This is a genomic window from Streptomyces sp. NPDC058685, from assembly GCF_042714725.1.
Lineage (GTDB): Bacteria > Actinomycetota > Actinomycetes > Streptomycetales > Streptomycetaceae > Streptomyces.
In genome coordinates, this window is the sequence record NZ_JBHXSL010000026.1 from 55820 (window position 1) to 100281 (window position 44462).

General features: G+C 72.0%; 41 protein-coding genes (1 of these 41 cut by a window edge). 19 read left to right on the forward strand and 22 right to left on the reverse strand.

All coding sequences use genetic code 11. From position 1 onward, the window contains the following. A protein-coding gene (locus ACFWU3_RS21350) for an alkaline phosphatase D family protein (RefSeq protein ID WP_384439705.1) crosses the window boundary here: on the forward strand, positions 1–562 show its 3' end. The gene continues 1061 nt to the left of window position 1, outside the view; the window shows 562 of its 1623 coding nt (coding positions 1062–1623); its start codon lies beyond the left edge, outside the window; its stop codon occupies positions 560–562. Here the strand turns inward: ACFWU3_RS21350 and ACFWU3_RS21355 are convergent. Then, positions 549–1559 (reverse strand): Gfo/Idh/MocA family protein, encoded by a 1011-nt coding sequence (locus ACFWU3_RS21355; protein WP_384439708.1) that lies wholly within the window; start codon positions 1557–1559, stop codon positions 549–551. The genes ACFWU3_RS21350 and ACFWU3_RS21355 overlap by 14 nt on opposite strands. A gap of 80 nt (positions 1560–1639) precedes the next feature. On the opposite strand from ACFWU3_RS21355, the gene ACFWU3_RS21360 reads away from it, so the two are divergent. Continuing rightward, positions 1640–2971, forward strand: a complete 1332-nt coding sequence (locus tag ACFWU3_RS21360) for a multidrug effflux MFS transporter (RefSeq protein ID WP_384439712.1) — start codon at positions 1640–1642, stop codon at positions 2969–2971. Positions 2972–3020: 49 nt separating this feature from the next. Here the strand turns inward: ACFWU3_RS21360 and ACFWU3_RS21365 are convergent, their stop codons facing one another. Then, on the reverse strand, positions 3021–4334 hold the full coding sequence (locus ACFWU3_RS21365) for a hypothetical protein (protein WP_384439715.1): 1314 nt from the start codon (positions 4332–4334) through the stop codon (positions 3021–3023). A 204-nt stretch (positions 4335–4538) separates the two neighbouring features. On the opposite strand from ACFWU3_RS21365, the gene ACFWU3_RS21370 reads away from it, so the two are divergent. After that, positions 4539–5537: a small ribosomal subunit Rsm22 family protein gene (locus ACFWU3_RS21370; RefSeq protein ID WP_384439718.1), complete on the forward strand. Its 999-nt coding sequence runs from the start codon at positions 4539–4541 to the stop codon at positions 5535–5537. Positions 5538–5539: 2 nt separating this feature from the next. Here the strand turns inward: ACFWU3_RS21370 and ddaH are convergent, their stop codons facing one another. Next, positions 5540–6364, reverse strand: coding sequence for a dimethylargininase (ddaH, locus tag ACFWU3_RS21375; protein ID WP_384439720.1), 825 nt, complete (start codon positions 6362–6364; stop codon positions 5540–5542). A 209-nt stretch (positions 6365–6573) separates the two neighbouring features. Between ddaH and ACFWU3_RS21380 the strand changes: the two genes are divergently transcribed. Both ACFWU3_RS21380 and ACFWU3_RS21385 read left to right on the forward strand, forming a co-directional pair. Next, complete coding sequence (locus ACFWU3_RS21380) at positions 6574–7179, forward strand: TetR/AcrR family transcriptional regulator (RefSeq protein ID WP_384439723.1); 606 nt, start codon at positions 6574–6576, stop codon at positions 7177–7179. Between the two features lie 116 nt (positions 7180–7295). Further along, the gene (locus ACFWU3_RS21385; protein ID WP_384439726.1) at positions 7296–8060 is read left to right on the forward strand and encodes a bifunctional DNA primase/polymerase; all 765 of its coding nucleotides are present in this window, start codon (positions 7296–7298) and stop codon (positions 8058–8060) included. Between the two features lie 248 nt (positions 8061–8308). Here the strand turns inward: ACFWU3_RS21385 and ACFWU3_RS21390 are convergent, their stop codons facing one another. From ACFWU3_RS21390 to ACFWU3_RS21420, 7 genes are all read right to left on the reverse strand, one after another. Continuing rightward, positions 8309–9253: a hypothetical protein gene (locus ACFWU3_RS21390; protein ID WP_384439814.1), complete on the reverse strand. Its 945-nt coding sequence runs from the start codon at positions 9251–9253 to the stop codon at positions 8309–8311. Beyond that, complete coding sequence (efeU, locus tag ACFWU3_RS21395) at positions 9171–10154, reverse strand: iron uptake transporter permease EfeU (RefSeq protein WP_384439729.1); 984 nt, start codon at positions 10152–10154, stop codon at positions 9171–9173. The genes ACFWU3_RS21390 and efeU overlap by 83 nt, the downstream gene beginning before the upstream one ends. 16 nt (positions 10155–10170) lie before the next feature. Continuing rightward, on the reverse strand, positions 10171–11469 hold the full coding sequence (gene efeB, locus ACFWU3_RS21400; RefSeq protein WP_384439732.1) for an iron uptake transporter deferrochelatase/peroxidase subunit: 1299 nt from the start codon (positions 11467–11469) through the stop codon (positions 10171–10173). An 11-nt stretch (positions 11470–11480) separates the two neighbouring features. Then, entirely contained in the window at positions 11481–12620 is a 1140-nt protein-coding gene (gene efeO, locus ACFWU3_RS21405; protein ID WP_384439735.1) for an iron uptake system protein EfeO, read from the reverse strand. Positions 12621–12804: 184 nt separating this feature from the next. Further along, positions 12805–13644, reverse strand: coding sequence for a heme ABC transporter ATP-binding protein (locus ACFWU3_RS21410; protein ID WP_384439738.1), 840 nt, complete (start codon positions 13642–13644; stop codon positions 12805–12807). Continuing rightward, the gene (locus ACFWU3_RS21415; protein WP_384439741.1) at positions 13641–14942 is read right to left on the reverse strand and encodes an iron chelate uptake ABC transporter family permease subunit; all 1302 of its coding nucleotides are present in this window, start codon (positions 14940–14942) and stop codon (positions 13641–13643) included. The genes ACFWU3_RS21410 and ACFWU3_RS21415 overlap by 4 nt, the downstream gene beginning before the upstream one ends. Positions 14943–14944: 2 nt before the next feature. Next, positions 14945–15952, reverse strand: a complete 1008-nt coding sequence (locus ACFWU3_RS21420; protein WP_384439744.1) for a hemin ABC transporter substrate-binding protein — start codon at positions 15950–15952, stop codon at positions 14945–14947. A gap of 172 nt (positions 15953–16124) precedes the next feature. Between ACFWU3_RS21420 and ACFWU3_RS21425 the strand changes: the two genes are divergently transcribed. From ACFWU3_RS21425 to ACFWU3_RS21435, 3 genes are all read left to right on the forward strand, one after another. Further along, positions 16125–17504 (forward strand): HtaA domain-containing protein, encoded by a 1380-nt coding sequence (locus ACFWU3_RS21425; protein ID WP_384439747.1) that lies wholly within the window; start codon positions 16125–16127, stop codon positions 17502–17504. Between the two features lie 14 nt (positions 17505–17518). Further along, positions 17519–19048, forward strand: a complete 1530-nt coding sequence (locus ACFWU3_RS21430; RefSeq protein WP_384439750.1) for an HtaA domain-containing protein — start codon at positions 17519–17521, stop codon at positions 19046–19048. 83 nt (positions 19049–19131) lie between these two features. After that, complete coding sequence (locus ACFWU3_RS21435) at positions 19132–19842, forward strand: PhzF family phenazine biosynthesis protein (RefSeq protein ID WP_384439753.1); 711 nt, start codon at positions 19132–19134, stop codon at positions 19840–19842. Here ACFWU3_RS21435 and ACFWU3_RS21440 read toward each other — a convergent pair. Both ACFWU3_RS21440 and map read right to left on the reverse strand, forming a co-directional pair. Then, positions 19832–20482, reverse strand: a complete 651-nt coding sequence (locus tag ACFWU3_RS21440; RefSeq protein ID WP_313946677.1) for a biliverdin-producing heme oxygenase — start codon at positions 20480–20482, stop codon at positions 19832–19834. The two genes, ACFWU3_RS21435 and ACFWU3_RS21440, sit on opposite strands and share 11 nt — an antisense overlap. A gap of 116 nt (positions 20483–20598) precedes the next feature. After that, entirely contained in the window at positions 20599–21456 is an 858-nt protein-coding gene (map, locus tag ACFWU3_RS21445; RefSeq protein ID WP_384439756.1) for a type I methionyl aminopeptidase, read from the reverse strand. A gap of 88 nt (positions 21457–21544) precedes the next feature. Here map and ACFWU3_RS21450 point away from each other — a divergent pair, with 88 nt between their 5' ends. Further along, the gene (locus ACFWU3_RS21450; protein ID WP_327684573.1) at positions 21545–21763 is read left to right on the forward strand and encodes a hypothetical protein; all 219 of its coding nucleotides are present in this window, start codon (positions 21545–21547) and stop codon (positions 21761–21763) included. Between the two features lie 370 nt (positions 21764–22133). On the opposite strand, the gene ACFWU3_RS21455 is transcribed toward ACFWU3_RS21450, so the two are convergent. Continuing rightward, the gene (locus ACFWU3_RS21455) at positions 22134–23414 is read right to left on the reverse strand and encodes an MFS transporter (protein ID WP_384439759.1); all 1281 of its coding nucleotides are present in this window, start codon (positions 23412–23414) and stop codon (positions 22134–22136) included. A gap of 62 nt (positions 23415–23476) precedes the next feature. Next, positions 23477–24082, reverse strand: a complete 606-nt coding sequence (locus ACFWU3_RS21460; RefSeq protein WP_384439762.1) for a hypothetical protein — start codon at positions 24080–24082, stop codon at positions 23477–23479. A 95-nt stretch (positions 24083–24177) separates the two neighbouring features. On the opposite strand from ACFWU3_RS21460, the gene npdG reads away from it, so the two are divergent. Beyond that, positions 24178–24891 carry an NADPH-dependent F420 reductase gene (gene npdG, locus ACFWU3_RS21465; RefSeq protein ID WP_313946682.1) on the forward strand — a complete coding sequence of 238 codons (714 nt, stop codon included), beginning with the start codon at positions 24178–24180 and terminating at the stop codon, positions 24889–24891. Between the two features lie 63 nt (positions 24892–24954). Beyond that, positions 24955–25131, forward strand: a complete 177-nt coding sequence (locus tag ACFWU3_RS21470) for a hypothetical protein (RefSeq protein WP_327684576.1) — start codon at positions 24955–24957, stop codon at positions 25129–25131. Positions 25132–25231: 100 nt separating this feature from the next. Here ACFWU3_RS21470 and ACFWU3_RS21475 read toward each other — a convergent pair whose 3' ends face one another. Next, positions 25232–26026: a site-2 protease family protein gene (locus ACFWU3_RS21475; protein ID WP_384439765.1), complete on the reverse strand. Its 795-nt coding sequence runs from the start codon at positions 26024–26026 to the stop codon at positions 25232–25234. A 125-nt stretch (positions 26027–26151) separates the two neighbouring features. Here ACFWU3_RS21475 and ACFWU3_RS21480 point away from each other — a divergent pair, with 125 nt between their 5' ends. Further along, a complete protein-coding gene (locus ACFWU3_RS21480) occupies positions 26152–29514 on the forward strand; it encodes a BTAD domain-containing putative transcriptional regulator (RefSeq protein ID WP_384439768.1) in 3363 nt (1120 codons plus the stop codon). 26 nt (positions 29515–29540) lie between these two features. Here the strand turns inward: ACFWU3_RS21480 and ACFWU3_RS21485 are convergent, their stop codons facing one another. The 3 genes from ACFWU3_RS21485 to panB form a co-directional block, all read right to left on the reverse strand. Beyond that, complete coding sequence (locus tag ACFWU3_RS21485; protein WP_384439771.1) at positions 29541–30389, reverse strand: ABC transporter permease; 849 nt, start codon at positions 30387–30389, stop codon at positions 29541–29543. Next, positions 30386–31399, reverse strand: a complete 1014-nt coding sequence (locus ACFWU3_RS21490) for an ATP-binding cassette domain-containing protein (protein ID WP_384439774.1) — start codon at positions 31397–31399, stop codon at positions 30386–30388. The genes ACFWU3_RS21485 and ACFWU3_RS21490 overlap by 4 nt, the downstream gene beginning before the upstream one ends. 190 nt (positions 31400–31589) lie before the next feature. After that, entirely contained in the window at positions 31590–32450 is an 861-nt protein-coding gene (gene panB / locus ACFWU3_RS21495; RefSeq protein ID WP_384439777.1) for a 3-methyl-2-oxobutanoate hydroxymethyltransferase, read from the reverse strand. A 159-nt stretch (positions 32451–32609) separates the two neighbouring features. On the opposite strand from panB, the gene ACFWU3_RS21500 reads away from it, so the two are divergent. The 4 genes from ACFWU3_RS21500 (at position 32610) to ACFWU3_RS21515 (ending at position 37562) form a co-directional block, all read left to right on the forward strand. Continuing rightward, positions 32610–34208 carry an MFS transporter gene (locus ACFWU3_RS21500; protein WP_384439781.1) on the forward strand — a complete coding sequence of 533 codons (1599 nt, stop codon included), beginning with the start codon at positions 32610–32612 and terminating at the stop codon, positions 34206–34208. Positions 34209–34275: 67 nt separating this feature from the next. Next, complete coding sequence (locus ACFWU3_RS21505; protein WP_384439784.1) at positions 34276–34989, forward strand: TetR/AcrR family transcriptional regulator; 714 nt, start codon at positions 34276–34278, stop codon at positions 34987–34989. A 196-nt stretch (positions 34990–35185) separates the two neighbouring features. Further along, positions 35186–36208 carry an endonuclease/exonuclease/phosphatase family protein gene (locus tag ACFWU3_RS21510; protein ID WP_384439787.1) on the forward strand — a complete coding sequence of 341 codons (1023 nt, stop codon included), beginning with the start codon at positions 35186–35188 and terminating at the stop codon, positions 36206–36208. Between the two features lie 121 nt (positions 36209–36329). Beyond that, positions 36330–37562, forward strand: a complete 1233-nt coding sequence (locus ACFWU3_RS21515) for an MFS transporter (protein ID WP_384439790.1) — start codon at positions 36330–36332, stop codon at positions 37560–37562. On the opposite strand, the gene ACFWU3_RS21520 is transcribed toward ACFWU3_RS21515, so the two are convergent. Beyond that, a complete protein-coding gene (locus ACFWU3_RS21520; protein WP_384439793.1) occupies positions 37531–39285 on the reverse strand; it encodes an NAD+ synthase in 1755 nt (584 codons plus the stop codon). The genes ACFWU3_RS21515 and ACFWU3_RS21520 overlap by 32 nt on opposite strands. Before the next feature lie 216 nt (positions 39286–39501). Between ACFWU3_RS21520 and ACFWU3_RS21525 the strand changes: the two genes are divergently transcribed. Next, on the forward strand, positions 39502–40344 hold the full coding sequence (locus ACFWU3_RS21525; protein ID WP_384439796.1) for an alpha/beta fold hydrolase: 843 nt from the start codon (positions 39502–39504) through the stop codon (positions 40342–40344). Continuing rightward, the gene (locus ACFWU3_RS21530) at positions 40332–40772 is read left to right on the forward strand and encodes a DUF5990 family protein (RefSeq protein ID WP_384439799.1); all 441 of its coding nucleotides are present in this window, start codon (positions 40332–40334) and stop codon (positions 40770–40772) included. Before ACFWU3_RS21525 ends, ACFWU3_RS21530 begins: the two co-directional genes overlap by 13 nt. A 276-nt stretch (positions 40773–41048) precedes the next feature. Here ACFWU3_RS21530 and ACFWU3_RS21535 read toward each other — a convergent pair whose 3' ends face one another. The 3 genes from ACFWU3_RS21535 to ACFWU3_RS21545 are packed head-to-tail and all read right to left on the reverse strand — an operon-like array spanning position 41049 to position 42736. Next, positions 41049–41711 (reverse strand): DUF305 domain-containing protein, encoded by a 663-nt coding sequence (locus ACFWU3_RS21535; protein ID WP_384439802.1) that lies wholly within the window; start codon positions 41709–41711, stop codon positions 41049–41051. A gap of 5 nt (positions 41712–41716) precedes the next feature. Continuing rightward, entirely contained in the window at positions 41717–42358 is a 642-nt protein-coding gene (locus tag ACFWU3_RS21540; RefSeq protein ID WP_384439805.1) for a DUF3105 domain-containing protein, read from the reverse strand. Between the two features lie 57 nt (positions 42359–42415). Then, positions 42416–42736, reverse strand: coding sequence for a hypothetical protein (locus ACFWU3_RS21545; RefSeq protein ID WP_384439817.1), 321 nt, complete (start codon positions 42734–42736; stop codon positions 42416–42418). Positions 42737–43054: 318 nt separating this feature from the next. Here ACFWU3_RS21545 and glnA point away from each other — a divergent pair, with 318 nt between their 5' ends. Further along, the gene (gene glnA / locus ACFWU3_RS21550) at positions 43055–44416 is read left to right on the forward strand and encodes a type I glutamate--ammonia ligase (RefSeq protein WP_340472770.1); all 1362 of its coding nucleotides are present in this window, start codon (positions 43055–43057) and stop codon (positions 44414–44416) included. The last annotated feature ends 46 nt before the right edge of the window (positions 44417–44462 follow it).

Sequence of the window (44462 nt, forward strand, 5' to 3'; positions counted from 1 at the left end):
GTCGCGCACCCTCACCGGTGCGACGCAGGAGCGGTGGCTCATCGACGGCTGGAAGCGGTCCGGCTCCCGCTGGAACGTCGTGCCCCAGCAGGTCACGTTCGCCCAGCGCCGGGACGTCCCCACCGCCGCCTACAAGCTCAGCATGGACGCCTGGGACGGCTACCCGGCGTCCCGGCAGCGGGTTCTCGCCGGCGCGCAGACCGCCGGCATCGAGAACCTGATGGTCCTCACCGGTGACGTGCACGTCGGCTACGGCTTCGACCTCAAGAAGGACTGGGCCGACCCCGCGTCCCGCACGCTCGGCACCGAGATCGTCGCCACGTCCGTCAGCAGCGGCAAGGACGGCGCCGACAAGCCCGCCAACTGGGACAGCTTCACCCAGGCCAACCCGCACATGAAGTTCTACAACGGCCGGCGCGGCTATGTGACGGTCACCTACGGCGAGCGGCAGGCACGGGCGGACTTCAAGACCGTCAGCGCCGTCACCACCCCCGGCGCGCCGCTCACCACGGCGGCGTCCTTCGTCACCGAGTCCGGCAACCCGGGTCTCACCCCGGTGTGACGCTCCCTCGCCCCGCCTCGCCGGGATAGCGGACGCCGACGCGGTCCCGTACCGCGTCGAGCGTCCGCATCACGGCGAGCGTCCCCTCCAACGGCACCAGCGGCGACTGCTTCTCGCCGGCCCGCAGACACCGCATCACCTCGGCCGCCTCGTGCCGGAACGGATGCGGGTCGGCCGGAACCGCGAACTCCCGCGGCTGTTCGCCCTCCCGGTGCAGGACGAACCGCTCGGGGTGGAAGAAGCCGCGCGGAAACTCGACGCGGCCCTTCGTGCCGGTCACCGACGCCGTCATCGGGGTGTCCGCCACGATCGAGCACGACAGCAGCGCGGACGCGCCCGACTCCCAGCCCAGCAGCATGCCCGTGTGCAGGTCCACGCCCTCGGGCGCGAGCAGCGCGTGCGCCTCGATCCGGTCCGGCTCGCCGAGCAGCAGCTGCGCGAACGACACCGGGTAGACGCCGAGATCGAGCAGCGCGCCGCCGCCGAGCGCCGGATCGCGCAGCCGGTGGCCGGCGTCGAACGGGCCCGCGAGCCCGAAGTCGGCGGACACCGAGCGGATGTCGCCGATCGTGCCGTCGGCGACGAGCTCGACGAGTTGGCGCATCAGGGGATGGCAGTACATCCACATCCCCTCCATCAGGAACAGCCCGCGCTCGGTGGCGAGGTCGACGAGCTCCCCGGCCTCGGCGGCGTCGAGCGTGAACGCCTTCTCGCACAACACCGCCTTTCCGGCCGCCAGACAGAGCCCCGCGGCCGCCCGGTGCGCGGAGTGCGGTGTGGCGACGTACACCACATCGACGTCCTCGTCGGCGGCCAGGGAGGCCCAGTCGCCGTACGCCCGGGGGATCCCGAACCGGTCGGCGAAGGCCCGCGCCGACGCATCGCTGCGGGACGCCACCGCCACCACCTCGGCGTCGGGCATCTGTTGCAGATCAGCGGTGAACGCTGCGGCCATGCCGCCCGTCGCCAGTACGCCCCATCGCATGATGTCGCTCATTCCATCCCCGCCTGAAAAGGGACTCGACCACTCCGGACGAGCTGAGAGCATAGGGAGGGATTCAACAACATGGAGAGCGAATGCCGAAGCCGGAGACCGGCCAGGACCGTACAGAAGGACACATACCGTCCGCCGACCCGGTGTCGGCGCCTGCTCCCACGGGACCCGTCGCTCCCGTGGCCCGCGAGGCGGTCGCCGCCGCGCGCCGCGTCGGCCTCCTCGTCACCCTCGTCCTCGGCGGACTCACCGCACTGCCGCCGCTCTCCATGGACATGTACCTCCCGGCGCTGCCCGCGGTCACCGACTCCCTGAGCGCGCCCGCCGCCACGGTCCAGCTGACCCTGACCGCGTGCATCGCCGGTATGGCGTTCGGCCAGCTCGTCGTCGGCCCGATGAGCGACCGGTGGGGACGCCGCAGACCGCTGCTGATCGGCATGGTCGTGTACGTCGTGGCCACCGCGATCTGCGCGGTGGCCCCCTCCGTCCAGCTGCTCATCGGCTTCCGGCTGCTCCAGGGCCTCGCGGGCGCCGCCGGCATCGTCATCGCCCGCGCCGTGGTCCGCGATCTGTACGACGGCGTCGAGATGGCCCGGTTCTTCTCCACCCTGATGCTGATATCCGGCGTCGCCCCGATCATCGCCCCGCTCATCGGCGGCCAGGTGCTCCGGGTCACCGACTGGCGCGGCATCTTCGTCGTGCTCACCGGAGTCGGCATCCTGCTCACCCTCGTGGTGGTGAGGTGGCTGCCCGAGACGCTGGCCCCGGAGCGGCGGCACAGCGGTGGCGTGGGGGAGACCCTGCGTACCGTTCGGTCGCTGCTCGGCGACCGGGTCTTCAGCGGCTACATGCTCACCGGCGGGCTCGCCTTCGCGGCGCTGTTCTCCTATGTCGCGGCCTCGCCGTTCGTCGTGCAGGAGATCTACGGCGCGTCCCCGCAGACCTTCAGCCTGCTCTTCGGCCTCAACTCCGTCGGCCTCATCGCGGTCGGCCAGATCAACGGCAGGGTCCTGGTGGGCCGGGTCAGTCTGGACAAGGCGCTCGGCTTCGGTCTGGGCATGATCACCCTGGCCGCGACCGGGCTGCTGCTGATGACCTCGGGCGTCTTCGGCAGGGCCGGCCTGTTCGCCGTGGCCGCCGGACTCTTCGTGCTGATGTCCTCGATGGGCCTCGCGATGCCGAACACCAACGCCCTGGCCCTGATGCGCACTCCGCACGCCGCCGGCTCCGCGTCCGCGCTGCTCGGCACCTCCGCCTTCCTGCTCGGCGCGGTCGCCTCACCTCTCGTCGGGATCGCCGGCGAGGCGACGGCCGTCCCGATGGCCGCGGTCCAACTGACCTGCGCGATCGGCGCGGTGGGCTGCTTCCTCGGGCTGTGCAGGCCGTGGCAGCGGCGCGCCGAAGCGATCGCCTGAGCCGCGGGCGCCCCACCGCCCACCGCGATTCAGGGCGTATGGGCGCGCTTCAGGGCGTACGGGCCGGATGCCCGCTCAGCCGGGGCCGGTCCTGGGCGTCCGTCCAGCCGAAGAGGCCCACGCCCGCGGCCTCCGCGCCCGGCAGCCGTACCCCGGAGGCCAGCGGCTGCGGCACCCCCGACGCCGGCTCCAGGGCGATGGGCGTGCCGCCGCCCGCCAGCGCGTCCGCCGGGCCGCGGGCGCTCGTCGCGCCGTACGCGAGACCGGCATCCGTCACGGTCGTCAGCGTCAGCGGCTTGGAGCCGTCCGACTCCTCGAAGCAGTAGCCCCTGCGCCGTTCCAGGTCGAAGGCGAGGTTCCCGGCGACCAGGAAACCGCCGCCGGGCGCGAGCACCGCCTGCGGGTACTCGCCCGGCTCGATGGCCGGCCGCCGGCACCGCACCTGGACCAGCGGACGGCCGGACGCCGAGTCGTGCACCGCCCAGATGTCGTGCGTGGCCGCGTCCTTGGCGCCCTTGGCGGGCCGCCACACGGCGAGCAGCCGGCCGGCCGCCACCGACGTCGGCACCCCCGAGGCGCGGTCGCTGCCCGCCGGGGCGACATCGCGGCTGTACCAGCCCCCGCGGACCCAGAAGCCCGACTCGCCGCTCAGCAGCAGCCCTTTGGCGGTCAGGGCGCGCACCTCGGTCAGCCGGCGGCACCCCGCGCAGCCCTTCGGGTGGCCGAGCGACGTCTCGGGCACCTGTGTCACCGTGCCGGACGCGGGGTCGACCACGGCGCTGCGGGTGCGCCCGTCGCCGACGAGGATGCCGGGACCGGTGCCGGACACGGTCGGTGGGGTCGCCCACGGGATCTCCACCCGCCGCCGGGACCCGTCGTCGGCGCCGTACACATCGAGTACGACGAAGGTGCCGGCCGTGGTCAGCGTGTCCTCGCCCGCCCGTCCGAACGTCCAGGTCACGAAGTACTCGCGGCCGTCCCTGGCGACGGACAGCAGCCGGGGGAGAGGACCGTCGGAGGCGGGCGGACGCCACGGGCGGCCGGTCCAGCCGGCCCTGCCGGTGGCCGCGTCCAGGGTCCGCAGCCGGAAGCGGTCGCCGCCCGTGCGCTCCAGATAGCCGATCCGGCCGGCCTTCCGCGCGACCGCGTACTCGTCCGACGCCATCGCGATCTCCCAGCCGGGCTTCGGGTCGTACCCGGCGGGCACGGTGAGGCGGGGCCGGGGGGCCGCGGAGTGCCGGGCGGTACTGCGCGGCTTGTCCTCCGAGGTCCCGCCCTCGCCGCCGTGCAGGCTCAGTGCGAGGAGGAGCGCCACCGCGACCACCCCGGCCACCAGAGCCAACCGCACGACCCGCTGTCTCATGGTCCCCCCGGAAGCGACGCCTCACGTTCCGTGTGCGGCGAGGGCCACAGCGTAGCAACCGCCCCTGAGGCCACAGCAGTTCGATCCCGTACCCGAAGCGGTGGCCCCCGCCGTGCCCCGGGGTGGCCGCGTCGATCGCCGCGGTCCTGTCCGGCTGATCTTCGCGGGCCGCGGAGACCACCGGACAGGACCTAGAATCACTCGGTGAACGCCACCCTTCCCACCGCGGACGCCCTGCGCAGCGCACTCGCCGGCCTGCTGGACGGGCTGCCGCCCTCGCAGGCCGCTCAGGCCGTCGACCGGCTGATCGCCAACTACCGCGGGACGACGCCGACCGACGCCCCCGTGCTGCGCGACCGTTCCGACGTCGCCGCCTACGCCGCGTACCGGATGCCCGCGACCTTCGAGGCCGTACGGTCCGCGCTCGGCGCCCTGCGCGACGCCGCGCCCGGGTGGACCCCGGCCACCCACACCGACATCGGCGGTGGCACGGGTGCGGCGACCTGGGCCGTGGCCGAGGCCTGGGCGGACGAGTCCCCGCGCACCACGGTGCTCGACTGGGCGGAGCCGGCGCTGGCGCTGGGCCGGGAGCTGGCCGCGGCGTCGGGTGTGCCCGCCTTGCGCGCCGCCCGCTGGGAGCGCTCACGGATCAGTGCGTCGCTCCGGCTGGAGAGCAGCGATCTCGTCACGGTGTCCTACGTCCTCAAGGAACTCACCGAGGCGGACCGGGCCGCCGTGGTCGCCGAGGCGGCGCGCACCGCGCAGACCGTGGTGATCGTCGAGCCGGGGACCCCGGACGGCTACGCCCGGATCATCGAGGCCCGCGACCGGCTCATCGGGGCGGGACTGACCGTGGCGGCGCCCTGCCCGCACAGCGGTGACTGCCCGATCGTCCCGGGCACGGACTGGTGCCACTTCGCGGCCCGCGTCAGCCGCTCCTCGCTGCACCGGCAGGTGAAGGGCGGCTCCCTGCCGTACGAGGACGAGAAGTTCAGCTATGTCGCGGCCACCCGCTTCCCGCCGGAGCCGGCGTCCTCGCGGATCGTGCGCAAGCCGCAGATCCGCAAGGGTCTGGTGCTGCTCGACCTCTGCGAGCCGGAGGGTGCCCTGACCCGTACGACGACGACCAAGCGCCACGGCGAGCTCTACAGGGCCGCGCGCGATGCGGCGTGGGGCGACGCCTGGCCGCCCCACACCGGCTGATCTCAGGGGCGCAGCTCCTGTGTGCAGCACTTCACGCTGCCACCGCCCTTGAGGAGTTCACCCAGGTCCATGCCCAGGGGTTCGAAGCCGCGGTCCCGCAGCGGCTCGTAGAGGCCGACCGCCGCCTGCGGCAGCAGCACATGGCGCCCGTCGCTCACCGCGTTCAGGCCGAGCGCGGCGGCGTCCCGTTCCTCGGCGATGAGCGCGTCGGGGAACAGCCGTTCAAGCACCTTGCGGCTGCCGGGCGAGAACGCGCCCGGGTAGTACATGATCTCGTCGGCCGCGTCGTCCAGCACGCTCAGCGCGGTGTCCAGGTGGTAGTAGCGCGGATCGACCAGTTCCAGCCCGATCACGGGCCGGCCGAAGAACTCCTGCGCCTCGTCGTGCGAGAGCGGACTGGAGCGGAACCCGCGGCCCGCCAGCACATAGGACGAGGTGACCGCGAAGTCCCCCTCGCCCTCGTTGATGTGCAGCGGTTCGTGGATCTCGGTGTAGCCGGCCGCGCGGAACCACGCGAGGTGCGCGGCCGCCTCGGCCTCGCGTTCCCGGTGGGCGAACCGGGCGCCCAGCACCCGGTCGTCGATGACGGTCGCGCCGTTCGCGGCGTAGACCATGTCGGGCAGGTCGGGCTGCGGTTCCAGCAGCTCGACGGTGTGGCCGAGTGCGCGGTAGCGGTCGCGCAGGTCCTCCCACTGGGTCAGGGCCAGCGGCAGGTCGACCGGTTTCGCCGGATCCATCCATGGGTTGATGGAATACGTCACCTTGAAGTGCACGGGTGGGCACATGAGATAGCGACGCGGCGATGCGTCACGAAGCGATGAGCGCAATGAGGGCTCCTCACGAACGAACAGGGGCACGCGGTCTGCGTGCAGCCATGGTGCGGCCTAACCGGCCGCTTCGCAGGAGATCGACCACGTGGTTCACCGATTTGTGAGGTAAGCGCAGGCCGGCGTACTCCGCCGTGTCACGCGAACCGACGAATCGAGACGATACGTATCGGTTTGTTGTTGCCGGGAGCGGCACCTAGATTGACGGGATGACCGACACCAAGGCACCCGACGCCGGCCGCCGCAGCGAACGCTCCCGCCGCGCGATCTACGAGGCCGCCCTCGCCCTCGTCACCGAGGAGGGCTACACCCGCACCACCATCGAGGGCATCGCTGCCCGGGCCGGTGTCGGCAAGCAGACGATCTACCGCTGGTGGCCCTCCAAGTCGGCCGTGCTCCTCGAAGCCTTTCTCGACCTGGCCGAGCAGGCGGCCGCAGGGGAGGCCGAGATCCCCGACACGGGCGACCTCGCGTCCGACCTCAAACTCGTGCTGCGGGCCACCGTGGACGAGATGAACAGCCCCGCCTACGACGGACCCGCACGCGCGCTCGCCGCCGAGGGTGTGATCGACCCGGTGCTCGGGGCCCGGTTCGTCGAGAAGCTCCTCGACCCTCAGCTGGAGCTCTACGCGACCCGCCTGCGCTCCGCCGAGGACGCGGGCCAGGTACGGGCCGGGACCGATCTGCGGATCGCGCTGGAACTCCTGGTCGGGCCGCTCACCCACCGCTGGCTGCTGCGCACGCTGCCCCTCACCCACGCGTACGCGGACACCGTCGTCGACTACGCGCTGAACGGTCTCGCGCCCCGCGGCTGACCCCCTGCGGAATGCCGGGGTCCACCCCCCGGTTGGGGACAGTGGCCACCCGGGGAGCAGGATGGTGGGACCATGGCAGAGTCCGCCGGTGCCGAGTGTGAGGTGTGAGGGGATAGATGGGCGACGGTAAAGGCCGCTACCGCGGCACGGAGAACAGGCTCCCCCGCGAGAGCCGGCTGCCCCAGTGGCTGCGCCGGCGCCCCCGCGACACCGAGCCGGAGGACTCACGCCGCGAGTCGCTTCTCCTGGCCGCCGCCGGAGCCGGACTGCCTCTCGCGCCCGCCGCGTATCCCGTCGCCTACCGCTGTTCCTGCGACCGCATCGGCTGTCCGACGCCCGCCATGCACCCCGTCTCCTTCGCCTGGCAGACCCAGTCCACGACCGACCGCGCCCAGATCGAGCGGTGGGCCCAGGGCCAGCCCGAGGCGAACTTCATCACCGCGACCGGCATGGTCCACGACGTCCTCGACGTCCCGCTGGAAGCCGGGCTCAGCGCGCTGGAACGCCTCTTGGAGCAGGGCATCGACGTCGGTCCGGTCGCCGAGTCCGGCGGCACGGGCGGCGACGGACGACTGCTGTTCTTCACCGCCACCCGCGGCACGCCCGAGGACGAGGACGAGTGGTGGCCGTGCGAGCTGGACTGCCACCCCGAGACGATGGACGAGCACCCGGGGCTGCGCTGGCACTGCCGGGGCAGCTATGTGCTCGTACCGCCCGCCCGGCTCCCCGGTGATCTGGCAGTGGAGTGGGTGCGGGGCCCGGAGCATCCGCTGCCGGACCCGCTGACCCTGCTGGAGACGCTCACCGACGCGTGCGCGCGGTACGCGGGCGACGACGAGGAACTGAACCGGCACGCGCCGGCCTGGCCGCTGGGCCGCTGAGCCACGGCGGCTGCCGGCTGCTACCGGGCCCGCCGTTCGGTGCGGGCCGGACCGTGCCGGGCCCGCCGTTCGGTGCGGGCCGGACCGTGCCGAGCCTGTCGTTCGGTGCGGGCCGGACCGTGCCGGGCCTGTCGTTCGGTGCGGGCCGGACGGTGCCGAGCCCGCCGTTCGGTGCGGACCGGACCGTGCCTGTCGTACGGTTCGGGCCCGACCTTGCCGGGCCCGGTTCCGGGCCCGGAACCGTCTGCCTAGGACCCCTTCGCCGAGGTCAGACCCGTCAGCCGGCCGAGGACGTCGACCTTGCCGACGCCGGAGGCCGGGACCGCCACCGCCTGGCTCGACACCCGCTCCTTGGTGATCGTCTGCTTCACCTCGCCGGTGAGCAGCGCCTTCACGTCCGGGTGCACCTTCAGGCGCACACCCTTCGCCGCGGTCTGCCGCTCGTAGTTGCGCACGGTGAAGAAGACCAGCGCCCCGCCGTCCCGCGTCGCGAGCCCCAGCGGCGCGAAGTCACCGCTGTCCAGCGGCTGGTCGATGTACTGCGTGGACATGCCCGGGAGGTTCTCCTCCTTCTGCCGCGAGGCGCGCCAGTCGGAGGTGTGCGGTCCGTCCTTGAAGTTGTCCGGCTGCCCGCTCTGCATGTACGAGGAGTAGTCCCCGCTCAGATCGCGCGGGGCGACCGCCAGCTCACCGCTGTCGACGGCGACCGGCTCGGCGTAGCCGTCCTGGTCCGTCTTCAGTTCCGGTATGCGGCCGGGGGTGAGGATGGTCAGATACGTCGCCTTCCACACCTCCGCCGGACCGTTGCGCACGAAGATCAGCACCCAGCGGTTGTCCTCGCTGCCCCGGTCCCGGTCGCGGTTGGAGTCGACGTCGGCCAGGAAGAAGCGCGGCCAGCCGGCCTTCTTGGGAATCGTGATCTTCGGATCGCCGAGTTCCAGCGGCACGTGCTGGGGATTGCCGTCCGGGTAGTTGACGCTGCGCGCCTTCAACCCGGCCTGGTTGATGGCTCCGAGCGCACCGGTGACCCGGCCCGCGTCCAGAGCCGGGTCGTACGCCTTGTCGGCGGCGTTGTAGGCGGCGGTGAACTGCTTGACGGCCTCGACGGCCTCAGCCTTCGTCACCGACGGAACGATCTCCCGTTCCCCGTGCACCGTCACGCACCCGCTCGCCGTCAGGGCCAGCGTCGTCATCGCCACGAGGCCCGTCGCCGCCCGGCGCGGTCCTGTCACCCGAATCGGACTTCTCATCGGCTGCCTTCTGCTCCTCGACCCCCACTGACCGTCCGAACCCTACCGGGGCGAGGAAGAACCCGAGTGCCGGGATCAGATACAGGGCCCACACCACGGTCTGGAGAACGGTCGGATCCGGCTGGAAGTTGAAGACGCCCTTCAGCAGCGTCCCGTACCAGCTGTCGGGCGGAATCGTCGTGCTGATGTCGAAGGCCTTGTTCGCCAGACCGCCGAGGAATCGGGCTTCTTGCAGGTCATGGACGCCGTACGCGAGGACACCAGCGGCCACGACCACCAGCATGCCGCCGGTCCAGGTGAAGAACTTGGCGAGATTGATCTTCAGGGCGCCGCGGTAGAAGAGCCAGCCGAGCAGGATCGCGGTCGCGATACCGAGGAGGACCCCCGTCAACGGGCCCTGCGAGCCCGCCTCGTCGGTGGCGGCCCGTACGGAGGCCCAGACGAACAGCGCCGTCTCCAGGCCCTCGCGGCCCACCGCCAGGAACGCGGTGGCGACCAGCGCGCCCGTGCCCATCTGCAGGGCGGCGTCCAGCCTGCCGTGCAGTTCGGACTTCAGGTGCCGTGCGGTGCGCTTCATCCAGAAGACCATCCAGGTCACCAGGCACACCGCGACGATCGACAGCGAACCGCCGAGCAGCTCCTGTGCCTCGAACGTCAGCTCCTGCGAGCCGTATTCGAGAGCGAAGCCGAAACCGAGCGACAGGGCGACCGCGACGCCGATGCCCGTCCAGATCGGCCGCAGCGCGTCCCGTCTGCCGGTCTTGACGACATACGCGACGAGGATGCAGACGACGAGGCTTGCCTCCAAGCCCTCGCGCAGGCCGATCAGATAGTTGCCGAACACGGCCGGTCCCTTCTGGTCATGAGAACAGCGCCCGTCCCCACCAGTCGTCCGTGTCCCGGACGCCCGGCGGGACCGCGAACAGCGCCGAACCCACGTGCTGGATGTACTCGTTGAGGTCGTCGCGCGCGAGCGAGCGCTGCACCGGGACGAACCCCTTGTCGATGTCGCGCTGGTAGGCGAGGAAGAACAGCCCCGCGTCCAGGCGGCCGAGACCGTCCGTGCCGTCCGTGAAGGAGTAGCCGCGGCGCAGCATCCTCGCTCCGCCGTTGGAGGTGGGGTGGGCGAGCCGGACGTGCGAGGTGGGCAGCATCGCGGGCAGGAACGGCTCGTCGCGCTCGTTCGCCTTGCCGACGGGGGCGCCTTTGCCCTTGTCGCGGCCGAAGATGTCCTCCTGTTCCTGGAGGGAGGTGCGGTCCCAGGTCTCGACGTTCATCCGGATCCGGCGGGCGACGAGGTAGGAGCCGCCGGCCAGCCACGCCGGACCGTCGTTCTCCGACACCCACACATGCTTCGTCAGCGCCGCGCCGTCCGTGCCGGCGATGTTGCGGGTGCCGTCCTTGAAGCCGAAGAGGTTGCGGGGTGTCTGCGCGTCGGGGGTCGTCGACGACGTCTTGCCGAAGCCCAGTTGCGACCAGCGCACCGCGACTGTGCCGAAGCCGATCCGGGCGAGGTTGCGGATGGCGTGCACCGCGACCTGGGGGTCGTCGGCGCAGGCCTGGACGCACAGATCGCCGCCGCTGCGTGCCGGGTCGAGGTTGTCGCCGGAGAACTTCGGCAGCTCCGCCAGGCCCTTCGGCCGGCGGCCCTCGAGCCCGAAGCGGTCCTTGGCGAACAGGGAGGGGCCGAAGCCGATGGTCAGCGTCAGCCGGGACGGCTTGAGGCCCAGTGCCTCGCCGGTGTCGTCCGGCGGTGCCTCGGCGAGACCGCCGAACGCGCCCTCGCCGACGGGCAGTCCGGCGGTCATGCGCTCAGCGGCCCGCGTCCAGTCCTTCAGCAACTGGACCAGCTCGGCACGGTCCTTCGTCTTCACGTCGAAGGCCGCGAAGTGCAGCCGGTCCTGCACGGCGGTGGCGACACCGGCCTGGTGCGCCCCGTGGAAGGGCACGGCGGATCCGGTCGCCGCCGCGGTGGCGGTCTCGTCCCCGCCGCCGAGCGCGGCCACCGTGCCGCCGGCCGCGGCGGCACCGAGCGCGAGACCCGCACCACCCCAGCCGAGCAGCGCACGGCGGGACGGCGTACCGGTGCCCGTGCCGGACTCCCGGGGGCCCGCGGCCTCGGGCGTCGCGTCGGTCTGCTTGTCGTCAGACGCCGACATCTCGGTTCCCCCTACTTGACGACCGCGGCGGCGAGCTTCGACAGCGGCTCGGCGAGGGCGTTGACGCCGTCGCTGAGCTCCTTGCGCTGGTCCTTGCCGACGGTGTCGTACGAGGCGAACACGTAGGTGGTCTTGTCCTTGCGGTACTTGTCGAGCAGCGTGTTCAGCGCGGCGAACTGCTTGTCGAGGTCGGCCACCAGCTTCGGGTCGTTCTTCGACGCGACCGGCTTGAGCAGCTCGAAGGACGTCTGCGCACCTTCGACGTTGGCCTTGAAGTCCACCAGGTCGGTGTGGCTGTAACGCTCCTCCTCACCGGTGACCTTGCCGGTGGCGACCTCGTCGAGGAGTTCCTTGGCGCCGTTGGCCATGGAGGTCGGCGTGATCTCGGCGGTGCCGACCTTCTTCTGCCAGACCGTGAGGTCCTTGATCAGAGTGTCGGCGAGCGCGGTGTCGGCGGGGCCGAGCTTCTTGTCCTGCCACAGGGACTTCTCCAGCCGGTGCCAGCCGGTCCACTTCTGGCCCTTCTCCACACCGTCCTCGCGCAGGTCGACCTTGGGGTCGATGTCACCGAAGGACTCCGCGACCGGCTCGGTGCGCTCCCAGCCGATACGGGAGTCGGCGTACGCCTTCTTCGCCGCCTCGATGTCACCGGCCTTGACGGCGTCGGCGAAGACCTTCGCCTTGGGCAGCGTCTCGTCGGCCTGCGCCTGGACGTACTGGCGGTAGCCGGCGACCGCGGCGTCCATCTCCGGGCTGCGCTTGACGGCCTTGCCGCCCGTCGCGGTGACCTTCTGGCGGATTCCGTCGCCCTTCATACCGGGCTTGCAGGCGATCTCGTACGAACCGGACTTCACCTCGGCGGTGAGCCGGGCCTTGGTGCCGGGGCCTATGTTCTCCCGCTCGGTGACGATCCGGTCGTCGGGGAAGAGGATGTAGACCTCGGTGACCTTGCCGCCCTTGTTCTCGATGTCGAGCTGGACGTGCCCGGCGGGGAACTCCTTCTTCGACACCTCGCAGGAGTCGTCCTTCGCGGTGACCTTGATGGCGCCGCCGTCAGCGGCCTTGTCGTCGGCCTTCTCGGCGCAGCCCGTGACGGCGGCCAGAGCGGCCGCGGCCGCGGTGGCAGTGGCGACGGAAAGACGGACTCGCATACGGACTCCATGCGGCAAGAGGCCCGGCGGAGACGGGCTGAGGGTGGGTGAGGCTGACCTAACTTAACCGAGCCTTACCTCGTCGGTACCCACCCGTGCAGTGATCTGGGACTCATGACGTACGTCCGGAAACGGACAGGTCACAAGCTGTCCATCGGGACCCCAGGACTCGGTCAAGCAGAGGTCAACCGGCTCGTTGCGGAAGCACCACGGGGACGCCGGAGCGAGGATGCGGGAACACTTCGACGGGCTGCCGGTAGACCCGGCTCAGCAGCACGTCGTCGAAGACCTCGGCCGGCGGGCCCTCGGCCGCGAGCCGGCCCTCGTGCAGCACGGCGACCCGGTCCGCGTACGCCGCGGCGAGACCGAGATCGTGCAGCACGACAACCACGGCGTCACCGGCGGTGGCACGCTCCCGGCAGATGCGCAGCACCAGTTCCTGGTGGCGCAGATCGAGGGCCGCCGTCGGCTCGTCGAGCAGCAGCAGCGGGGCGCGCTGGGCCAGGACGCGGGCCAGGGCGACCCGGGCGCGTTCACCGCCGGAGAGCGCGGAGAAGGGGCGGGCCGCGAAGCCGCCGACCTCCGTGACGGCCATCGCCTCGGCGACGGCCGCGTCGTCCTGCTCCTGGAGCGCGGTCCCGGCCCAGGGTGCGCGCCCCATCCGTACGACGTCCTCCACCAGGAAGGGGAAGGAGAGCGCGGCGGCCTGGGGCAGCACGGCGCGGCGCAGGGCGAGTTCGGGAGCGGTCCAGCCGTCGGCCGGCCGGCCCGCGATGTTCACCGAGCCGCCGTCGGCGGGCAGATCGGCGGCGAGAGCGCCGAACAGGGTCGACTTCCCGGCGCCGTTCGGACCGACCAGCGCCAGTACCTCGCCGGCGTGTGCGGCGAGCTCCACCCCCGTGAGCACCTCACGGCCGCCGAGGCGGACATGGAGGCCGCGGGCCTCGGCGACGACGGAACCGGGTTCGGGTCGCGCGGGCAGCTCCCGCCGCCGCATGCCGAACAGACGGGTCACGGACCTCATGCCCAACCACCTTGCCTGCGACGGGTCCTGAGCAGCAGCCAGAAGAAGAACGGGCTGCCGAACAGCGCGGTGAGCACGCCGAGGGGGAGTTCGGCGGGCTCGGCGACGGTGCGTGCCGCGAGGTCTCCCGCGACCAGCATCAGCGCGCCGCCGAGTGCGCTGCCGGGCACCAGGAAGCGATGGCCGGGCCCGTGCGCCATCCGCAGCAGATGCGGGACGAGCAGTCCGACGAAGGTGATGATCCCGGCGACGGCGACCGCTGCCGCGGTGAAGAGGGCGACGACGAGGACGAGGATGATCCGCAGCCGCTCGACGTCGATGCCGAGGTGGCGCGCCGGCCGCTCGCCGAGGGCGAGCAGGTCCAGTTTCCGTGCGTACAGGGGCGCGATGGCGAGACCGAGGAGCGCGCACGGCAGCACGGCGAGCACCTTGGGCCACGTCGCCTGGGAGAGCGAACCCAGCTGCCAGAAGGTGATCTGGGTGATCTGGGCGTTGTCCGCGAAGAAGATGAACAGGCCGATGAGAGCGCCGGCGAAGGCGTTGACGGCGATGCCGGTCAGGATGAGGGTGACGACCTCGGTCCGCCCTCCCGAGCGGGACATCGCGTAGACGAGGAGCACCGTCACCAGCCCGGCGACGAACGCGCAGGCGGTGATGGTCCAGTTGCCGAGGAAGCTCAGCCCGAGCGCGATGGACGCGACGGCGCCGACGGCCGCGCCGGAGGAGATGCCGATGATGCCGGGCTCGGCGAGGGGGTTGCCGAAGACGCCCTGCATCAGGGCTCCCGCGCAGCCGAGGGACGCGCCGACGAGGAGCGCGAGGACGACACGGGGCAGGCGGACGTTCCACAACACGCTCTCGCCGACCCGGTCGAGCGCGTGCCCGCCGAGCCCGGCCCGGTGCCGCACCGAGGCGATGACATCGGTGACGGGAATGTCGTACGCGCCGTGGGCGGCGGACACCAGCGCCAGAACGAGGACGCTCGCCAGGAGTCCGCCCGTGAGCAGTCCGGCCCCGGTACGGGTGCGGGCCAGGGGGACGGCGTCGTTCGTGTCCTTCGGGGCGCCTGGGCCGGAAACGTTCCGGGAGCCCTCCGGGGTCTCCTGGCTCCTGGAGGACTCGGGGCTTTCCGGGGTCTCATGATGCTCGTGGGCCTCGGGGCTCTCCGGGACCTCACGGCTCTCATGGGCCTCGGGGATCTCATGGCTTTCGGGGCTCTCGGCGCCCTGAGGGCCGCTCCGTTGCTCCCGGTCCGGGTCCCGCTCGCGGGCGGGGGAGTGGTGTGCGTGCGTGGCCATCGTCAGCGGCCGTCCGGGTGGAGCTGGTCCACCAGCGACCGGAGCACCCGGTCGGTGCGCGGCCCGTAGTTCAGCAGGACGCCGTCGTCGATGCTCACCACCCGGCGGTCCATCCCGGCCGGGGTCTGGGCCACACCGGGGATCTTGACCAGACCGTCGATGCCGCCGACCGACTTCAGACCGTCCGTCATCACCATCAGGGCGTCCGGCGCGGCCTTCGCGAGGGCCTCGGCGGTGATCGGGGTGAAGTCCTTCGCCAGACCCGACTCCTTGCCGGCGTCCACGGCGCCCGCCGCCTCCAGCAGCGAGGAGGCCCCGGACTCGGCGCCGCCGATGAGGTAGACCGACGCCGAGCCCCGCAGATAGAGGAAGGCGACGCGGGGCTGCTTGCCCTCGGCGGGCTTCGGGATGTCCTTCTGCACCGCCGCGATCCGCTGTGCGGTACGGGTGTTGAGCCGGTCCCCGGCCGCCTTGACCCCCAGTGCGCCGGCCACCGCGTCGATCCGCGTCCGGACGTCGGCGAGGCTCTTGGGCGCCTTGACGACGACGAGCGGGATGCCCGCGGCGCGTATCTGGGCGATGGCCTCGGCCGGGCCGGTCGTCGAGTCGGCGAGGACGAGCGTCGGCTTCAGCGACAGCACGCTCTCGGCGGAGACGTCGTGTCCCCGGGTCACCACCGGCAGTGCGCGGGCCTGTTCGAAGGTCGCGGTGATGTCGCGCGCCACCACCTGCTTGCCCAGGCCGAGCGTGAAGACGATCTCGCTGAGCCCACCGGACAGCGGCACGATCCGGTCCGCGGCGGAGACGGTGACGCTCTTGCCGTCTGCCGAGCGCACGGTGGCCGGGAGTTCGGGCTTCGGCGTCGCGGCGAGCGGCTCGATCCGGTCGGCGGCCACGGCCGCTTTCGGCTTTCCCGTGGCGGCGGGGGACTCGTCACCGCCGCATCCGGTCGCCGTCAGGGCGAGGGCGAGGACCGAGAGGAGAGCACCTGCCAGGCGAGGTGTGCGCACCGGGACACCTTTCTCTTGTTCACTGTCTAAGACGGTTACCGCGGCAGTCTGCCATGGGCGGGCGGGGAGTTGGCCGATGTTTCGGGTGGGCGGGGTCTTCCGAACCACACGAATCAGAGCTTAGGTTAGGCTCACCTTACTTGCCAGTGCCTCGTGCCCCGGAGGATTCGTCATGCTGCCCTTCAGACCGGCCCGCGCGTCCGCCGTGGCGCTTCTCGCGGTCCTGCTCGGAGCCCTGCTCCCGGCCGGCACCGCACACGCGGCGGACCGCACGGTGCAGGGCGGCAGGCTGGACTGGGGCATCAAGTCCTCGTTCCAGCGCTATGTCACCGGTCCCATCGCGCACGGCAGTTGGCGGCTCACCGGCGGCGCGGCCACCGTCGGCGGCAGCCAGTTCCGCTTCCACTCGGCCTCCGGCCACTACGACCCGGCCACCGGCTCCTTCACCTCCCGCTTCTCGGGCGGCGTGCACTTCCTGGGCCACCGCAAGGCCGACGGCAGCCATGAGCTCGACCTCGCGCTCAGCCGCCCCACGGTGAGAATCTCCGGCGGACAGGGCACGCTCTTCGCGGACATGGCCAGCAGGGCCCGGTCGACGGGCAGGGTCACCACGTCGAGCCAGGTCCCCTTCGCCTCGCTCAACCTCTCCGGCATCTCGATGAAGGGCGGCGCGGGGCCCATCGAACTGCGCACCGTCCCCGCCACACTGACCTCGCAGGGCGCCGCGGCCTTCGCCGGCTACTACACCGCCGGCACCCCGCTCGACCCGATCAGCCTCCGCGTCGACCTCGCGCCCGCCCGCACGAAGCCCTCCGCGCGACCGCCCGCGACCGCCATCCCGCCCGCCAAGGCCGGTTCGCTCCAGGAAGCCGCCGTCGACTGGGGTGTACGCCGCACCTTCCGCGAATACGTCACCGGCCCGGTCGCGCAGGGCCGTTGGGCCCTGGCGGACGGCGCGCAGGACGGCGGCGCGCTCTTCCGCTTCCCGCGCGGCAAGGGCAGCTACGACGCCGGACGCGGAACGCTCTCGGCGTCGTTCGCCGGTTCCGTCCGGTTCACCGGCGACGGACTGGACCTCCGGCTGAGCAAGGTCAGGGCCACGGTGTCGGCCGGCCGCGGCACGCTGACCGCCGATGTGGCGCGCGGCGGCAAGACGCTCGGAGCCGTACCCCTGGTGACCTTCGCCGCCCCGCGTCTCGTACCGAAGAAGGGACTCGCCGCCGTCACGGAGGCACCGGCGACCCTCACCGCGCAAGGTGCCGCGGCCTTCGGCGGGATGTACGCCGCGGGCACGGTCATGGACCCGGTCTCGCTCGCCGTGACCGTGGACCGGGCCGCCCGCCTGCCCGCCCTGCCCGACCTGGGCAGCGAGGCCGCACCGTCACCGCGACGGACCACGACCGCGCCCGCCACCGCCTCCCGGCCGGCGGCGGCCGCTTCGTCCGACACCTCGTCCCCCACCGGGACCTACCTCGCCGTGGGCGCCGGAGCCCTCGCCGCCGCGGCCATCGCCCTGTACGTCGTCCGGCGCCGCCGGACGGCCCAGCACTGAGGAGACCAACGACCATGGCAGCCACTCGCCGCCCCATCACCCTCGCCGCCGCGACAGCCGTCGTGGCCGCGCTCGGCGCCACCGCCTTCGCCCTTCCGGCGCTCGCGGCCGGCAGCGGTTCCGCCGCTCCCGGCGCCCCGAAACTGGAACTGAAGGACGGCACCCTGGACTGGGGCTTCAAGCAGTCCTTCCGCTCGTACGTCACGGGCATGGCCAAGGGCACGATCGTGGCGGCGGACGGCGCCACCCAGGCGCCGGACAACGGCCCCTTCACCTTCACCGGCGGTACGGGCACCTACGACACCGGCACCCACGCCACCGACACCGCCTTCAAGGGCAATGTCCTTTTCTCCTCCATCGCCCACGGGTTCGCCATCAAGCTCGCCGATGTGAAGGTGCTGACCGCGGGCACCACGGGCAGCATCCAGGCCGACGTCACCCTCAACGGCACGACGCAGGACGACATCGCGGTGGCGAAGCTCGATCTGTCGAAGGTCGCCCCGGGGCAGGGCGAAGGCGGTGCGATGGTCTTCAAGGACATCCCGGCCGCGCTCACCGCCGAGGGCGCGAAAGCCTTCAACGGCATGTACAAGGAGGGCGACGCGCTCGACCCGGCGACCCTCTCGGTCAAGGCGGTGAAGCCGGCCCCGTCGGCCACGCCGAGCGTGACCCCGCCGGTGACGCCGACCCCGACGGTCACCGCGACCGCGACGACCGACCCCACCGCGATGCCGTCCCCCACCGACTCCGCGACCCGTGACCCGGGGGGCAGCGACGGCTCGGTCGTGGACGGCAATCTCGACTGGGGTGTCAAGAAGCGGTTCCGGGACTACGTCACGGGCCCGATAGCCCACGGCAAGGTCGAACTGTCCGGCGGCGCGGCGAAGTCGGGCGAGGGCTACCGCTTCCCCGAGGGCCGCGGCTCCTACGACGCCGGCACGAAGACCCTGGCGGCCTCCTTCGACGGCGGCGTCCGCTTCCTCGGCCACCTCACCGGCGGCCAGTACGTCCTCGATCTGAAGCTGAGCGGCGTCGAGGTCGAGGTGAACGGCACCCGGGGCACCCTGGTGGCCGACGTCAGCACCAAGGACCGGGAGACCGGCAAGGTCGCGACCTACCAGAACCTCGGCATCGCCTCGCTGACCGTTCCGGCCGGCGCGCTCACGGCGCAGGCGGACGTGGTCAAGCTGACCGGCGTACCCGCGAAGCTCACGGCGGAGGGCACCAAGGCGTTCGGCGGCATGTACCCGGCCGGTGAGGAGCTGGACCCGGTCACGGTCGCGGTCTCCCTCGACGAGGACGCCGAACTGCCCGAGGGCTCCGGCGGCACGAGCGGCTCCGGCGGGTCCGCGGGCGGTTCGACGGAGGGCGGCTCGGCCGGTACGACCACCGGGGGCGGCACCGTCGGCGGCACGGGCGGCGCCCTGGCCTCCACGGGCTCCGAGGTCCCGACGACCGCGCTGGCGGCCGCCTCGGCGGGCATCGCGGTGGCGGGCGCGGCCGTGGTCTTCGCGATCCGGCGCCGGGAGGCGACCCGCTCCTGACCCACGGGTCCCGCGTCACGGGCCGCACCGGCAGCAGTCGCCGCCGGTGCGGCCCTGTCGTACCGGGATGCTTGAATGCCGGGGTGAACGAACTCGACGTACTGGACGTGCTCCACGTCTTCTGCGGGGCCGACGGGGGCCATGGCAACGCCCTGGGAGTCGTACGCGACGCCCGGGCCTTCCCCGACCCGGCGTCCCGGCAGGCGCTCGCGGCCGAACTGGGCTTCAGCGAGACCGTGTTCGTCGACGACCCCGAGCGTGGGGTCGTGGACATCTACACCCCCGGCCTGAGGCTCCCGTTCGCCGGGCATCCGCTCGTCGGAGTGGCCTGGCTGCTCGACCTGGAGGCGGTGACCCCTTCCGGCGGGGAGACCCCTGTGGTGGGCGAGGTGTGGGCGCGCAGCGACGGCGAGTTCACCTGGATCACCGCCCGTGCCGAATGGGCCCCGCCGCGCATGCTGCGGCAGTACGCCTCACCGGCCGAGGTGGACGCGCTGCCCGCGCCGCCGCCCGGTGAGGGCTGGCTCTACGCCTGGGCCTGGGAGGACGAGGCCGCGGGGCGGGTCCGGGCCCGCGGCTTCCCCCGGCGGGACGACGGCATCGTGGAGGACGAGGCGACCGGCGCGGCTGCCCTGCTGCTCACCGACAGCCTCGGCCGCGCGCTGAACATCACGCAGGGTCGCGGGTCGCAGATTCTGACGGCCCCCGGCCCCGACGGGACGATCGAGATCGGCGGGCGGGTGCGCCTCGCGACGCCCGTGCCGGCCGCCCGCCGGATCTCGCTCATGCGCTGAGCGGGAACTCCTCGCCCAGTTCGCGGAAGACGGCGCCGTTGAAGTCGAAGGCCCGCTTGCACTCCTCGACGATCCGCTTCTTCTCCAGTTCGTCGGCGTTCACCGCGTCCAGCAGTTCGCGGTAGCCGCGCTTGAAGGCGGCAGGGTTGTCGATCTGCTCGAAGACGTAGAACCGGACCCCGTCGCCCTTGCGGGCGAAGCCCCAGGTCTTCTCGGCCCGGTCGCGGATGATCTGGCCGCCGGAGAGATCCCCGAGGTAACGGGTGTAGTGGTGCGCGATGTACCCGGCGGGCCAGGTGCGGGCGCACTCCTCGACCCGGGCGGCGTACGCCTCGGTCGCGGGCAGCGGAGCGGCGCCCGCGCGCCAGTCGGCGCCGCGCAGATGCGCGAGGTCGCGCTCCAGCGCGGCGGTGCGCATCAGCTCCGGGCGGATGAAGGGTCCTGCCACCGGGTCGTCCTCCAGCGCGCCCGCGGCACCTTCCAGTGCCCGGTACACGAACCAGAGCTGCTCGGTGTAGCGCGCGTAGGCCTCGACGCCCAGCCGGCCGCCGAGCAGATCGCTCATGAAGGGCGAGGTCTCGGCCTCGGTGTGCTGCTCGTGCGAGGCAACACGGATGAGTGTCGAGAATGGCGTGTCCAAGGCGGACCTCCGGGGGACCGATGGGGACGGGAACCGGTTATGATCCTGCTACTTAGGCTTACCTAAGTCAACCAGTTCCCGACGACCTGTCGGTAAAACGCTACCCCCGAACGGCGTCAGGGCAACGTGAGGATTTCGGCGCCGCTCTCCGTGACCACCAGTGTGTGCTCGAACTGCGCGGTCCGCTTGCGGTCCTTGGTCACCACGGTCCAGCCGTCGTCCCACATGTCGTACTCGTGGGTCCCCAGCGTGAGCATCGGCTCGATGGTGAACGTCATGCCCGGCTGCATCACGGTCGTCGCGTGCTGGGCGTCGTAGTGCGGAATGATCAGGCCGGAGTGGAACGAGGAATTGATCCCGTGGCCGGTGAAGTCACGGACCACTCCGTAGCCGAAGCGCTTGGCGTACGACTCGATGACCCGCCCGATGACATTGACCTGGCGGCCCGGCTTCACGGCCTTGATGGCCCGGTTGAGGGACTCCCGGGTCCGCTCCACGAGCAGCCGCGACTCCTCGTCGACGTCGCCGCAGAGATAGGTGGCGTTGTTGTCGCCGTGCACACCGTCGATGTACGCCGTGACGTCGAGGTTCACGATGTCGCCGTCGCGCAGGACGGTGGAGTCGGGGATCCCGTGGCAGATCACCTCGTTGACCGAGGAGCACAGCGACTTGGGGAAGCCGCGGTAGCCGAGCGTGGACGGATAGGCGCCGTGGTCGCACATGAACTCGTGCGCGACGCGGTCCAGTTCGTCGGTGGTCACACCGGGGGAGATGTGCTTGGCGGCCTCCTCCATCGCCTGTGCGGCGATACGGCCCGCGACGCGCATCCGCTCGACGGTGTCGGCGTCCTGCACCTCCGGCCCGGTGTACGGGGTCGGCGCGGGCTTTCCGACGTACTCGGGGCGCCGGATGGCGCCGGGGACGGAGCGGGTGGGGGAGAGCTCGCCTGGTACGAGCAGCGACTGGCCAGACATGCCGCGAGTCTAACCGGGGCCCGGAACACCTCCCCGGGCGTAGGGGGACGTCCTTGGGGCAGCATGGCGTCAGAGGAAGGAGCCGACGATGGCCCTGTTCAAGAAGCGTACGGCCGGCAAACCGGGCGAGTGGTTCTACTGCCTGGAGCACAAGAAGGTCGAGGAGGGCCCGGAGTGCCCCGCGAAGGACCGCTTCGGCCCGTACGCGAGCCGTGAGGAGGCGACTCACGCGATGGAGACGGCGCGCGAGAAGAACCTCGAATGGGAGAACGATCCGCGCTGGCACGACGCGCCGCGGGGGGAGTAGCGGCCCCGTGGCCGCACCTGTGGTGCCGGGCAGGTTGCGCCCGTCCGGCGAGGGAGGACACGGCCGGGCGGGGCGTGCGGGCACTCGTAGGTGCGGGTTGTTCGCGGGGCTCTGCCCCGGGCCCCGCGCCTCAATCGCCGGCGGGGCTGGGTTTGCGTGGGCGGTGAGCGCAGGGCCCCGCGGGGTGGGCGCGTACCCGTGGGTGCGGGTTGTTCGCGGGGCTCTGCCCCGGGCCCCGCGCCTCAATCGCCGGCGGGGCTGAATATGGCCGCATGTGCGACCCGTCCGGCGGGGATGGATGTGCCCGGTGCTCGATGAGGCGGCCCGGGTGGTGGGCGCGTACCCCCGGGCGCGCGCCCGTGCGTGAAGGTCACGCCTTCGTCAGCGCCTCCTGCTGCGCGCGGCGGCGCAGCGCGTCCTCGTCCGTCGAGGCGTCGTACGTGATCAGCTTCGGGAGTACCGCGGCCAGCAGGCCGACCGAGGCCACGCAGGCCACGCCGCCTGACCAGATCGCCGCTCGTGTGCCCGTCCAGCCCGCCATCGCGCCCGCGCGGACCTGGCCCAGCTGCGGGCCGACGCTGTACGACAGCACCTCTATCCCCGCGAGCCGTCCCCGCAGCTCCTCCGGGATCGTCTGGTTCCAGATCGTCGAGCGGCCGAGGCCGCTGAGCATGTCGCCCGCACCCGCGAACGCCAGGCACAGCAGGACCAGCCACACGTTCGAGAACCATCCCGCGGCCGCGATCGCCAGGCCCCAGGCCGCCGCGCCGAACACCACGAACAGGCCGTGCCGCCGCACACGTGAGGTCCAGCCGCTCGTCATGCTCAGGGCCAGTGAGCCGACCGAACCCGCCGCGTACATCAGGCCGAGCGACCACTCCGCGTCCAGGTCGTCCGCCAGGAACGGGAAGATCGTGTTCGGGAAGGCGAAGAACATCGCGGCCAGGTCGATCGCGTACGTCCCCAGCAGCACCGGGCGGGACCACGCATAGCGCGCGCCCTCCGCGATGCCCCGCAGCGACGGCTTCTGGGCGTCGTGTGCGGCCGGGGCCGGTGCCAGACGCAGGCAGAGCACCACGGACACCGCGAACCCGGCGACCGTGACGCCGTACGCGGTGGCGTGGCCCGCGTAGGCCACCACCAGACCCGCCAGCGCGGGACCCGCGATCGCGCCCAGCTGGTAGCGCAGGGCGTTCAGCGCGGCCGCCGCAGTCAGCTGGTCGTGCGGGACGATGCGGGCCATCAGCGAGTCGAGCGCCGGTCGTTGCAGACCCGCCAGCGCCGAGACACCCGCCGCGACCAGGTACAGCGGCCACAGCATCGGGTCCGGAAGCATCGCGTTCACCAGCAGGACGACCGCCAGCACTCCGAGCCCGGCCTCCGTGCCGAGGATCAGCTTCCGGCGGTCGGCCGAGTCCGCGAGCGCCCCGCCGTAGAGGCCGAACACCACGAGCGGCACCAGTTCCACCGCGCCCATCACGCCCACCGCGAGCGGTGATCCGGTCAGGTCCTTGATCTGGAGCGGCAGGGCGATCATCGCCATGAAACTGCCGAAGTACGTGACCACGCCCTGCACCCACAGGAGGCGGAAGTCGCGGGACGAGCGCCACGGCGAGAGGTCGGGCAGCAGCGCGGAGAGCTTGGAGGTCACAGGAGGCCATGTTCCGGGCGGCCGGTAGCCTGCGGCAACCGGATTTCCTGTGAGGCGGCGGACTACCAGCGAGGCGGCGGTGGCGAGGTCAGCTGGTCAGCGAGCCGCGAGAGCCGGTCCCGCAGGCTCCGCCGGCCACGCGCCACCGGCAGGCTGTTCTCTCCGGCCGCCGCGCTCACCAGATGCTGCACGGTGTCCAGATCGACCTCGTCCGCGGCCGCCGCGACCGTCAGCGCCTCGTGCGCGAGACCGTGCACCTCCGGATCCCCGCCGTCCAGGGCCAGCACCGTCGCACCCGCCCGCCGCGCGTCGTGCACCCGTTCCAGCAGCTCCGCCTCCGGCTGCCCCGGCGCGACCACCAGCAGCGTCTCGCCGCGCCGCGCCGCCTCCAGCCGGCCGAGCCCCACCGCGAGCTGCGGCGGGTCCCCGGGCCGTACCCGGTGGCGTACCAGCGTCGGCGTCAGTTCCGGCTGCCCCGACCACGCGGCCTCGTCGACCAGATGCGCCGCGAGGTGCCAGGGCTCGTACGCCTCGGTCCCCACCAGCAGCAGCCCACCGCCCTGCGGGACCACGGACGACCGCAGGACCCCGGCGAACCGCCGGGTCGCCGCCGGCCACTCGGTTCCCGCGAGGACTTCGCGCAGCAGCGCGACGCGTACGGCATCCATGGCCCCGCATCCTGCCCGACACCCCGCGCCGGCGGGCGCGCTTCGGTGCGGCTCACCCGTTCGTGAGCCCGATACCAGCAAGTAAGGTCGGCTGCATGACTTCTACTGACAACGCAGGCACGGCGCCGAAGCCCGCGGCCAAGGACCCCTGGGACCTCCCGGACGTGTCCGGCCTGGTCGTCGGCGTGCTCGGCGGCACCGGGGACCAGGGGCGCGGTCTCGCCTACCGCCTCGCCCGGGCCGGGCAGAAGGTGATCATCGGATCCCGCGCGGCGGAGCGCGCCGAGACCGCCGCCGCCGAACTGGGCCTCGGCGTCGAGGGGGCGGACAACGCGGAGTGCGCGCGCCGCAGTGACGTGGTGATCGTGGCGGTGCCGTGGGACGGGCACGCCAAGACGCTCGAGACCCTCCAGAAGGAGCTCGCGGGCAAGCTGGTCGTCGACTGCGTCAACCCGCTCGGCTTCGACAAGAAGGGCGCCTACGCGCTCAAGCCGGAGGAGGGCAGCGCCGCCGAGCAGGCCGCCGCACTGCTGCCGGACTCCCGGGTGACCGCCGCGTTCCACCACCTGTCCGCGGTGCTGCTCCAGGACGAGTCGATCGAGGAGATCGACACCGATGTGATGGTGCTGGGCGAGTCGCGCGAGGACACCGACATCGTGCAGGCGATCGCGGCACGCATCCCGGGCATGCGCGGAGTGTTCGCGGGCCGGCTGCGCAATGCCCACCAGGTCGAGTCGCTGGTCGCCAATCTGATCTCGGTGAACCGGCGCTACAAGGCACACGCCGGGCTGCGCGTCACCGACGTGTAGTCGCGCGCGGGGCATGGGGGACACTGGGCGGGACGAATCACCCCCCGACAGGAGCCGTACCCCATGCCCCGCCTCGCTCTCTACGCCCTCATCTTCTGCGTGCTCGCCGTCGTGGCGGCCGTGGTCTCGTTCGTGCAGGGCAGCTGGCTCGGGATCCTCTGGGTGCTGATCGCCGGCCTCACCTCGAACATGGCCTGGTACTACTTCCGCCGGGCGAAGGCGGAGCGCGCCGCCCGCTGACCCGTAGCCGCCCGCCGCACGCCGATCCCCGGCCGCACGCCGATCCCCGGCCGCACGCCGATCCCCGGCGCGGCCCCCGGCCGTCCCTGCCCCGCCTCCGTCACGCCGGGCAGAGCTCGGGCGTCCCCTGCCAGAAGCGGTAGTAGTCCAGCCCGCAGCCGGCGAACCCCGTCTCGACGCCGAGCCCGCGCAGGATCGCGTCGACCGCGTCGAAGAACAGCCCGTTCACCTCGGGGATCCACAGCAGACCGAACACCGCGATCAGCCCGAACGGCGCGAACGGTTCCACCTGCCGGCGAAGCTTGTACGAGAGCCAGGGCTCGATCACGCCGTAGCCGTCGAGGCCCGGCACCGGCAGGAAGTTCAGGATCGCCGCGGAGACCTGGAGCAGCGCGAGGAACCCCAGCGCGTACTGGAACACCGGCGGCACGCCGTCCAGTGCGTCCAGCCAGAACGGGGCGGTGCAGGCGACCGCGAACAGGACGTTCGTCAGCGGCCCCGCGGCCGAGATCAGGCTGTGTTTCCAGCGGCCGTGGATGCGGTTCCGCTCGATGAAGACCGCGCCGCCCGGCAGACCGATACCGCCCATGATCACGAACAGCACCGGCAGCACGATGCTCAGCAGCGCATGTGTGTAGACGAGGGGGTTGAGGGTGAGATACCCCTTCGTCCCGATGGAGATGTCACCGCTGTGCAGCGCGGTACGGGCGTGCGCGTACTCGTGGAGACAGAGCGAGACGATCCACGCCGAGGTGACGAACAGGAACACCGCGAGGCCCGTGCTCGCGGAGAACTCCGTCCACACCGCCCAGCCGGTCACCGCCATCACGGCGACGATGCCCAGGAAGACGGGACTGATGCCCCGGCCGCTGTGGCGGGAGGTGGCGGTGGTCATGTGTGCGGCTCCTGGGGATGCGGGGGCGTGCGGTCGACCGTACCGGTGACGGACACAGAACGTTCCGGGAAGGCCCGGGGGTTCCTGCGGCACGGGTCCGCGGGCGCGGCAGGGACAATGGGCGGGTGCGCTTCTCGCTACTCGGCACCACTCAGGCATGGCAAGACGACGGAACACCCGTCGCGCTCGGCGGTGCGCGGCTGCGGACGCTGCTGACCGTCCTGGCGCTGCGGCCCGGTCGCACGGTCCCCGTCACCACCCTCGTGGACGAGGTGTGGGACGGCGATCCGCCGGCGGACGCGGTCGGCGCGGTCCAGGCGCTCGTGGGCCGGCTGCGCCGGGTGCTGGGCCGCGACGCGGTCGCCTCACCCGAGGGCGGCGGCTACCGGCTGTGCGCCGACGGGGACGACGTGGACCTGCACCGCTTCGACCGGCTGGCGGGGGAGGGGGCGCGGGCGCTGGAACGCGGCGACCCGGTCAAGGCCGCGGCCCTCCTCGACGACGCCCTCGCGCTGTGGCAGGACCCGGTGCTCGCGGACCTGCCCGCCCGCGCGGCCGAATCGGCCCGCTGGGAGGCCCGCCGTCTGGACGCCCGGCGCACCCGTCTCGCGACCGCGCTGGCCCTCGGCCGCGCCGAGGAGGCGCTGCCTGAGCTGGTGGCGCTCTGCGAGGACCATCCGATCGACGAGTCGCTCCAGGCGCTGCGGCTGCGCGCCCTGCGTGCCACGGGCCGCCCGGCGGAGGCACTGGCCGCGTACGACACGGTGCGCAGATCCCTCGCCAACCGTCTGGGCGCCGATCCCGGGCCCGAACTGCGCTCCCTGCACGCGGAGTTGCTGGCGGATCCGGCCGCCGGCACGGCTCCCGCGCAGACGGCGGGCACCGGGCGGCCGGCCGCCGACGGTACGGACACCGGGCCCGTGCGCGACGCGGGCAACCTCCGCGCACGGCTCACCTCCTTCGTCGGCCGCGACGCCGACATCGACGCCATCCGCCAGGACCTCGGCGCCGCCCGGCTCGTCACCCTCCTCGGGCCCGGCGGGGCCGGGAAGACACGGCTGTCGCAGGAGGCCGCCGAGCATGCCGCGCCGCACATGGCGTGGCCCGACGGCGTCTGGATGGCCGAACTCGCCCCCGTGGACGACCCCGACAACGTGCCGGACGCCGTTCTCACCGCCCTCGGTGGACGCGAGACCGTGCTGCGCGGCGCCGGTGCGGAGGAGCTGCGGGCCGCCGAGCGGCACGGCGACGATCCGCTCGTCCGCCTCGTCGAGCACTGCTCGCACCGCCGCATGCTGCTGCTTCTCGACAACTGCGAGCATGTCATCGAGGCCGCCGCCGTGCTCGCCGAGCGGCTGCTCCAGCACTGCCCCGGCCTCACCGTGCTCGCCACGAGCCGGGAACCCCTCGGTGTTCCGGGCGAGTTGGTGCGACCGGTGGACCCGCTGCCCGATCCGATGGCGCTGCGGCTCTTCGCGGACCGCGGCACGGCCGCCCGCCCGGGCTTCCGGATCGAGGACGACCAGGCGGCGGCCGCGGAGATCTGCCACCGTCTCGACGGACTTCCGCTGGCCATCGAACTGGCCGCGGCCCGCCTGCGTATGCTCACCCCGCGGCAGATCGCCGACCGTCTCGACGACCGCTTCCGGCTGCTGACCGGCGGCAGTCGCACCGTCCTGCCGCGCCAGCAGACCCTGCGCGCCGTCGTCGACTGGTCCTGGGACCTGCTCGACGACGCCGAACGGACCGTCCTGCGGCGGCTGTCGGTCTTCGCCGGCGGCTGCGACCTGGCCGCCGCCGAGGCGGTCTGCGCCGACCCGGAGGACGCCGGCCCGGACGGCGCCCGGCCCGGTGCCCGTCCGTCCCACCCCGGTGACGTCGCCGACAGCCTAGGATCCCTCATCGACAAGTCACTCGTGGTCGCCGCCCCCGCCGCGGACGGCCTGATGCGCTACCGGCTCCTGGAAACCGTGGGGGAGTACGCCGCCGAGCGTCTCGACGAGGCCGGCGAGCGGGCCGCCGTGGAGTGCCGCCACCTCGTCCACTACCGGGAGGTGGCCCGGACGACGGACCCGCTCCTGCGCGGCCCGGACCAGCGGGCCGCCATCGACCGCTTCGAGCGCGAGTACGAGAACCTGCGCACCGCCATGCGCCGGGCCGTCGCCGCCCGCGACGAGCAGGAGGCGCTGCACGTCGTCCTCTCGCTGGCCTGGTACTGGCAGATGCGGGACCTGCGTTCGGAGGCCCGGCACTGGGCCTCCGCCGCCGGTGCGCTCGGCCCGGATCCGTTCCTGCCGCCGGCCGAGGTCGCGCCCCCGGTCTTCGAACGGTTCACGGACGCCCCGCCGCCCATGGGGCCCGAACTGCTCCAGGAGGCCCGGCGCTGCGTCGCGCTCATGCGCATGGTCTTCATGAACCACGACCTCGACGCGTGGACCACCCCCGAGGCCATGGACTGGCTGCGCAGCGTCACCCGGGTCTATGCCCCCGGCCTGCCGCAGACCTGCCGCTCGCCCGGCGCGCTGTGGTTCTTCGCCGTCCTGATGACCGGTGACATCAACAGTCTGAAGACGCTGCTGGACGAGACCGTCAGCGCCTGCCGCGCCTACGGTTACGAGTGGGAGCTCGCCGCCGCACTCCAGAACCGCGCCAACGTCCTGGCCAACCGCACCCATTGGGCCGGCGACGCGACCCGTGACGCCGACGAGTCGCTGGAGATCTTCGTCCGGCTCGGTGACGCCTGGGGCGCGGCCGAGTCGCTCTCGGCGCGCGGTGAGGCCCAGGAGCGGCGCGGCGAGTACACGGGCGCCGCCGAGGACTTCCGCGCGGCCATCGGATACGCCGAACGGATCGGCGCCCAGGCGCAGGTGGCGGTCCTGCGGTGCCGGCTCGCGGGGATCATGATGGAGATCGGCGAGGGCGAGCAGGGCGAGCGGATCATCCGTGAGGTCCTCGCCGAGAACCGCGGTCTGGAGAACGAATCGAGAGCCGTCGCCCGGCTCTTCCTCGCCCTGCGGCTCGGCAGCACCGGCCGCAGCGAGGAGGCGCGGGTCGAGATCGCCCATCTGATGGAGCAGTTCCGCTCCAACACCCTGGCCATTTTCGAGGGCATGGTGATCGGGTTCGTCGCCTGGCTCGATCTCGTCGACGGCTTCTACCCCAAGGCGGTGGAAGGCGCGCGCACGGCGCTGGGGCGGGCACGGGACCCGCTGAGCATGATGGTCGCCCCTCAAATGGTCTCCATGCACCTGGTGACGGCCGCCAGGGCGGTCGCGCTGAACCGGCCGGAACGGTCGGCGGACGCGGCCCGGGTGCTCGCGGTGGCCGACGCCCAGCTGCCGCCCCGTCACTTCGCGGCCCTGCACGAGCGGGAGAACCGCGCCGAATGCGAGACGGTTCTGCGCGGACAGCTCGGCGACGAGGGCTACGAGCGCGCCTACGCCGAGGGCGACGGCCTCACGCTGGACGAGGCCGTCGCCCTGATCTGACCCGCCGGCCGCCCCGGCCGCCGGGCTCAGGTCTTCTTGCGGAACTTGGCGACCGCGAGCGGCGCGGTCACCACCGTGATGGCGGCGGCCCAGGCGAGTGTCATCCACACCGAGTGGGCGACCGCACCGCCGTTGATCAGGGCCCGTGCCGCGTCCGCGAGATTGGACAGCGGGTTGTAGTCGGTGAAGCTCTCCAGCCAGCCGGGCATCGTCGTCGGCGGGGCGAAGATCGACGACCCGAACTGGAGCGGCATCAGTACGAGCATGGCCACTCCCTGGACGGCCTGCGCCGTCTTCATGGTGAGACCGAGCAGAATGAAGATCCACATCAGCGAGGCGCCGAAGACCGTGGACAGACCGATCGCCGCGAACAGGTGCAGCACCGAGGTCTTGATCTCCAGGCCGAGCGCGAAGCCCATGCCGAGCAGGATCGTGGTGGCGACCAGCATCCGGCCGACCTCGACGACGATTTTGGCGATGAGCACCGAGGACCGTGCGATGGGCATGGACCGGAAGCGGTCCATCACGCCCTTCTTGAAGTCGTCGTTGACACCGGTGCCGACGGCCATGGCGATGTTCATCCCCATCATGGCCATCAGGCCGGGGATCACGTAGTTGACGTACGCGTCCTGGTTGCCCTTGCCGGAGATCGCGCCGCCGAAGACGTACACGAACAGCAGCGTGAAGATGATCGGCATGAGGACGGCGTCGAACATCGACTCCGGGTCCTGCTTGATCTGGAGCGCGTTGCGGCGCACCAGCGCACCGATGTGGCGCAGATTGCCGCGCAGGCCGATCCGGCCCTCGCCGGCCGGCGCCTCGGGGCGTCGGGCGGGCGCCTCGGTGGGCGCGGGGGTGGCAGTTGCCGTGCTCACGCGGCGACCTCCTCTTCGATCGTGTCGGACACGGACGTCTTCTCGCCCGTGATGGCCAGGAACACCTCGTCCAGGCTGGGCAGATGGGTGCCGATGTGGGCGATGCCGAAGCCGTGCGAGCCCATCACGCCGACGACGGCGGTCAGTTGGGCGTCGCTGAGGATCGGCACGTACAGCAGGCCCTCGTCGGGCACCACCGTGGCGCCGGAGACGCCGTCGAGTCCGGCCTCGGCGAGGACCCGCGCCATCGCGGGCAGCTGGGCGGGGTCGGACGGGCGGATCTGCAGGGTGCGCCCGCCGACCTTGGCCTTGAGCTCGTCCACCCGGCCGTTGGCGATGACCCGCCCGCGGTCGATGACCGTGAGCTCGTTCGCGAGCTGCTCGGCCTCTTCCATGTACTGGGTGGTGAGCAGGACGGTCGCCCCCTCCGCGACCATCCGCTGCACCTCGTCCCAGACCTCGTTGCGGGTCCGGGGGTCGAGTCCGGTCGTCGGCTCGTCCAGATAGAGCACGGCCGGCTGCCCGATCATCGAGGCGGCGAGGTCGAGACGCCGGCGCATACCGCCGGAGTACTGCATCGCGGGCCGCTTCGCCGCGTCGGTGAGCGAGAAGCGCTCCAGCATCTCGTCGGCGCGCTGCCGGGCGGCCCTGCGCGGCAGATCGAGCAGCCGCCCGATCATGTAGAGGTTCTCCCAGCCGGACAGCTTCTCGTCGACCGAGGCGTACTGACCGGTGAGTCCGATGGTGCGGCGCAGCTGCCGCGGCTGCTTCACCACGTCGTAGCCCGCCACGACGGCCGTACCGGCGTCGGGGGTGACGAGGGTGGAGAGGCAGCGTACGAGTGTGGTCTTGCCAGCGCCGTTGGGTCCGAGCACACCGAGCACGGTGCCCTCGCGGACGTCCAGGTCCACCCCGTCCAGCGCCTTGGTCTCGCCGTAGTGCTTGACCAGCCCCCGCACCTCGACGGCGTTGTCCTTGCCGCCGTCAGGGTTCTTGTCGATTCGCGTCATGGCGTCAACAATGCCGGGTCCCACCGACAGCCCGCCGACAAGCCGCCGACACCTTGTCGACGGCCGCACGACGGCCGGTGTCCGACTGCTCGGGGGAGAGGCCGGTTCACGCGCGCGCTTTCTGACGTGAGCATGCCGACAGCCCGCCGACGGGGGAAGATCGGCGGGCTGTCGTCTGTGCCGGGAGTGGCTAGTGGAAGGTGTGCTCTTCCTGCGGGAACGCGCCGCCGACGACGTCGTCGGCGAAGGCCTTCGCGGCGTCGCCGAGCGTCCGGCGCAGATCGGCGTACTGCTTGGTGAAGCGCGGCACCTTGCCGCCCGTGAGGCCCGCCATGTCCGTCCAGACGAGGACCTGGGCGTCCGTGTCGGGGCCGGCGCCGATGCCGATCGTCGGGATGTGCAGGGACCGGGTGACCTCGGCGGCCAGCTCCGCGGGGACCAGTTCGAGGACGACCGCGAAGGCGCCGGCGTCCTGCGCGGCCTTGGCGTCGCGCAGCAGCCGGTGGGCCGCCTCGTCGCCGCGGCCCTGCACCCGGTAGCCCATGGTGTTCACGGACTGCGGGGTCAGGCCCAGGTGGGACATCACGGGGATGCCGGACTCGACGATCAGCTCGGTCTGCGGCAGCGAGCGCTCGCCGCCCTCCAGCTTGACCGCGCCGACACCCGCCTCCTTGACCAGTCGGGTGGCGTTGCGCAGGGCCTGGACGGGCCCTTCCTGGTACGAGCCGAACGGGAGGTCGCCGACGACGAGGGCGCGGCTGGTGCCCCGGACGACCGCCGCGGCGAGCAGCGTCATCTCGTCCATGGTGACCGGCACGGTGGTGTCGTAGCCGAGGTGGGTGTTGCCCATGGAGTCACCGACGAGCATCACGGGGATGCCGGCCTCGTCGAAGACGGAGGCGATCATCGCGTCGTAGGCGGTGAGCATGGGCCACTTCTCGCCGCGTTCCTTGGCGGCGGTGATGTCGTGGACCGTGATGCGGCGAGTGCCCTTGCCGCCGTACAGCGCCTTGCTGCTGTCGGTGGGCTTCTGGGCAGCCTGAAGCGTCATGGCTAACGGCTCCTTCGTCATCTCGAGGCGCCCTGACGGCGTCCCCGGATCAGCTCCATGGTGGCACCTCGTGCCGTGCGGACGGAAGGGGAGGGGGCCGGTCGGGTGTCGGCCTGCCATACGAGACGATTTCGTATCGAAATGGGATATTCTGCGCCGATGGCCACACCGCCGGGTCGTGTCGCACCCTCTGTCCCCGAGATCGTCCACCGTCGACGCTGGGCGATCCTCACCGTCCTGACGTTCAGCATGCTCATCGTGGTGCTGGACAACTCGATCCTGAATGTGGCGGTCAAGACGATCGCCACCCCCGCGCCCACGGGCATCGGCGCCACCCAGAGTGAGCTGGAGTGGGCCATCAACGCCTACACGCTCGTCTTCGCCGGCCTCCTCTTCACCGCCGGCCTGGTCGGCGACCGGCTCGGGCGCAAGAACGTGCTGCTCCTCGGTGTCCTGGTGTTCGGCACGGGCTCCGCGCTCGCCGCCTTCTCCGCCACCCCCTCGGAACTCATCGTCTACCGGGCGATCATGGGCCTCGGCGCCGCCTTTGTGATGCCTGCCACGCTCGCCGTCCTGATGAACGTCTTCGAGCGCGACGAGCAGGCCCGGGCCATGGGGATCTGGACGGGCAGCGTGGGCGTCGCCATCGCCATCGGCCCGTTCACCGGCGGAGTGCTCCTGGAGCACTTCTGGTGGGGCTCGATCTTCCTGATCAACGTTCCCGTGGTGATCGTCGCGCTGGTCACGATGGCGATCCTGGTGCCCGACTCCAAGGACCCGAATCCCGGCCGTCTCGACCCCGTCGGTGTGCTGCTGTCCATCGTCGGCCTGGTGCTGCTGGTGTACGGCATCATCCGCGGCGGAGAGCTCGCCGACTTCACCGCGGCGTCCGTGCTGCTCCCGCTGGTCGGCGGCCTCGTCGTGCTGGCCCTCTTCGTCCTGTACGAGAAGCACATCGACCACCCGGCGCTGGACATCTCCTGCTTCGCCAAGCCGGCCTTCTCCGCGGCGATCGCCGCCATGGCGCTGGTGTTCTTCGCGGTGATGGGCGTGACGTTCTTCTCCGCCTTCTACCTCCAGAGCATCCGCGGCTACAGCCCGCTGCGCGCCGGCATGCTCGTACTGCCGCTCGCCGTCGCCCAGGTGGTGTTCGCCCCCCGGGCCCGCCTCGTCGTCGACCGGTTCGGCGCCCGTCCCGTCTGTGCCGTCGGCATGGTGATGGTCGCGGCCGGACTCGCGGCCTTCGTGTTCTTCGACGCGTCCACGCCCCTGTGGGTCGTCGAGTTCATGCTGTTCGTCCAGGGCGTCGGAATGGCGCACATCATGCCGCCGGTCACGCTGTCGGTGATGCAGGCGCTGCCCCGCGAGAAGGCCGGCTCCGGCTCCGCGGTCAACAACACCTTCCGCCAGGTCGGCGGAGCGCTCGGCGTCGCCGTCCTCGGCTCGCTGCTGTCCACGCGCTACCGCAGCGAGATCGAGGGGCACCTGCTGAGCGTTCCGGCGGACGCGCGGAGCGCGGCCGGGGAATCGATCGAGGCCACCCTCGGCGTGGCGGACACGATGGGTCCGGCGGGCAGGGCGCTCGTCGGCCCGGCGCAGCACGCCTTCCTCGACGCCATGCATCTCACAGCGGCCTGCGCGGCGACGGTGGCCGTCGCGGGAGCGGTCGTCGTGGCGCTCTTCCTGCCGGGCAGGGCCCCGGCCCGGCCCGCCCCCGAGCCCGACGCGCTGCCCGAGCGGGAGGGCGCCGGACGCTGACCCGCGGCCCGGCGGCGATCGGACGGCTGCGGCCCGGCGGCGCCGACCGAAAGGCGCCGAACAGGCGGTGACGACAGTGAGAGGCGGTGCGGAGATGCCCGTGCAGGACGAGCAGGCGCGCCCCGGCCGGGCGTCCCCCGGCTCCCCGCGCGCCGCGAGTCACGCCGAACCCCGCACCGCCGGCGGCTCCGCGCCCGTGGCCCGCCGCGGCAGGCCACGCAGCGAGGCCGCCGAACGGTCGATCATCGAGGCCGTGGTGACCCTCCTGGAGGAGGGCCTGCCGCTCTCCGAACTCTCCGTGGACCGCATCGCCCGCACCGCCGGCGTCGGCAAGGCCACCCTCTACCGCCGCTGGGAGAACAAGGAAGCGCTGTTCGTCGAGGTCGTCCGCTCCTTCGAACCAGCGGACCCGCCGCTGCCCGGCACGTCGGTACGGGACGACCTGGTCGCGATGGTGGAGACCGTGCGCCGCCGCGGACTGGCCAGAGGATCCTCGGCCCTGCTGCTCAACGTCCTCGCCCAGATGCAGAGTTACCCCCGGCTCTGGGACATGTACCACCGTATGTCGGTGGCACCTCGGCGCCGCCGGATGGACGAAGTGCTGCGCCGGGGCGTCGAGATGGGGGAGATCCGTGACGACATCGACCTCGGTCTGCTCGGCGACCTGTTCCTCGGCCCGATGCTCGTGCGGACCGTGCTGCGGTCCGACCGGACACCGGGCCCGGGCAGCGCGGAAGAGATAGTCGACGCGGTGCTCGCGGGGGTCCGCGGGCCCGTATGACACGGCGCGCCGAGGAGTTGCCCGAAGTGTGCGTGTTCTGTCACAGCGCCCCAACCTGGCCCGATACCAGGAACCCCGCGGGCCGCGCTGTCGTCTCCGAAACAGTACGGCCGCCCCGGGGTGGCAGGGAAAGTACCGTCATCGCCTAGTGTCGACGCCGAGGCTGGTGTGACGGCAAGGCAGTGAGGACAGCTCCATGGTGCAGGCGTACAAGACGGAGACCGGGAACGGCGGCCCGGGGGACCGGTTCACCTCATCCCGGGTCCGGCGCCTCCTGGAGCGCTGGCGCGGGGACAGCGGCATCTGGCGGCGCGGCCTTCTGCTCGCGTCGTGCGCCGTGGTGATCGCGCTGCTGATGATCCTGCACGCGCAGATGCCCAACAGGATCGGCAACCTCGGCAGTCTCGCGGAGACGTTTCTTCCGTGGCTGGGAGTCTTCATCCCGGTGATCCTCGTCGCCGCCGTGTGGCGGCGTTCGGCCACCGCGCTGATCGCCCTGCTGCTCCCGACCATCGTGTGGCTGAACCTCTTCGGCGGGCTGCTGACCGACAAGTCGGTCGCCGGCGGGGATCTGACGGTCGCCACGCACAACGTGAACGCTGACAATCCGGACCCCGGGGGCACCGCCCAGGAGGTGGCCGCCTCGGGCGCGGACGTCGTGGCGCTCCAGGAACTGCCCCAGGGGCAGGTCTCCACCTACGAGGAAGCGCTCGCGGGGACGTACAAGTACCACTCGGTGCAGGGCACGGTCGGCCTGTGGAGCAAGTACCCCATGAGCGACACCTCGCCCGTCGACATCAACATGGGCTGGACGCGCGCGATGCGCTCCACCGTGCAGACCCCGCAGGGCGCGGTCGCGGTGTACGTGGCCCACATGCCCTCGGTACGGGTGAAGCTGAACGCCGGCTTCACCGCCAACCAGCGTGACAACAGCGCCGACGCGCTCGGCATGGCGATCGCCCGCGAGCCCGTCGACAGGGTCGTGCTGCTCGGCGACCTCAACGGGACGATGAACGACCGCTCGCTGAAGGCCATCACCTCGCAGATGCGCTCCACCCAGGGAGCGGCCGGGGACGGCTTCGGGTTCAGCTGGCCGGCGTCGTTCCCGATGGCGCGCATCGACCAGATCATGGTGCGGGGGATCGACCCGGTCTCGTCGTGGACGCTGCCGCAGACGGACAGCGACCATCTGCCGATCGCGGCGCGGGTCAGGTTCTGACCGCTGTCCGCGGGGCCCGCCCGGGTCCCCGGACCGAAACCCGGCGTTCACCCCGGGGGACCCAGCTCGTGAGACCCTTTGTTCAGTAAAGGAACTTACGCGTTGTGAAAGGCCCACCCCCATGCCCCTGGCGCTGCTCGCGCTTGCCGTCTCCGCCTTCGGCATCGGCACCACAGAATTCGTGATGATGGGCCTGCTGCCCAACGTCGCCGACGACCTCGGCACCTCCGTCCCCACCGCGGGGTATCTCGTCTCCGCGTACGCGATCGGCGTCGTCCTCGGCGCGCCCCTGCTCACGGCCGTCGGCTCACGCATCCCGCGCAAGAAGATGCTGCTGCTCCTGATGGCGCTCTTCGTCGTCGGCAACCTCGCCTCCGCGCTCGCCCCCGGCTTCGGCTGGCTGGTCGCGGGCCGGGTGCTCGCCGGGCTTCCGCACGGGGCGTTCTTCGGCGTCGGCGCCGTCGTCGCCGCGCGGCTGGTCGCCGACGGGCGGCAGGCGCGCGCCGTGGCCACGATGTTCCTCGGCCTCACCGTCGCCAACATCGTCGGTGTGCCCGCCGCCACCCTGCTCGGCCAGCACCTCGGCTGGCGCGCCACCTTCCTCGTGGTCACCGTGATCGGCCTGGTCGCCATGGTGGCGCTCGCCCGGCTCGTCCCGCGGATACCCGTGGACGACCATCAGAGCCTCGGCCGGGAGATGCGCGCCCTCGGCAACCGCCAGGTGCTCCTCGGCCTGCTCACCGCCGTCTTCGGCTTCGCGGGCGTGTTCGCCGTCTACTCCTACCTGGCCTCGATGACCACCGAGGTCATGGGCTTCGGCGAGTCCTCCGTCACCCTCGTCCTCGCGCTGTTCGGCATCGGTATGACCCTCGGCGCGCTCGCCGCGGGACCGCTCACCGACCGGGCGCTGCGCCCCACGCTCTACGGATCGCTCGCCGCCCTCGCGATCGTGCTGGTGGCCTTCCGCTTCACCGTGCACCACCAGGCGGCCGCCCTGGTCACCGTCGTCGTCCTCGGCGCGGTCGGGTTCATGACCACCACCCCGCTGCAGATGCTGGTGATGAACAAGGCCAAGGACGCCCCGACCCTGGCCTCCGCCTCCAACCACTCCGCGTTCAACCTCGCCAACGCGGGCGGCGCCTGGCTCGGTGGCGCGGCCATCGCGGCGGGCTGGGGCTGGACATCCCCGATGCTGGTCGGCGCCGTGCTCGCGGTGGCCGGCCTGGGCATCGCCGCGGCCGCCGGACTGCTGGACCGTACGCCGAAGGGGACCTCCCGGGTCGTCGCCGCGGGAAGCCCCCCTCCGTCCGGACAGCGCGAGGTCAGCCCGTCGTCTCGCGCCAGCGGTTCGTGATCGGCAGCCGTCGGTCCTTGCCGAAGCCCTTGGCCGAGATCTTGGTGCCCGGCGGGTACTGACGCCGCTTGTACTCCGCCGTGTCCACCATCCTCAGTGTCTTCGCGACCAGCTCCTCGTCGAACCCGGCCGTGACGATGGCGTCCTTGCCCTGGTCGCGGTCCACGTACATCGCGAGGATCCGGTCCAGCACGTCGTAGTCCGGCAGCGAGTCGGTGTCGACCTGGCCGGGGCGCAGCTCCGCGCTCGGCGGCTTGCTGATCGAGGCCTCCGGGATCGGCGCCACCTGACCACGCTCCTCGGCGGCGCGGTTGCGCCATCGCGCGAGCCGGAACACGGTCGTCTTGTAGACGTCCTTGATCGGCCCGTAGGCGCCGACCGAGTCGCCGTACAGCGTCGAGTACCCCACCGCCAGCTCGGACTTGTTGCCCGGCGCGAGCACGATGTGACCCTCCTGGTTGGACAGGGCCATCAGCATCGTGCCGCGCAGCCGTGACTGGAGGTTCTCCTCGGCCAGGCCGGTGAGGGCGAGCGAGCCCATGTACGCGTCGAACATCGGCTCGATCGACACCGTGCGGAAGTTGAGCCCCGTGCGGCGGGCCAGCTCGGCCGCGTCGCCCTTGGAGTGGTCCGAGGAGTACTTCGACGGCATGGAGACGCCGTACACGTTCTGCGCGCCGAGCGCGTCGCACGCGATCGCGGCGACGAGCGCCGAGTCGATACCGCCCGACAGCCCGACCAGCACCGAACGGAATCCGTTCTTGGCCGCGTACGCGCGCAGGCCCACGACCAGCGCGGAGTACACCTCCTCGTCGTCCTCCAGGCGCTCGGCGTACCCGCCCGGCACCTCCGCCTCGTACGCGGGCAGCGGCTCCTCGGAGATGACGACGTGGTCGATCCGCAGCCCGTCGTCCACCACTCCCGACGGCACCTCGCCCGCGGCCGGCAGCTCCAGGTCGAGGACGACGCAGCCCTCCGCGAACTGCGGTGCACGCGCGACGACTTCACCCCGCGCGTCGACCACGATCGAGTCGCCGTCGAAGACCAGCTCGTCCTGCCCGCCGATCATCGCGAGGTACGCGGTGGTGCAGCCGGCCTCCTGGGCGCGCTTGCGCACCAACTCCAGCCGGGTGTCGTCCTTGTTCTGCTCGTACGGCGAGGCGTTGATGGAGACCAGCAGCCCGGCACCGGCGGAACGGGTGGCCGGCACCCGCCCTCCGTCCTGCCAGAGGTCCTCGCAGATCGCGAGCGCGACGTCGACGCCGTGCACGCGGATCACCGGCATCGTGTCGCCGGGCATGAAGTAGCGGAACTCGTCGAAGACGCCGTAGTTGGGCAGATGGTGCTTGGCGAACGTCAGCACCACCTCGCCCCGGTGCAGCACGGCGGCGGCGTTCCGCGGCGCTCCCGCCGGCTGGCCGTACTTCGGCTGGGCGTGCTCGGCTCGGTCGAGAAAGCCGAGGATCACGGGCAGTTCGCCGAAGCCCTCGTCGTCGAGCCGCACCGCGAGTGCCCGCACGGCGGCCCGGGACGCCTCCACGAAGGACGACCTCAGGGCCAGGTCCTCCACGGGGTAGCCGGTCAGCACCATCTCGGGGAAGGCGACGAGGTGCGCCCCTTGCTCGGCGGAGTGCCGGGTCCAGTGCACGATCGCCTCGGCGTTGCCGGTGAGGTCGCCGACGGTCGAGTCGATCTGATTCAGAGCGAGACGTAGTTGAGGCACGCGGCCCAGTGTAATCGTCTTACTGACGCGATGTCCTGCGGGAGGAAGAGATGCGCCGGGGCGCGGGGGTGAGGTGCACAACGTCGTGCCGTTGGTGGAACACCGGCCGCGCCCGCGCGCCCGCGCGGCCCGAGGGGCCGGCCGGCCGCCGCCCGTGGCAGGCTGGCGGGAAACTCACGTGCCGTCATCGGCAGGGGCGGGGAGAGGCGGGGCGCAGTGACGTTCGTACGGGTGGGCGGGGTGGCGCACCATGTGGTCGTCGAGGGCAGCGGCCCGGTCTGCGTCCTGAGCGCCGGCCTCGCCATGAGCTGGTTCGACTGGGACCCCGTCGTGCCCCTCCTCGCACCGCACCGCACCGTCGTCCGCTTCGACCGGCCGGGCCACGGGCTCAGCGCCCCCGCCACCGTGCCGCCCTCGGCCGCCGGCGAGGCCCACCGCATCGCGGGCCTGCTCGACGCGCTCGGGACGGACGGGCCCGTGACGGTGGTGGGCCACTCGATCGCCGGGTTCCACGCCGAGTCCTTCGCCCGGCTCCACCCCGCCCGCACCGCGGCCGTCGTCCTCGTCGACTCCAGCATCGAGGAGGGTGCGCGCAGACCGGCCGCGCCCGCCGTGCGCACCGCGGTCACCGGCGCCGTCGGCAGGGCGCTGGGAGCCCTCGGCGTACCGGCCGCCCTCGGCCCGGCGACCCGGCGCGCGGCCGTACGGCTGTCCCGCACGGGCGGCGGCGACCCGGCACCCGCGGATCTCGTACGGCGCTGCTACGGCACCTCGCGCGTCCTGCGCGGCGCGCTGCTGGAGAACACCCACTACCGCGCGGTCGCCGCCGAACTCCTCGACCTGCGCGAGCGGTACCCCCTGCCGGAGGTACCGGTCACCGTGCTCGCCGCCGACGCTGCGGGGAGCCGCTGGACGGCGCGGCAGCGGGCGTTCGCCGATCTGCTCGGCGCCCGATTCCAGGAGGTCGCGGCCGGTCATCTGATGATGCTCGACCGGCCGGACGCGGTGGCCGCGGCCGTACGCGGCACCGACCAGGAGGCCCCGGCATGGCACGGCTGACTCTGCGGATCACGGGCCGCGAACTGCCCGGCAGCGTGTGCGGCGACTACCGCGACGTCCATGTGGGCACCCAGCGCGGCCGCGAGCCGGACCAGTTGGTGCGGGCGGACGCGGCCGAGGCGGTGTTCCGCATCCCGGTCGAGACGGTCGAGGCCGCCGACGGGTCGGCCGACTTCCGCGGCCCCCATGTCCAGGGGCGGCGCGGGGAGCGCTTCGTCTATCTGACGTGGGGCGAGCTTCCGGACGGCGGTGCGTTCGCGATGTTCCGCCGGGCCAAGTTCTTCCTCGCCGATCTGCCGGAGGGGGCGGCCGCCGGTGGCACGGCGGAGACCGTGCTCGGCCTGACGGACAGCTGCGGGATGCCGCTCTGCGCGGCGGTCCGCCCGCCCCGGATCACCTGGCGGCTGACGGGGGCGGACGGACACTGACGCTGGCGGGGCCGCAGGCGGGGGAGCGGGCGCGGTCAGGCCCGCGGTGACGCGCGGGTTCGGCGTCGGTGCGGGCCGGACGGACCTGCCGCGGCGGCCCGGCCCGAGCGGCCCGGCCGTCCGGTACGGACCAGGCCGACGCATACCGAAGGCATCCGCGCGGCCGGCCGGTACGGAAGGCATCCGCGCGGCCGGCCCGTACCGAAGGCATCCGCGCGGCCGGCCGGTACCGGACCAGGCCAGGTCGTACCGAACCCACCCGCGCGGGCCGGGTGTTCAGGATCGGGCGTCCGCGCCCCGCTTGTGCAGCAGGTCCACCATCAGGGCGACCTCCGACTCCTGCGCGGCGACCATGCCCGCCGCGAGGTCCCGTTCCGCACCGACCGTGCACAGCTCCACACAGCCCTTGGCCATGGAGATCCCGCCGTTGTGGTGGACGATCATCAGCTGGAGATACTCGATCTCGGCCTGCTTGCCCACGGCCTTGTCCAGCCGTTCCACATCCGCCTTCGTCGCCATACCCGGCATCAGCGAGCCGTCCTCGGCCTGATGACCGGTCCCGCCGTGGCCGCCGTGGCCGCCCTTCGCGTCGCCGGCCATCCAGGCCATCGGCTCACTGTCCGCCGTGACCTTCGGCAGGCCCCACAGATCCAGCCAGCCCAGCATCATGCCGCGCTGGTTGGCCTGGGTGTTGGCGATGTCGTACGCCAGCCGGCGGACCTCGTCGTCCTGCGTACCGTCGCGCACGATGAACGACATCTCCACCGCCTGCTGGTGGTGGACCGCCATGTCGCGCGCGAACCCGGCGTCCGCCGAATCCGCCGTCGGCGTCGCGGCCGTGGCGGAGTCACCACCACCCGCGGAGGCCACCGTGGCGGCCCCCGCGAACAGCAGCGCCAGGACGACCGCCACGACGGCCGCCCAGTGCGTACGGGTCATACGGATCACTTGCCACTCAGACCGTTGGTGCACGCGGCGCCCGGCTCGGGCGTCTGCGGGCCCTGCACGTACTTGGTGAAGAACTGGCTCACGCGCTTGTCGCTCGCGCTGTCGACGGTGACCTGCTTGCCCCACGCGGAGATCATGATGGTGCCCGCCTGGTCCTTGACCGGGCTCATCATCGTGTACGGCGTCTTCTTCACCTTGTCGGCGAGCTTGCTGACCTCACCGGCCGGGGCCTTGTCGTTGTATGTCACCCACACGGCGCCGTGCTCCAGCGAGTGCACCGCGTTCACGTCGGGGACCGGCTCCGTGTAGACGTCGCCGTTGCAGTTCATCCAGACCTGGTTGTGGTCACCGCCGACCGGCGGCTTCATGGGGTAGGTGACGGCCTTGGCGACATGGTTGCGCCCGAGCTTCTTGGCGTCCCAGGACTTCTCGCCGGTGACCGGCGCCTTCGCCTCGGCGACCTGCTGGTCCTTCTTCTCGGACTCCTTGTTGAGGACGAAGACGCCGAAGCCGACCAGACCGGCCACGACGACACCGCTGATGGCGATCGTGATGATGCGCCCGCGGCGCTCGCGCGCCTGCTCGGCGCGGCGCATCTCCTCTATCCGGGCCCGGCGGTCGTTGGTGCGGGAAGCCATGATGTGTCGTCCTTCGTCAATGAAGTGATCAGTGGGGGCGGGGAGGTGCGGGACGGCTCAGGTCCGCAGCACCTGAAGGACGTGCAGGCTCGGAGCGCGGGGCAGCGCGGTGGCATGGGGAGGCCGGGCCGTGCCGGCCGGGCGGTCCAGCCGCGGCAGCTGCTCCTCCGCGGCCTGCGGAGGGTCGAGCGGCGGAGCCGTGAGCACGGCGGGGCTGACCATGGGCAGCAGCCCGCAGGCACCGTTGTCGTACGGGCACGAGTACGCGGCCACCGTCGTGTCCGGCACCGCGGTGTGATGGTCGGCCGACGCGCTCGGGCAGATGAAGAGCGCGCCGAGGAGCGTCGCCACGGCACTCAGCAGTGCCACGGGACGCATGGTGCGCGTGAGCCGAGGGCCCCCCATGGCCGCGATCGTAGCGAGCGGGGCGGCGCGCCGGAACGGGGGCTCCGTTCCCGGCCGCCGCGACCGACCGCTTCCGGCCCTTGCGACCGGCCGCTTCCGGCCTCCGCGGCGGCCCTCCCGCCGCGGCCGCGACCGCCGGAACACGCCCGCCACAGGTGAGAGGGGACTCAGGGTCGTCTCCCGGTGTGCCCTGACCCACAATGGGCTCAGCCCGGGTTCGCAACCTGCCTGAAACCCATGGGTGGGATGCTCGCGGTAGCAGGCGGCTTGACCAGCAAGGATTGGGTTGACATGGATAAGCAGCAGGAATTCGTGCTCCGTACGCTCGAGGAGCGCGACATCCGCTTCGTGCGCCTGTGGTTCACCGACGTACTCGGCTTCCTGAAGTCGGTCGCGGTGGCCCCGGCCGAGCTGGAACAGGCCTTCGACGAAGGCATCGGCTTCGACGGCTCCGCGATCGAGGGCTTCGCGCGCGTCTACGAGTCCGACATGATCGCCAAGCCCGATCCGAGCACCTTCCAGATCCTGCCCTGGCGCGCGGAGGCCCCCGGGACCGCCCGGATGTTCTGCGACATCCTGATGCCCGACGGGTCCCCGTCCTTCGCGGACCCGCGCTTCGTCCTCAAGCGCATCCTCGCGCGGACCTCGGACCTGGGCTTCACCTTCTACACGCATCCCGAGATCGAGTTCTTCCTGCTGAAGGACAAGCCGCTCGACGGGTCGCGCCCGGTGCCCGCGGACAACTCCGGCTACTTCGACCACACCCCCCAGAACGTCGGCATGGACTTCCGCCGGCAGGCGATCACCATGCTCGAATCGATGGGCATCTCGGTCGAGTTCAGCCACCACGAGGGCGCGCCGGGACAGCAGGAGATCGATCTGCGGTACGCGGACGCGCTCTCCACGGCGGACAACATCATGACCTTCCGCCTGGTCATGAAGCAGGTCGCGCTGGAACAGGGTGTGCAGGCGACCTTCATGCCCAAGCCGTTCAGCGAATACCCGGGCTCGGGCATGCACACCCACCTCTCGCTCTTCGAGGGCGACCGGAACGCCTTCTACGAGTCGGGCGCCGAGTACCAGCTCTCCAAGGTCGGCCGGTCCTTCATCGCGGGCCTGCTCACGCACGCGGCGGAGATCTCGGCCGTCACCAACCAGTGGGTCAACTCCTACAAGCGCATCTGGGGCGGCTCGGCCCGCAGCGCGGGCGCGGGCGGCGAGGCCCCCTCGTACATCTGCTGGGGCCACAACAACCGCTCGGCCCTGATCCGCGTCCCGATGTACAAGCCGGGCAAGACGGGCTCGGCCCGCGTGGAGGTCCGCTCGATCGACTCCGGAGCGAACCCGTACCTGACGTACGCGGTGCTGCTGGCGGCGGGCCTGAAGGGCATCGAGGAGGGCTACGAACTCCCGGCCGGCGCGGACGACGACGTCTGGGCGCTCTCGGACGCGGAACGCCGCGCGATGGGCATCGAACCGCTGCCGCAGAACCTGGGCGAGGCGATCTCGCTGATGGAACGCAGCGAACTGGTGGCGGAGACGCTGGGGGAGCATGTGTTCGACTTCTTCCTCCGCAACAAGAAGCAGGAGTGGGAGGAGTACCGCAGCGAGGTCACGGCCTTCGAACTGCGGAAGAACCTGCCGGTGCTGTAAGCGCGGGGCGGTCTCCCGCTCATGAGTCGGCTCCGGGCCGGTGGCC

Excerpts from the sequence above, each read along its gene's own strand:
- ACFWU3_RS21355 (WP_384439708.1), bottom strand. The coding sequence starts at position 1,559 with ATGAGCGACATCATGCGATGGGGCGTACTGGCGACGGGCGGCATGGCC.
- ACFWU3_RS21360 (WP_384439712.1), top strand. The coding sequence starts at position 1,640 with ATGCCGAAGCCGGAGACCGGCCAGGACCGTACAGAAGGACACATACCG.
- ACFWU3_RS21365 (WP_384439715.1), bottom strand. The coding sequence starts at position 4,334 with ATGAGACAGCGGGTCGTGCGGTTGGCTCTGGTGGCCGGGGTGGTCGCG.
- ACFWU3_RS21380 (WP_384439723.1), top strand. The coding sequence starts at position 6,574 with ATGACCGACACCAAGGCACCCGACGCCGGCCGCCGCAGCGAACGCTCC.
- ACFWU3_RS21385 (WP_384439726.1), top strand. The coding sequence starts at position 7,296 with ATGGGCGACGGTAAAGGCCGCTACCGCGGCACGGAGAACAGGCTCCCC.
- ACFWU3_RS21390 (WP_384439814.1), bottom strand. The coding sequence starts at position 9,253 with ATGACGACGCTGGCCCTGACGGCGAGCGGGTGCGTGACGGTGCACGGG.
- efeB (WP_384439732.1), bottom strand. The coding sequence starts at position 11,469 with ATGTCGGCGTCTGACGACAAGCAGACCGACGCGACGCCCGAGGCCGCG.
- efeO (WP_384439735.1), bottom strand. The coding sequence starts at position 12,620 with ATGCGAGTCCGTCTTTCCGTCGCCACTGCCACCGCGGCCGCGGCCGCT.
- ACFWU3_RS21410 (WP_384439738.1), bottom strand. The coding sequence starts at position 13,644 with ATGAGGTCCGTGACCCGTCTGTTCGGCATGCGGCGGCGGGAGCTGCCC.
- ACFWU3_RS21415 (WP_384439741.1), bottom strand. The coding sequence starts at position 14,942 with ATGGCCACGCACGCACACCACTCCCCCGCCCGCGAGCGGGACCCGGAC.
- ACFWU3_RS21425 (WP_384439747.1), top strand. The coding sequence starts at position 16,125 with ATGCTGCCCTTCAGACCGGCCCGCGCGTCCGCCGTGGCGCTTCTCGCG.
- ACFWU3_RS21430 (WP_384439750.1), top strand. The coding sequence starts at position 17,519 with ATGGCAGCCACTCGCCGCCCCATCACCCTCGCCGCCGCGACAGCCGTC.
- map (WP_384439756.1), bottom strand. The coding sequence starts at position 21,456 with ATGTCTGGCCAGTCGCTGCTCGTACCAGGCGAGCTCTCCCCCACCCGC.
- ACFWU3_RS21450 (WP_327684573.1), top strand. The coding sequence starts at position 21,545 with ATGGCCCTGTTCAAGAAGCGTACGGCCGGCAAACCGGGCGAGTGGTTC.
- ACFWU3_RS21460 (WP_384439762.1), bottom strand. The coding sequence starts at position 24,082 with ATGGATGCCGTACGCGTCGCGCTGCTGCGCGAAGTCCTCGCGGGAACC.
- npdG (WP_313946682.1), top strand. The coding sequence starts at position 24,178 with ATGACTTCTACTGACAACGCAGGCACGGCGCCGAAGCCCGCGGCCAAG.
- ACFWU3_RS21470 (WP_327684576.1), top strand. The coding sequence starts at position 24,955 with ATGCCCCGCCTCGCTCTCTACGCCCTCATCTTCTGCGTGCTCGCCGTC.
- ACFWU3_RS21475 (WP_384439765.1), bottom strand. The coding sequence starts at position 26,026 with ATGACCACCGCCACCTCCCGCCACAGCGGCCGGGGCATCAGTCCCGTC.
- ACFWU3_RS21490 (WP_384439774.1), bottom strand. The coding sequence starts at position 31,399 with ATGACGCGAATCGACAAGAACCCTGACGGCGGCAAGGACAACGCCGTC.
- panB (WP_384439777.1), bottom strand. The coding sequence starts at position 32,450 with ATGACGCTTCAGGCTGCCCAGAAGCCCACCGACAGCAGCAAGGCGCTG.
- ACFWU3_RS21500 (WP_384439781.1), top strand. The coding sequence starts at position 32,610 with ATGGCCACACCGCCGGGTCGTGTCGCACCCTCTGTCCCCGAGATCGTC.
- ACFWU3_RS21510 (WP_384439787.1), top strand. The coding sequence starts at position 35,186 with ATGGTGCAGGCGTACAAGACGGAGACCGGGAACGGCGGCCCGGGGGAC.
- ACFWU3_RS21515 (WP_384439790.1), top strand. The coding sequence starts at position 36,330 with ATGCCCCTGGCGCTGCTCGCGCTTGCCGTCTCCGCCTTCGGCATCGGC.
- ACFWU3_RS21530 (WP_384439799.1), top strand. The coding sequence starts at position 40,332 with ATGGCACGGCTGACTCTGCGGATCACGGGCCGCGAACTGCCCGGCAGC.
- ACFWU3_RS21535 (WP_384439802.1), bottom strand. The coding sequence starts at position 41,711 with ATGACCCGTACGCACTGGGCGGCCGTCGTGGCGGTCGTCCTGGCGCTG.
- ACFWU3_RS21540 (WP_384439805.1), bottom strand. The coding sequence starts at position 42,358 with ATGGCTTCCCGCACCAACGACCGCCGGGCCCGGATAGAGGAGATGCGC.
- ACFWU3_RS21545 (WP_384439817.1), bottom strand. The coding sequence starts at position 42,736 with ATGCGTCCCGTGGCACTGCTGAGTGCCGTGGCGACGCTCCTCGGCGCG.
- glnA (WP_340472770.1), top strand. The coding sequence starts at position 43,055 with ATGGATAAGCAGCAGGAATTCGTGCTCCGTACGCTCGAGGAGCGCGAC.